Annotated in this window: 52 protein-coding genes; 27 read left to right on the top strand and 25 right to left on the bottom strand. The window is 43.2% G+C overall.

The genetic code is table 11. The features are described 5' to 3' along the window. Positions 1–495 precede the first annotated feature (495 nt). A complete protein-coding gene (gene bamE, locus ACFSYC_RS17055; protein ID WP_377130016.1) occupies positions 496–705 on the top strand; it encodes an outer membrane protein assembly factor BamE domain-containing protein in 210 nt (69 codons plus the stop codon). Between the two features lie 143 nt (positions 706–848). Here bamE and gcvP read toward each other — a convergent pair whose 3' ends face one another. Further along, entirely contained in the window at positions 849–3,758 is a 2,910-nt protein-coding gene (gene gcvP / locus ACFSYC_RS17060) for an aminomethyl-transferring glycine dehydrogenase (RefSeq protein WP_377130018.1), read from the bottom strand. Between the two features lie 162 nt (positions 3,759–3,920). Between gcvP and ACFSYC_RS17065 the strand changes: the two genes are divergently transcribed. After that, positions 3,921–4,379, top strand: a complete 459-nt coding sequence (locus ACFSYC_RS17065) for an Lrp/AsnC family transcriptional regulator (protein WP_377130020.1) — start codon at positions 3,921–3,923, stop codon at positions 4,377–4,379. Positions 4,380–4,442: 63 nt separating this feature from the next. Here the strand turns inward: ACFSYC_RS17065 and ACFSYC_RS17070 are convergent, their stop codons facing one another. Continuing rightward, a complete protein-coding gene (locus ACFSYC_RS17070; RefSeq protein WP_377130022.1) occupies positions 4,443–5,159 on the bottom strand; it encodes a pyridoxine 5'-phosphate synthase in 717 nt (238 codons plus the stop codon). Between the two features lie 292 nt (positions 5,160–5,451). Between ACFSYC_RS17070 and ACFSYC_RS17075 the strand changes: the two genes are divergently transcribed. Continuing rightward, a complete protein-coding gene (locus ACFSYC_RS17075) occupies positions 5,452–8,391 on the top strand; it encodes an outer membrane beta-barrel protein (protein ID WP_377130024.1) in 2,940 nt (979 codons plus the stop codon). 81 nt (positions 8,392–8,472) lie between these two features. Here the strand turns inward: ACFSYC_RS17075 and ACFSYC_RS17080 are convergent, their stop codons facing one another. From ACFSYC_RS17080 to ACFSYC_RS17100, 5 genes are all read right to left on the bottom strand, one after another. Continuing rightward, the gene (locus ACFSYC_RS17080) at positions 8,473–8,838 is read right to left on the bottom strand and encodes a response regulator (protein WP_377130026.1); all 366 of its coding nucleotides are present in this window, start codon (positions 8,836–8,838) and stop codon (positions 8,473–8,475) included. A gap of 171 nt (positions 8,839–9,009) precedes the next feature. Next, positions 9,010–9,225: a hypothetical protein gene (locus ACFSYC_RS17085; protein ID WP_377130028.1), complete on the bottom strand. Its 216-nt coding sequence runs from the start codon at positions 9,223–9,225 to the stop codon at positions 9,010–9,012. A 171-nt stretch (positions 9,226–9,396) separates the two neighbouring features. Beyond that, a complete protein-coding gene (locus tag ACFSYC_RS17090) occupies positions 9,397–9,846 on the bottom strand; it encodes a carboxymuconolactone decarboxylase family protein (RefSeq protein ID WP_377130030.1) in 450 nt (149 codons plus the stop codon). Positions 9,847–9,968: 122 nt separating this feature from the next. Then, entirely contained in the window at positions 9,969–10,547 is a 579-nt protein-coding gene (locus tag ACFSYC_RS17095) for a Crp/Fnr family transcriptional regulator (RefSeq protein ID WP_377130032.1), read from the bottom strand. 3 nt (positions 10,548–10,550) lie between these two features. After that, on the bottom strand, positions 10,551–11,654 hold the full coding sequence (locus tag ACFSYC_RS17100) for a hypothetical protein (protein WP_377130033.1): 1,104 nt from the start codon (positions 11,652–11,654) through the stop codon (positions 10,551–10,553). Between the two features lie 382 nt (positions 11,655–12,036). Between ACFSYC_RS17100 and ACFSYC_RS17105 the strand changes: the two genes are divergently transcribed. From ACFSYC_RS17105 to ACFSYC_RS17125, 5 genes are all read left to right on the top strand, one after another. Beyond that, positions 12,037–12,846, top strand: coding sequence for a hypothetical protein (locus ACFSYC_RS17105; protein ID WP_377130035.1), 810 nt, complete (start codon positions 12,037–12,039; stop codon positions 12,844–12,846). Positions 12,847–12,867: 21 nt separating this feature from the next. After that, a complete protein-coding gene (locus ACFSYC_RS17110) occupies positions 12,868–13,632 on the top strand; it encodes a methyltransferase domain-containing protein (protein ID WP_377130037.1) in 765 nt (254 codons plus the stop codon). Positions 13,633–13,639: 7 nt separating this feature from the next. Then, positions 13,640–15,775 carry a sensor histidine kinase gene (locus tag ACFSYC_RS17115; RefSeq protein ID WP_377130038.1) on the top strand — a complete coding sequence of 712 codons (2,136 nt, stop codon included), beginning with the start codon at positions 13,640–13,642 and terminating at the stop codon, positions 15,773–15,775. Positions 15,776–15,843: 68 nt separating this feature from the next. Then, the gene (locus ACFSYC_RS17120; protein WP_377130039.1) at positions 15,844–16,929 is read left to right on the top strand and encodes a hybrid sensor histidine kinase/response regulator; all 1,086 of its coding nucleotides are present in this window, start codon (positions 15,844–15,846) and stop codon (positions 16,927–16,929) included. A 9-nt stretch (positions 16,930–16,938) separates the two neighbouring features. Then, positions 16,939–17,358, top strand: coding sequence for a response regulator (locus ACFSYC_RS17125; protein ID WP_377130041.1), 420 nt, complete (start codon positions 16,939–16,941; stop codon positions 17,356–17,358). Here ACFSYC_RS17125 and ACFSYC_RS17130 read toward each other — a convergent pair. From ACFSYC_RS17130 to ACFSYC_RS17140, 3 genes are all read right to left on the bottom strand, one after another. Then, the gene (locus ACFSYC_RS17130; protein ID WP_377130043.1) at positions 17,355–17,819 is read right to left on the bottom strand and encodes a response regulator; all 465 of its coding nucleotides are present in this window, start codon (positions 17,817–17,819) and stop codon (positions 17,355–17,357) included. The two genes, ACFSYC_RS17125 and ACFSYC_RS17130, sit on opposite strands and share 4 nt — an antisense overlap. Before the next feature lie 124 nt (positions 17,820–17,943). After that, positions 17,944–18,528 carry a carboxymuconolactone decarboxylase family protein gene (locus ACFSYC_RS17135; RefSeq protein WP_377130045.1) on the bottom strand — a complete coding sequence of 195 codons (585 nt, stop codon included), beginning with the start codon at positions 18,526–18,528 and terminating at the stop codon, positions 17,944–17,946. A gap of 63 nt (positions 18,529–18,591) precedes the next feature. Continuing rightward, positions 18,592–19,137 (bottom strand): peroxiredoxin, encoded by a 546-nt coding sequence (locus ACFSYC_RS17140; protein ID WP_377130047.1) that lies wholly within the window; start codon positions 19,135–19,137, stop codon positions 18,592–18,594. 393 nt (positions 19,138–19,530) lie between these two features. On the opposite strand from ACFSYC_RS17140, the gene ACFSYC_RS17145 reads away from it, so the two are divergent. From ACFSYC_RS17145 to ACFSYC_RS17190, 10 genes are all read left to right on the top strand, one after another. After that, positions 19,531–21,429, top strand: a complete 1,899-nt coding sequence (locus ACFSYC_RS17145) for a gliding motility-associated C-terminal domain-containing protein (RefSeq protein WP_377130049.1) — start codon at positions 19,531–19,533, stop codon at positions 21,427–21,429. 52 nt (positions 21,430–21,481) lie between these two features. Continuing rightward, on the top strand, positions 21,482–22,648 hold the full coding sequence (locus ACFSYC_RS17150) for a sensor histidine kinase (protein WP_377130051.1): 1,167 nt from the start codon (positions 21,482–21,484) through the stop codon (positions 22,646–22,648). A 13-nt stretch (positions 22,649–22,661) separates the two neighbouring features. Beyond that, positions 22,662–23,360, top strand: coding sequence for a LytR/AlgR family response regulator transcription factor (locus ACFSYC_RS17155; RefSeq protein WP_377130053.1), 699 nt, complete (start codon positions 22,662–22,664; stop codon positions 23,358–23,360). A 225-nt stretch (positions 23,361–23,585) separates the two neighbouring features. Beyond that, a complete protein-coding gene (locus ACFSYC_RS17160) occupies positions 23,586–23,828 on the top strand; it encodes a PqqD family protein (RefSeq protein ID WP_377130054.1) in 243 nt (80 codons plus the stop codon). A 40-nt stretch (positions 23,829–23,868) separates the two neighbouring features. Beyond that, positions 23,869–24,921, top strand: coding sequence for an ATP-grasp domain-containing protein (locus ACFSYC_RS17165; RefSeq protein ID WP_377130056.1), 1,053 nt, complete (start codon positions 23,869–23,871; stop codon positions 24,919–24,921). 4 nt (positions 24,922–24,925) lie between these two features. Next, positions 24,926–26,281 (top strand): hypothetical protein, encoded by a 1,356-nt coding sequence (locus ACFSYC_RS17170; protein ID WP_377130058.1) that lies wholly within the window; start codon positions 24,926–24,928, stop codon positions 26,279–26,281. Next, positions 26,278–28,449 (top strand): urea transporter, encoded by a 2,172-nt coding sequence (locus ACFSYC_RS17175; RefSeq protein ID WP_377130060.1) that lies wholly within the window; start codon positions 26,278–26,280, stop codon positions 28,447–28,449. Before ACFSYC_RS17170 ends, ACFSYC_RS17175 begins: the two co-directional genes overlap by 4 nt. After that, the gene (locus ACFSYC_RS17180; RefSeq protein ID WP_377130062.1) at positions 28,425–29,618 is read left to right on the top strand and encodes a hypothetical protein; all 1,194 of its coding nucleotides are present in this window, start codon (positions 28,425–28,427) and stop codon (positions 29,616–29,618) included. The genes ACFSYC_RS17175 and ACFSYC_RS17180 overlap by 25 nt, the downstream gene beginning before the upstream one ends. Next, a complete protein-coding gene (locus ACFSYC_RS17185; protein WP_377130064.1) occupies positions 29,606–30,226 on the top strand; it encodes a tetratricopeptide repeat protein in 621 nt (206 codons plus the stop codon). The genes ACFSYC_RS17180 and ACFSYC_RS17185 overlap by 13 nt, the downstream gene beginning before the upstream one ends. A 164-nt stretch (positions 30,227–30,390) precedes the next feature. Then, positions 30,391–31,302: a hypothetical protein gene (locus tag ACFSYC_RS17190; RefSeq protein ID WP_377130066.1), complete on the top strand. Its 912-nt coding sequence runs from the start codon at positions 30,391–30,393 to the stop codon at positions 31,300–31,302. 85 nt (positions 31,303–31,387) lie between these two features. Here the strand turns inward: ACFSYC_RS17190 and ACFSYC_RS17195 are convergent, their stop codons facing one another. Further along, complete coding sequence (locus ACFSYC_RS17195) at positions 31,388–31,867, bottom strand: hypothetical protein (RefSeq protein ID WP_377130068.1); 480 nt, start codon at positions 31,865–31,867, stop codon at positions 31,388–31,390. Between the two features lie 88 nt (positions 31,868–31,955). Between ACFSYC_RS17195 and ACFSYC_RS17200 the strand changes: the two genes are divergently transcribed. Both ACFSYC_RS17200 and ACFSYC_RS17205 read left to right on the top strand, forming a co-directional pair. Beyond that, positions 31,956–32,108 carry a hypothetical protein gene (locus ACFSYC_RS17200; RefSeq protein ID WP_377130070.1) on the top strand — a complete coding sequence of 51 codons (153 nt, stop codon included), beginning with the start codon at positions 31,956–31,958 and terminating at the stop codon, positions 32,106–32,108. A gap of 101 nt (positions 32,109–32,209) precedes the next feature. Beyond that, a complete protein-coding gene (locus ACFSYC_RS17205) occupies positions 32,210–32,629 on the top strand; it encodes a GNAT family N-acetyltransferase (protein WP_377130072.1) in 420 nt (139 codons plus the stop codon). Between the two features lie 252 nt (positions 32,630–32,881). On the opposite strand, the gene ACFSYC_RS17210 is transcribed toward ACFSYC_RS17205, so the two are convergent. The 5 genes from ACFSYC_RS17210 to ACFSYC_RS17230 all read right to left on the bottom strand — a co-directional run bounded on the left by ACFSYC_RS17210 (position 32,882) and on the right by ACFSYC_RS17230 (position 40,739). Further along, a complete protein-coding gene (locus tag ACFSYC_RS17210) occupies positions 32,882–35,050 on the bottom strand; it encodes a hypothetical protein (RefSeq protein WP_377130074.1) in 2,169 nt (722 codons plus the stop codon). A gap of 169 nt (positions 35,051–35,219) precedes the next feature. After that, positions 35,220–36,557, bottom strand: a complete 1,338-nt coding sequence (locus ACFSYC_RS17215) for a glucoamylase family protein (RefSeq protein WP_377130076.1) — start codon at positions 36,555–36,557, stop codon at positions 35,220–35,222. Between the two features lie 106 nt (positions 36,558–36,663). Next, positions 36,664–37,860, bottom strand: coding sequence for a DUF1501 domain-containing protein (locus ACFSYC_RS17220; protein ID WP_377130078.1), 1,197 nt, complete (start codon positions 37,858–37,860; stop codon positions 36,664–36,666). Between the two features lie 88 nt (positions 37,861–37,948). Beyond that, positions 37,949–39,337 carry a DUF1800 domain-containing protein gene (locus ACFSYC_RS17225; RefSeq protein ID WP_377130080.1) on the bottom strand — a complete coding sequence of 463 codons (1,389 nt, stop codon included), beginning with the start codon at positions 39,335–39,337 and terminating at the stop codon, positions 37,949–37,951. A gap of 10 nt (positions 39,338–39,347) precedes the next feature. Continuing rightward, positions 39,348–40,739, bottom strand: coding sequence for a DUF1800 domain-containing protein (locus ACFSYC_RS17230; protein ID WP_377130082.1), 1,392 nt, complete (start codon positions 40,737–40,739; stop codon positions 39,348–39,350). 96 nt (positions 40,740–40,835) lie between these two features. Here ACFSYC_RS17230 and aat point away from each other — a divergent pair, with 96 nt between their 5' ends. From aat to ACFSYC_RS17265, 7 genes are all read left to right on the top strand, one after another. After that, a complete protein-coding gene (gene aat, locus ACFSYC_RS17235; RefSeq protein ID WP_377130084.1) occupies positions 40,836–41,474 on the top strand; it encodes a leucyl/phenylalanyl-tRNA--protein transferase in 639 nt (212 codons plus the stop codon). A gap of 21 nt (positions 41,475–41,495) precedes the next feature. Beyond that, on the top strand, positions 41,496–42,077 hold the full coding sequence (ruvC, locus tag ACFSYC_RS17240) for a crossover junction endodeoxyribonuclease RuvC (RefSeq protein WP_377130086.1): 582 nt from the start codon (positions 41,496–41,498) through the stop codon (positions 42,075–42,077). Positions 42,078–42,319: 242 nt separating this feature from the next. Beyond that, positions 42,320–43,747 (top strand): glycogen synthase, encoded by a 1,428-nt coding sequence (locus tag ACFSYC_RS17245; protein WP_377130088.1) that lies wholly within the window; start codon positions 42,320–42,322, stop codon positions 43,745–43,747. Beyond that, positions 43,744–45,006 carry a glucose-1-phosphate adenylyltransferase gene (locus ACFSYC_RS17250; RefSeq protein ID WP_377130090.1) on the top strand — a complete coding sequence of 421 codons (1,263 nt, stop codon included), beginning with the start codon at positions 43,744–43,746 and terminating at the stop codon, positions 45,004–45,006. The genes ACFSYC_RS17245 and ACFSYC_RS17250 overlap by 4 nt, the downstream gene beginning before the upstream one ends. Before the next feature lie 194 nt (positions 45,007–45,200). After that, positions 45,201–45,371, top strand: a complete 171-nt coding sequence (locus ACFSYC_RS17255; protein ID WP_377130092.1) for a hypothetical protein — start codon at positions 45,201–45,203, stop codon at positions 45,369–45,371. Positions 45,372–45,705: 334 nt separating this feature from the next. After that, positions 45,706–47,106, top strand: coding sequence for a glycoside hydrolase family 76 protein (locus ACFSYC_RS17260; protein WP_377130093.1), 1,401 nt, complete (start codon positions 45,706–45,708; stop codon positions 47,104–47,106). Positions 47,107–47,186: 80 nt separating this feature from the next. Next, entirely contained in the window at positions 47,187–47,369 is a 183-nt protein-coding gene (locus ACFSYC_RS17265; protein WP_377130094.1) for a hypothetical protein, read from the top strand. A 64-nt stretch (positions 47,370–47,433) separates the two neighbouring features. Here the strand turns inward: ACFSYC_RS17265 and pgl are convergent, their stop codons facing one another. The 9 genes from pgl to ACFSYC_RS17310 form a co-directional block, all read right to left on the bottom strand. Beyond that, positions 47,434–48,165, bottom strand: a complete 732-nt coding sequence (gene pgl, locus ACFSYC_RS17270) for a 6-phosphogluconolactonase (protein ID WP_377130095.1) — start codon at positions 48,163–48,165, stop codon at positions 47,434–47,436. 109 nt (positions 48,166–48,274) lie between these two features. Then, positions 48,275–49,795, bottom strand: coding sequence for a glucose-6-phosphate dehydrogenase (zwf, locus tag ACFSYC_RS17275; RefSeq protein ID WP_377130096.1), 1,521 nt, complete (start codon positions 49,793–49,795; stop codon positions 48,275–48,277). 117 nt (positions 49,796–49,912) lie between these two features. After that, the gene (gndA, locus tag ACFSYC_RS17280) at positions 49,913–51,334 is read right to left on the bottom strand and encodes an NADP-dependent phosphogluconate dehydrogenase (RefSeq protein ID WP_377130097.1); all 1,422 of its coding nucleotides are present in this window, start codon (positions 51,332–51,334) and stop codon (positions 49,913–49,915) included. Between the two features lies 1 nt (position 51,335). Then, on the bottom strand, positions 51,336–51,959 hold the full coding sequence (locus ACFSYC_RS17285) for an HAD family hydrolase (RefSeq protein ID WP_377130098.1): 624 nt from the start codon (positions 51,957–51,959) through the stop codon (positions 51,336–51,338). A 6-nt stretch (positions 51,960–51,965) separates the two neighbouring features. After that, positions 51,966–53,063, bottom strand: a complete 1,098-nt coding sequence (gene tal, locus ACFSYC_RS17290) for a transaldolase (protein WP_377130099.1) — start codon at positions 53,061–53,063, stop codon at positions 51,966–51,968. 98 nt (positions 53,064–53,161) lie between these two features. Next, positions 53,162–53,872, bottom strand: a complete 711-nt coding sequence (gene rpiA, locus ACFSYC_RS17295; RefSeq protein WP_377130100.1) for a ribose 5-phosphate isomerase A — start codon at positions 53,870–53,872, stop codon at positions 53,162–53,164. Next, a complete protein-coding gene (locus ACFSYC_RS17300) occupies positions 53,872–54,441 on the bottom strand; it encodes a hypothetical protein (protein WP_377130101.1) in 570 nt (189 codons plus the stop codon). Before ACFSYC_RS17300 ends, rpiA begins: the two co-directional genes overlap by 1 nt. Positions 54,442–54,505: 64 nt before the next feature. After that, complete coding sequence (tkt, locus tag ACFSYC_RS17305; protein ID WP_377130102.1) at positions 54,506–56,509, bottom strand: transketolase; 2,004 nt, start codon at positions 56,507–56,509, stop codon at positions 54,506–54,508. A 29-nt stretch (positions 56,510–56,538) separates the two neighbouring features. Then, positions 56,539–57,315, bottom strand: coding sequence for an ROK family protein (locus ACFSYC_RS17310; protein WP_377130103.1), 777 nt, complete (start codon positions 57,313–57,315; stop codon positions 56,539–56,541). Positions 57,316–57,671: the final 356 nt, after the last annotated feature.

Consider the following 57,671-nt stretch of genomic DNA (forward strand, 5'->3'; position numbering starts at 1 on the left):
TTATGCCTTCGCTTAAATGATCCTCAATGATCTTTTCTTCTTTAATTTTGTTCATCGTTTACACTTTAATGTGTAAACCTATTTCAGGACAAGTCACTATTCATAATAAGCCATTTTAGAATTCGTCAAAATCATCAAAAACTTGTTTCATTCTTAAAAAAATTGATATTATTTAATTCGCTGCTATCTTTTAATCTTTGTAACTTTTATTGATAAAAATCGTCAAAAAGGAAACCTAAACCGGATGCGACATTTAGAGGATATCTTAATCATATCAGCACTTAGTTTGCCGACCTACTTATTTTGGCGATGGCTTTACAATAAATTTATTAAAGACAAACGCACAAATCTGATAGCTGCATGGGGATCAACCTTTTTGATAACCCCGCTAATATATGCAGCAGCCGTTTATACCTTGTTATTTTGGATGTGTTACTATCCTAATAGAGTTTTCGAAAAACAACGATGGATCGAACTGCCCGAAAGCGGTATGAAATGGCCAAAAATATCCTTGAGACCCAAGCGTTAAAAGGCATGACCAAAGAACAGGTTAAAACACTTTTGGGTAAAAGCGATGGACCTGACGGCAGCGATGAGTGGTCCTGTTTTTTTGGATTAAGACCAGGCTTCGACATCGATGGTGAAAAACTTATTATTCAATTTGAAAACAATAAAGTGGTCAAAGTAAGCAAAGTTCAAGGATAAAAAGCATCAGTCCCTAAAAGCCACCAATGCAACAGAAGTCTGCTTTTTAAAAAAGTTAGAGAAGTGCGCAAAATCAAACAAAAAAAGGTGCGGACAATTTAATTATCTGCACATCTCTCATTTGCACATCTGCACATCAATTATCACGTTCCGTATTCCGGCGTGGTTACTTCGCTCTCTTCCAGCTCGTAATCGCTTAGTGGCGGGCATGAGCAGATCAGCGTACGATCACCATAAGTATCGTTAACGCGGCCTACTGATGGCCAGAATTTATAGGCAGCCACGTAAGGTAACGGGAAGCCCGCTTTTTGGCGACTGTATGGACGATCCCATTCATCGGCAGTAATAACTGCTGCGGTGTGTGGAGCGTTTTTAAGTGGGTTATTTACTTTGTCTAATGATCCGGCTTCTATTTCTGCAATCTCTTTACGGATAGCGATCATGGCGTCACAAAAACGGTCCAACTCGTGCTTAGGCTCAGATTCGGTTGGCTCAACCATTACCGTGCCCGCAACCGGGAACGACACTGTCGGTGCATGGAAACCGTAATCCATTAAACGTTTAGCAATATCCACCACCTCGATACCTGCTGCTTTAAACGAGCGGCAATCTAAAATCATTTCGTGCGCGCAACGGCCTTGTGACCCGCTGTATAATACCGGGTAATGCTTCTCTAGGCGCGATTTAATATAATTAGCGTTCAGGATAGCGTATCTGGTAGCATTAGTCAAACCCTCGCCGCCCATCATAGCAATATATGCGTGCGATATGATGAGGATTGATGCCGAACCCCATGGCGCTGAAGACACCGCATGAATAGCTTTGCCATTGTCAATATCAACCACCGGGTGACCGGGCAGGTAAGGCACTAAGTGCTTAGCCACACCGATAGGGCCCATACCAGGGCCACCACCACCGTGGGGGATACAGAAGGTTTTGTGCAAGTTTAAATGGCAAACATCGGCACCAATAGTAGCCGGGCTGGTTAAGCCAACCTGGGCGTTCATGTTAGCACCGTCCATGTAAACCTGCCCGCCATTGTTATGAATGATCTGGCAGATGTCAATGATCGACTCTTCGAACACACCGTGAGTTGACGGGTAAGTAACCATCAAACAAGACAGGTCGTCTTTATGCTTTTCGGCTTTGGTTTTCATATCAGCAACGTCAATGTTACCGTTATCGTCGCATTTAACAATCACAATCTTCATGCCTGCCATAGCTGCCGACGCAGGGTTAGTACCGTGTGCCGATGATGGAATTAACACCACGTTACGGTGCGAGTCCCCTCGATCGATATGGTAAGCGCGAATAACCATCAAACCGGCGTACTCGCCTTGTGCGCCAGAGTTTGGCTGGAAACTCATAGATGCGAACCCAGTAATTTCGCTTAACCAGCGGTTCAGCTCGTCAAATAACTGCATGTAACCCCCTATCTGGTCAACTGGTGCAAAAGGGTGCATGCGGCTAAACTCGGCCCAGGTAACCGGTACCATCTCTGTAGTAGCGTTTAGTTTCATAGTACATGAACCTAAAGCGATCATAGAGTGGCATAGCGAAAGATCTTTTGTCTCTAAAGATTTAATATAACGCAACATTTCGTGTTCAGAATGATGCGTGTTAAATATAGCGTGGCTTAAGTAAGCAGATGTACGTTTCAGCTCGGTTGGGATAACGGTTTCTAAGCCCCTTTGCAGGCCATCAAAATCAACATCATTAACAGTTTTGCCTTTTACTTTGGCAAATAAACGTACTAAGGTTTTGATATCCTCTGGTGATGTTGTTTCATCAACAGAAATAGTAATCTCCGATCCTTTGTAGTTTAAGTTAAGCTCGTTATTTAAAGCTTCCGAATGGATAGCATCAACCAGTTCGCCAACGTCAAACTTTACAGTATCAAAATAGGTATCGTTTAATTGCTGGTAACCTAAAACCTCAAGGCTTTGGCTCAACAATATGGCTAAACCATGCACACGCTCTGCAATCAGCTTCAAGCCTTTAGGGCCATGATAAACGGCATACATACCAGCCATAATAGCCAATAAAGCCTGCGCGGTACAAATGTTTGAAGTTGCCTTATCCCTGCGGATGTGTTGCTCGCGGGTTTGCAGCGCCATACGTAAAGCATAGTTGCCGGCGCTATCAATAGTTACACCAATAATACGGCCAGGCATCGAGCGTTTGTATTCTTCTTTGGTAGCAAAATAAGCAGCATGGGGGCCGCCAAAGCCCATTGGTACACCAAAACGCTGGGTAGTCCCCACAACAATATCAGCACCCCACTCGCCCGGAGGCGTTAGCAGTACTAAACTCATCAAATCGGCAATCACGGTGGTTTTTATACCCTTTTCATGGCCTTTAGTTACAAAATCAGTGTAGTTGTAAACCTGGCCATTGCCGGCAGGGTATTGTATAATAGCGCCAAACATATCATCGGTTAGTTCAACCGTATGGTGGTCACCAATTTGCAGGGTAATGCCATAAGGCTCTGCACGGGTTTTTAAAATATCTATAGTTTGCGCAAATAATTCTTCTGATACAAAGAAGGTTTTGGCGGCATCGTTTTTACGCAGGGTATATTGCAAAAACATCGCTTCGGCCGCGGCAGTGCCCTCGTCTAATAACGACGCGTTGGCAATTTGCATGCCGGTAAGGTCGAGCACCATGGTCTGAAAATTCAACAAAGCCTGCAAACGGCCCTGCGCAATCTCTGCCTGGTAAGGGGTATACTGGGTGTACCATCCCGGGTTTTCAAGAATATTACGTTGGATAACACCCGGTACAATAACATCATAATACCCCTGGCCAATATAGCTGCGGTACACTTTGTTTTTTTGTGCCGTTTGTTTAAGGTTCTTCAGGTAAGCATACTCGCTTTTTGCAGTAGGCAGGTTTAAAGGGCTCTTTAACCTGATTTTTGCCGGTACGGTTTGATCTATCAGCTCATCAAGCGTTGCTGCGCCTGTAGCTTTAAGCATTGCTGCGGTATCTGCCTGGCTTGGCGCTATGTGCCTGCCTTCAAATTTCTCCTCGTACTGTGTGTTTAATTTCATGCGTAGTGCTTAAATTATTATCCCCGTCAAAGTTAAGTATAAAAGGTTTTTTATTTTATTATGATGATTGTATTGGTAAATTTTTCTGCAAAAGATGCTATTTTTATAAAAATTATCTTGTTAAGGCCGTTATTAATTCACGTAATCAGAAAAATTATCCTAATGGAAACCATAGACGAAATTGATAAAAACATTTTGCGCGAATTACAGCGAAACGCCAAGATTACTACCAAAGAGCTGGCCTCTAAACTTAACCTTACCATATCCCCTGTATATGAGCGCATTAAGCGACTTGAAAATTCGGGATACATAAAAGATTATGTGGCCATATTAGACAAAGCCCTGATCAATAAACCCTTTACCAGCTACTGCCAGGTATCTATGCGGTATCACGAAGAATACATTGACAAGTTTGAAGAGGAGATATTAAAGCTGGACGAGGTGCAGGAGTGTTACCACATTGCCGGCCAGATAGATTTTTTGCTCAAGATAAACGTAAGTAGCATAGATGAGTATCATGATTTTATACGCTACAAGTTATCAAAGATCAATAATATTGGTTTATTGAATAGCGCATTTGTGCTGAAAGAGATCAAGAAGACGTATGCGTATAATATTTGATGACGTATGGCAGAACCGTGCTTGTGGGAGACGCAAAGCATTGCGTCTCTACGAGCGGGTAGCCTATCTCAACTGCCTTAAATACATCTGGATAGTATTCTCTAACCCATAATACAACGCGTCGGTTATCAGGGCATGGCCAATGCTTACCTCATCTAACCCCGGGACGTTTTCTGCAAAATATTGTAGGTTATCCAGGTCAAGATCATGACCTGCGTTAATGCCTAGGCCAAGCTTTTGGGCAACCTGTGCCGCCGCCGTGTATAGCGCTATGGCTGCTTCTTTGTTTTGCAGGTATTGTTGCGCATAGGCTTCGGTATAAAGCTCAATACGGTCCGTGCCGGTAGTGGAAGCCGCTTCCACCATCTCAACTATCGGATCAACAAAAATGGATACCCTGATGCCTGCTTTCTGAAATACCGGGATAATCTCTTTTAGGTAGTCCTGATTTTTGACAGTATCCCAGCCATGGTTAGAGGTGATCTGACCTAAAGCATCAGGCACTAAAGTGACTTGTTCGGGTTCGTTGGCCAGCACCAGTTCAACAAATTTTTCTTCCTGGCAGTTACCTTCAATATTAAACTCGGTGGTAACTATCTTTTTCAAATCATATACATCCTGATAACGTATATGGCGTTCGTCCGGTCGTGGGTGTACGGTTATGCCTTGCGCACCAAAACGTTCGCAGTCTTTTGCTAGCTGTACCAGGTTTGGATTGTTACCCCCGCGCGAGTTGCGCAGTGTCGCTATTTTATTGATGTTGACTGATAATCTGGCCATTAAAATCTTTTTATTTTGGTATGCAAATATCATTATTATACTACTAATTCATCAAACAAAATAACAGTGCTTTGGTTGATGTGCTTTGACAACATGCTTAGGCATTAACTGCTTGTAACATTTGCAGTTACAATAGGCAGGCATTGTAACAATCATACTATTAATAAACCAAATGGCACCAATAGTGTAACAATGATATTATGGATAATTATTAAACGTAATATAAATTGAACCTTTGTTACCTATTGATTTTAATAACAGATATTATCAAGATCAACGAACTATAAACTTTATGAGATATATACTTACATCCCTAATTCTAATCTTTTTACTTGCCGGCAATAGCTATGCGCAAACCGGTCGTGGCGTAAGCGGTCAGCTTATCGACTCTACCAAGCAATCGCTACCGGGTAGTACCGTGAAACTTAAAACCGACCTTGGCGACAGCACCACACTTGCCACCGACGTTGACGGAAAGTTTAATTTCAGCAACATTAAGGGTACCAAGATCAAGCTATATATTTCGTCTTTTGGTTACGAAGCCGTGATTAAAAATTACAGTTTTTCGCCAGATGATAATAAGGCATTTGTTATACCGCCCATAACTTTAAAAGGCGAGAGCAGAACGCTTAAAGAGGTGACTATTGTAGGTGTTAACCCGATAAAGTTTAAAGAAGATACAATAGATTACAAGATATCTGCCTACCCTGTACGCGAGAACGCGCCGGTGGAGGACGTATTGAAGAAAATGCCAGGCGTTGAGGTTGACGCGGCGGGTAACGTTACCACTCAGGGTAAATCGGTTACTAAGATCCGTATAAACGGTAAAGATTTTATGGGTGGCGATGTGCAGTCGGCCACCAAGAACCTGCCTGCTGATATATTAGAAAGCGTACAGATAATTGATGATTACGGCGACCAGGCTAACCTTACCGGTGTGCGCACCGGCGAACCCAACAAGATATTAAACTTTGTTATCCGTAACGATAAAAACTATGGATACTCTTTACAGGCAACCGCCGGCGCAGGCCGAGATTTGCTGCCTGAGAATGCGGGTATAGAAAACAATGAACGTTACACCGGTTCTGTAAACTTTTTCAACTTTAAAGGCAACAGGCAAATAACTGTTTTGGGTAATATTAATAACACTAACACCAACACCTTTAATTTTGGTGGTGGCGGTGGTAACCGCGGCGGCGGTGGTGGTGGCGGCCCTCGTGGGGGCGGTGGTGGTGGCGGCGGTGGCGCCGGCGTAAGCAACCGCGACGGTATTACTATTGCCCGCGCTATAGGTACTAACTATCGCGATCAATGGGGGCAGTTTATCTCTGTTTATGGTAGCTACAGTTTTTCAAACAACTCTACCTTTACTCAAAGCAGCACATTACGTACCAATAGCGGCCAGGGCACTACCAATACCTCGCAATCATCGGGCACAGACAACCCTGAAAACCACAGGTTCAACTTTAATTTAGAGTATAAGCCTGATACCGTTAATTATTTAAAGGTATCGCCAAGCTTTAGCTACGCTGCCAGCAACGCCAACTTTGTTGATGATATACTTTACCGCACCGGATCCACCCTGACCCGTGCTTACACTACTACAACCAGGAGCAACTCTATTGCCCCCAACTTTAGCATCAACGCGTTATACAATCACCGTTTTGCAAAGCAGGGCCGTAACTTTAGTTTCTTTGTTAACGGTGGTGTATCTAAATCCAGGTCAGCAAGTAACCCTATTATTGACGCCACTGTTGGAGCGCCAAACGTACCCCGCGACCAAAGAATAAATAGCGACAACCGCAACCAAACATTTGGAGGAACGGCTTCATGGTTAGAACCAATTGGCAAGGTGTCGTACCTAGAGCTTAGCTACTCCTACAACTACTCAAAAACCAGCAACAATAAAGAGACAGATAGTGTAGCCGCGGGCAATGAATTTGTCTTTATACCCAAACTAAGTAATGATTTCAATTTTAGCTTTATCACCAACAAATTTGGGTTAAACTATCGTGTTATCGAAACCAATTACAACTACACCTTAGGTTTAGCGGTGCAGCCATCGGTATTAGAGGGCAGGTCATCGTTGGCGCTTCAACCAACCAAGAAAAACCAATTCAACTATATCCCGGCTGCTCGTTTCTTGTATAATTTTTCAAGAAACCAATCACTGAGCATTAACTATAACGGCACCAGCCAGCAACCATCATTTACCCAATTACAACCTGTATTAGATCTTTCTAATGCATCGTATCCGGTAAGGGGTAATGAGAACTTGGAGCAATCATTTAACAACAACTTTTTTGTACGATATAATTCGTTTGGGATAGAGTCTGGCAACACCTTGTTTCTTAATGCGTCATTTAACAAAACTGACAACTACATAGCTACACGCACTACGTCATACGGTAATTTAAGCACAGCGGTGCTAACGGCAAATCCGGCGCTTAGAGACCTCACTAATACCACCCTAACCAGGTATCAAAATGCTGACGGCTACATGGCAGGTGGTTTACAAGCTTTTTTCTCAAAACCATGGGACGAACGTAAGTATACCCTATCATTTAACGCCAACGTTAACTATGCTAAGTACCCCGGTTATGTTGACATTGTTGATGCCGATAATAACAGCACGCCAATTTACGAGAACATTGCTAAAACATTAACCCTATCGCCGGGCATGCGCTTTAGGTTAGACTTAAAAGATATTATTGACGCGCAGGCCAGTGCTAATTACAATATTAGCAAAACCGAAAACTCATTAACAGGCATTAGCACCTTAGGGCAAAACGTTAACGTACGTTCATTAAACTTAGGTTTAGCCGGTAAAAATTACTTTGGCGACTGGACATTTAGCTACGATTATACTAAACAAATAAACTCAGGGTATAGCATCCCGGTTACTAATCCAAGCATCCTGAGCGGCTATATTGAACGGAGATTTTTAAAACAAAACATAGCAACTATCCGCTTAGCAGCATTTGACGTATTTAACCAAAACACAGGTTTCTCTGTACAAACAGATGGCGCCAGCGTTACCCAAACCAGCGTAAACAGATTGGGCCGCTACTTTATGCTGACGTTTGCGTTGCGCCTGCAAAAATTTGCCGGCAAATCGCCAACTCAAGAAGGTGGCGGTGACCCCAGAGGTGGCGGCGATCGTCAACGTGGTGGTGGCGGTGGAGATCGTCCGCGTGGCGGCGGTGGGTTAGGCGGCCCTGGTGGCATGTAATGCCCAAATCAAGTATAAAAGAAAAACCCTCGCTTAATAACAAGCGAGGGTTTTCTTTTGTAAAACTTTTACTATTTGTAATTAAGCAACAGTTGCAATAACGCGCTCTAATTCGTCAAGGTCAAATGGTTTGGCAAGGTAAGTTTCCGCGCCAGCATGGCTGGCCAGTAATTGAATATCACTGTTTGCCGAAAAGTAAATTACCGGGATAGACTTTAATTCGGTTGATTTTTTTAGGGTTTGGGTAGCTATAATCCCACCTGCGTCGGGTATCCAGTTATCCATTAAAATAACCTCAGGCTGTATGCCAGACACTCTTTCAATAATATCGTTGCAATCGGTAAATGTGTAAACGTCCCAGCCCTTTTCTTCTAAAATATAATTACAGATAGATAAAATATCCTCATCATCATCAAATATGATGATCTTACGTTTAGTATCGTCCATTGTCGGTGTAAAAGCAGTTGGTTAGCAATAGATAACCAAAACCATATTATTTTGTTTGGCTAAGATATAAAAAAAACCATATCAGCTAAAATTGAATATAAACTAGTATAGATGCCTGCCTGTTACTTCGATTAGCATCCGTGATAAGGAGCGCCCCTTTAGTAAAAAGCGTCAAGCCTTCCCAGTTATTTTAAAGCCATCGAATGTGGCTATTGTTTCCCATTGCTTGCCTTTATAATTGTCCATCGTCACGATAGCGGCATAATTGTTCTTCTTCAAATAGTCCCAGTCCTGTTCCAGCTTCGCTCGTAAAGCAGGCATTTTTTGCTTTATATCCTCTTCGGCATTGTGAACGGTGCCGTTGGCATGTATGATGATAGTCGCCACTATAATGGTAATTTATCGCATAATTTTGTTGTTATTTTGTGCTTTTGCAGCAAAGGCCAGTATCACCGCAAAGACCACTAACAAGATAAATTTATACATAAGCCCTTGCAAGGCTTAAATAATGAAAAATAGCAAGCCCAGGCGTTTGCAAAAGCTTACTATTTGTAAAATTTACGCGATAGCTTTTGCAGGCTCCAAGCGAGTACTTACGCTAATACGGTTCCAAACGTTAATAACAGTTATGGCCATAATAACTTTCGCCAGGTAATCATCACCTAAAACGCTTGCCGCCTGCTCATAAGTTTTGTCAGACACACCAGCGTGGCTTATCTGGGTAATTTCTTCCGTTAGGGCTAAAACCGCCTGCTCTTCGGATGTAAAAAATGAGGTATCCCGCCAGGCGTTTAATACAAAGATCCGCTGCTGGGATTCGCCATGTTTCAAAGCGTCGCGGGTGTGCATATCTAAACAATAGGCACAACCATTTATTTGCGACGCACGGATCTTAATTAATTCTAAATGTGTTTTGTTTAATCCACTATTAACTACATAGTTTTCTAAACCCATTACCGCTTTGTACGCATCTGGGTGGGCTTGCAATAATTTTATTCTGTTACTCATGTCTGTATTATTTTATACGACAAAGTTGAGCATAAAAGGCATTTTAAAAGTTAATCAAGATTAAGAAATGAAGTGACATTACCGTCGTTTAACAGGCCGCGCCAAACGTGGTCTGTCGAAAGCTAATCTTTAACTTTCTTCCCCCTAATTTTACTTAGAAACTGCGGCGTAAAGCCCAGGTACGAGGCCAGCATATATTGTGGCACGCGCTGCACAAAAGCCGGAAATAAGGCATTAAAGTTTCGATAGCGTTCTTCGTCAGTATTGTTATGTAAAAATTCAATCCGCCGTTGCGACGCTGCATAAGCACGTTGAAGTATTATCCTGAAATAGGTTTCTAATTGAGGTATCTCTTTGGCTAGCTGGGCCTGAGTTTCAATATCCCATATTACCACCTCGGTATCCTCGAGCGCCTGTAAATAAAAGCGCGAGGGTTTTTGTGTATCAAGGCTATCGTAATCGCTAAGCCACCAGCCCTCCAAGCCAAAATGGGTTATCTGTTCCAAATCCTTTCTATTAATAAAATATAAGCGTAGCAAACCGGTGCTTACAAAATAGTTAGCCCGGCAAACTTTGCCGGGCGTTAATAAAAGGTCTTTCTTTTTTATACTCTTGGTTTTGAGCTTCCCGGTTATTATGAGCGCTTCTTCTTCACTGATGCCTACATACCTGCGGATATGCTCAAGCTGCGAAATATACATTACCTAATTTTTTAAACCTATTTGATGATTGGTGTAATCTAGCAAAAATTGATTTTCAATAAAAAAGTTAATGGTATAAATTGTGCGGCTGTCGCGCGAAAACGATGGCTTTTGCACCGTTGTTAAGTTGTTAGCGTCAACAGTGTATTGATATTTAAAGCCCGATGATGTTGTAAGCCCCACCGTGGTACCGGCATCTAATGCAACCGAATTACTGGGTGCGTTTTGATTTTGTATCAGCGTTATAGCCGGCGAGCCTGTATCAAACAATATACTTGCTGCCACCGTGTTGCCACCATAAGTTACTGTCGAAGTTATGTTTGCTGAGTACCCACTAATTGCATTGTAATTTAGCGGGTGCATAATAAAACCAGACCCATTTCGGTCGGCAGGTGTTAAGCCTATGTATAACAGGTTATCGGTAAAAGTAGCATTGCTTAAAAAATTATTAGCGTTTAGCTTGGCCAGCCTGAACCCATTGGTAACATTAGCGCCTAATTGAAAATAGCTTAACGGGCTGCCAATATTGCGGCTGGTGTAGCTAACACCCGGGCCTACGCCAAACACATCGGCAGAATGGGCAGGTAGTTGCTTACCGGTGTTATCAATTATTTTATAATATAAAAATATTGGGATGCGTGGCGTGGTTACGTTACCGCGGCCATCACCAATAGTAACTTTTGCGTAAGCCAGGTTGCCATACTCGTCAATTGAGCCGTCAACGCCCCCATAGCTAATAATAGCTTGCTGCGACGTGATAGTAATACCACTTACGTTTATCGAGTCGCCACTAAATTGAAATCCATTTGCGGTGATCATTGATGCCGGTAAAATACCATTAGCATCAATAGTTAAACCGGTTGAGCCGGTATCAAAAACCAACCCGTAGTTGACGGTGGTAACATCCCCTATTTTGGGTACGGCCATGTATAGACGCTTGAAACCATTTGTAGCTTGCTGGTACATGCCCAGTACGGCAAAATTCTTTACTTCGGCAACAGGGTTAGGCGTTGGGCTGCTTTGCGTATCCTTTTTACATGATGCGGCAAAGAGAAATAATAAAAACAGGGTAGTTAATTTTAAATATCCGGGGTAGTTTTTTCTCATATCTATTAACAATAGTAGGTATTAACGACAATTATCCAGCCAACTGTATAACAGTACCTTAAAATAAAATTTAATAATTTTCTAAAAAGCGATGATTGGGCCGACCTTGTTAATTAATGGTTAAAATACGCGTCCAAAAAACCAATATAAATCATACCCATTTTACCTGCTTAAAGTTTTGCTATTGTGTTTTTTTATTACTTAAATTAGTTGTTGATTTGCTGTGATTAAACTTATAAGCAACACTGCTAAAAACAACTTTCTGGTCGGTTGTAGTTTTAATAATGTTGTTAGCTGAAACATAGTGAATTGATTTGCCGTTTTAAGGCATACCCCTAATTTAATTAAGACTATTGATGTACTTTGTAAAACAACACCACAAATGGATGGTAGCATAAATAAAGAGGGACCCGAGGTAAGGCTTAGAGCATTTAGAGCCATAAACGAACCTGATACCTGTGCTTTATTTGTGGAAGGACACCGCAATGTGCTATCAAGCATTGGAGTTAAAAAAGTTACCTCATCAAAAAATGGCTGGACAACTAACCCGGCAGTATTTGTCATTGTTGTTGAATCAATGGACGGCAAACAAGTGTTTGGCGGCGCCCGGGTACACGTATCCGGGGGTACTGAGCCATTACCTATTGAACAAGCGGTAAGTTTATTAGACTCATCAATACATAAATTAGTTTGGGAATATGGGCATCGCGGTACCGGCGAGGTTTGCGGCCTGTGGAACTCTGCAGAGTTGGCCGGCTATGGCATTGGCACGCCCTTGCTTATACGGTCGGGTATAGCCATTGCATCGCAGGTAGGTATGCAAACATTGTTTGCGCTATGCGCCCCTTATACCGTACAGCCTGTAGTTAACTGTGGCATGGTGTTAATTGATAACATAGGCAATAAAGGCACATTTTATTATCCAAAGCTTGACCTTATTGCTACCGCCATGGTATTAGATGATCTGGCCACGCTAAGCCTGGCCACGCATGATGACCGTACTGCAGTAATGGCTATGCGCAGCTACCCGGATACATTAAAAATTGACGAACTTAAACATCGTAAAATAACCATACACTTCAACTTAACCATCCCGGATATGGATAAGTGGGACCTATCTACTTTTATAGCTGCCGCTAACCAGGATTTCCTGGAAACAGATTTTAACGAACGCGATCTTAACTTTTTATAACCTATATAATTTAACTGCACCATGGCAGACAAACATTACGACATTAATTACCTGCAAAACTCAAGGCGCTTATTGGTAAGCCTTAAAGAGGCATCATACAACTATTTTGAAAAGATAAACACCGGCACTATTATAGACCTTGGCTGCGGAGCGGGTAAGGACGTTATTGAGCTGGCAAAAATAATTGGCAGCGGCGCCAGGGTTATCGGCGTAGATCATGACCCGGTGATGGTAAACCAGGGCAAAGAAGACGCTAAAGAGCTGGACAATGTTGAGTTTGTGCTGTCTGAAGCCTATCCCTTACCATTTGAGAACGAAAGTATTGCCGGCCTGCGCACCGAGCGGGTGATACAACATCTTAAAGAGCCGCAAAAGGTATCAGACGATATCTATCGCATATTAAAGCCGGGCAGCCCCTTTGTTATTATTGAAACCGACTGGCATAGCCTTACTTTTTATACCGAATTTGTGGATGTGCAGCAAAAGGTTAATGCGTACCTTACCGATGCCAAAATAAACAATGGCTTTGCGGCCCGTAAGTTAACGGCCTATTTAACGCAAAGCAAATTCACGGATATTAAACTAAATATACATCCGTTTATATTGAACACTTTAGAGGATGCCAATCAATATTTATGGGTTGAAAAGATGGTGCAGGAGGCAGCGGAGAACGGCTACATTACCAAGCAGGAACAGGCGCAATTTATAGCTGCGCTGCAACAGGCTGATGAAAATGGCTACTTTGCATGCTCAATTAATTTAGTAGTAGCTTCATGTGTTAAATAATTAGAAAATGGTTAGGCATTTTTACAAACTATTCTTCTTTACGCTTTTCATCTTATCAGCCGCTAAGGTTAAGGCCGATGCTGTTATTGGCGCTAATGACGGCAAGCTGCTGATTGGTAAAGAAATTTACGTTTTACAGGCTGATAAGGAGATCTCATTTAATGAGGCGCTCAAATCTGCAGCCTTTAAAAAATATGATAAAGATGTGCCTAACCTGGGGCTTACTGCTGTTAGCACCTGGCTGCGTTTTACCGTTACCAACAAAACGCAAGGCCCTAAACTTTTGCTGGATGTAGCTTACCCAATATTAGACGAGGTGGAGCTTTACAGCCCTGATGCCAGCGGCGGCTTTCAAACCACATTAATGGGCGAGATAAAACCGTTTAAAGAACGGAAATACGACCACCCTGACTATATCTTTGATCTGAACATAGCTACGGATAGTAGTAAAACCTATTACCTGCGTGTAAAAAGCACTGAGCAACTGATAGTACCTATATCAGTTAATGCGCCAACCGACTTATGGCAATCCCTGAACTATGAAAATGTGCTTTCGGGCCTGTTTATCGGAGCCATTATCATCATGTTTTTGTACAACTTGTTCATCTACTTTTCTGTAAGAGACAAGAGCTATTTGTACTATGTGATTTATGTAGGCTCGGTAGGGCTTACCCAAATAGGCATTAAAGGTTTTACTTTTCAATATCTATGGGGTAATTCGCCGGGCTTTGAGCTCAAAAGCGTTGTTATTTTCGCCTGTTTAGGGGCTATAGCAGCATTACTATTTACAAAGATATTTTTAGATACCCCACAACGCGCACGCCGGTTTGACAAGGTACTCACAGGCGTTATTGTCCTGCTATCAGTAGCGCTGGGCTTAACGCTGATCGGAAAACTTCAGGCCGGTTTCCAACTAATGCAGTTGGCGACAACGCTGTTCGCGTTTAGCCTGATCATTGTATCGGCAATCGTCATGCGCAATGGGTACAGGCCCGCAAGGTTTGTCTTTTTATCATGGTGTAGCCTGCTCATCGGCGCGGTCATCTTTACTTTAAAAGATAACGGGGTGCTGCCTTACAATATGTTCACCAGCTACTCAATGCAAATAGCATCGATAGTTGAAATGGCATTACTATCCTTCGGTTTGGCCGATAGGATAAATATCCTGAAACGCGAGAAGGAAGAATCGCAAGCCCAAGCCCTGGCCATCGCCGAAGAGAACGAGCGTATAATACGCGAGCAAAACGTGATGCTAGAGTTAAAAGTGAACGAACGTACTCACGAGTTGAATGAATCATTAGACGATCTAAAACAAGCGCAGTCGCAATTGGTGGAGTCGGAAAAAATGGCATCGCTTGGTCAGCTTACCGCCGGTATAGCACACGAGATTAATAATCCTATCAACTTTGTAACATCAAACGTTAACCCCCTAAAGCGCGACGTAGAGATGATTTTGGATGCCATGACCATGATAGAAAACGTGAGCCAATCAGATATCAGTGCCGACGAAAAACAAAAGCAGATAGAGGAATACAAAGAAGAAATAGATTTTGAATACCTGGTGATGGAAATCAAACACCTGATAAAGGGTATTCACGAAGGGGCCTCGCGTACTGCCGAAATTGTTAAGGGCCTTAAAATATTTTCCAGGCTTGATGAAGACGATCTGAAAAAGACAGACATCAACGAGGGTATAGAATCGACATTGATAATAGCCAACAACCTGTTAAACGGCAAAGTTAAAGTGATAACCGAGTATGGCGGTTTACCTTTGGTAGAGTGCTATGCGGGCAAGCTTAACCAGGTTTTTCTTAACATCCTGTCAAACGCTATTTATGCGGTAGATAAACAATTTGGTAATGAGCACGGTGGTGAAATAAAAATTACAACCGGCATTGAAGATACCTACGTAGTAATAAAAATTGCCGATAACGGTACCGGCATGAGCGATACAGCTTTGAAAAAAGTATTTGAGCCGTTTTTTACCACCAAAGAAGTGGGCGAAGGTACCGGCTTGGGTATGAGTATCACTTATAACACTATTAAAAAGCACAACGGACACATACTGGTAAACTCAGAGCTGGGTAAAGGCACGGAGTTTATTTTAAAAATACCGGTAATATTTGACACAAAAGCGGCCTAAATAACGTATAAAGTAAGCAATCAAAACAATAACCTTAATTATGTTAACTGCACATAAACTATTTAACCATGGCAGAGAAAATTAAAATTTTATATATCGATGACGAGATGGATAACCTCGTCGGCTTTAAAGCTACTTTAAGGCTTGATTACCAGATATTCACCGCGGTGAATATCCCCGGCGCTATGGAGCATCTTGAAAAGCACCCTGACATAAGAGTAATATTTTGCGATCAGCGCATGCCGTTAAAAACCGGTGTAGAGTTTTTTGAAGATATACGCAGTACCCACCCATTGCCGATGCGCATTTTGCTAACGGCTTATACAGATATTGATTCGGTTATCGACGCTATTAACCGCGGTAACATTTTCAGGTTTGTTAAAAAACCATGGATAGAAGCCGAACTGGTTTCGGCTATTGAGGAAGCTAACAAGTTTTACCAGGCGAATTCAATGCTTTCCATCAAAAACGATGAACTGCAACGCGCCTACAGCGAGCTTGATAAGTTTGCTTACAGTGTTAGCCACGATATTCGTGGACCTCTATCCGGCATATTGGGCGCCATAAACGTTGCCCGCGACATGCATGATATTACCGAAATGAAGGAGATGCTTTTTTTAATGGAGAAATCACTGAAAAAGCTGGATACTTATATTTTAAGCATGCATGACTACTATAGCCTGCAGCGTGGTGAACTTCATATAGGCGAAATAGAGTTTAAAAAGATAATAGATGAGTTTAAAGACATTTACAAAGTTTTTGCAAACACAGCCAACATTGACTTTAAGATTGACATAAACCAGCGCGAACCTTTTAGAAGTGATACCGTGCCACTTAAACTGGTGTTAAATAACCTGCTATCAAACGCCTTTAAATACCAAAGTAAAAACACGGATGCTAAACAGGTTGCATTGAACATTGAGGTGCACAAAGGTGTGGCTACAATCACGGTATCTGACACCGGGATTGGAATTTTAGGCAATCACCTGGGCGAGATATTTAACCTATTTTACAGGGCAAGTTCACAAGAATCAGGCTCAGGGTTTGGGCTTTACAACGTAAAAAGCGCCTTGCTTAAGCTAAATGGACAAATTGAGGTAAACTCGATTTTAAATAAAGGCACTACTTTTAAAGTAACCATACCTACAAAATAGCGCCTTTGCATGGAGTTGTCATTTATAATTATTGATGATACCGAGCTTGATCATTTCATTGCGAGAAAAATGATCACTAATGCCAACAGCGCCTTTAAAGTTAATAGCTTTTTAGATGCCCAGCAGGCGTTGAATTATATTATAGCAAATGATATGGATACCTCCATCAAGGTAATCCTGATATTTCTTGACATTTATATGCCTTTAATGAATGGCTTTGAGTTTGTAGAGGAGTTTGAAAAACTTGATCAGGCCATAAAAGATAAGTACTACATAGTAGCGCTAACTTCAACTATCGAAATGTCAGATATAAACCGCATCAGCTCTTACCAGGATGTTAGAGAGAAAATAACAAAACCTTTAATGGCAGACGACATCCGAGTTTTGATAAACCGTATAGCAACTACCTTTAACCTAACCGTTAATTAAGACAGCAGCTTTTGTCTCAATAAAAACTCCAGCTGATCATTTGAAGTTTCCAGCTTTTCGTTTTCTTCTTTAAGTTTTAGTTTCTCTAAATAAGCCTCGTAAGCACGGTTTATCGTGATGTCCAGCTCTTCTTCGTTCCAGGGTTTGGTGAGGTAGTGAAAAATTTTGCCTTTGTTAATAGCGTCTACGACAGCAGCCATATCAGCATAACCAGTAAGTAACAGCCTTATAGGATCGGGGAATGCGAGAATAACCTTTTCTAAAAACTCAACCCCGGTCATTCCAGGCATACGCTGGTCTGTTACAATAATATGTACAGCTTTTTCGGCAAGTATTTTTAGCGCTTCATCGCCGCTGATAGCCGTGTAAACCTGGTATTTTATACGGAAAGCAGCTTTGAAAGAGAATAAATTATTCTCTTCGTCGTCAACATAAAGTATAGTTATTTTTTTATCTGCCATGGGGGTGGGTGATATCTATGTAACGTTCAAATATAGGTAAAAGCGCATTGCCAAAGTTGTTTAGACAAGCAATGCGCGTACTTATTACAATTTCGTTATAAATATTCAAAAAATATACAACCTCTTAGAATATTATTTTGCCTGTAGCTGTAACCAACGATGCAATCCGAATAGCGTCAAATATGCGCTCCTCGGTCGTACCTAGCTTAATTAATGAATCTTCGTGGGCATTTACGCACATTTCGCAGCCGTTAACTGCAGATATAGTAAGGCTCATCAATTCAAAAAATTCTTTACCGGTAACAGGTTTCATCATAATCTGCATGCGTATGCGTGCAGGTATCTGGGTATACTTCTCTTTTTGGGTAAAGTGCCTAAAGCGGTAAAATATATTGTTCGATGCTAGTAGCGACGCGCAAGCGGCAGCTTCGGCAATATCCGCTTCGGTAGCGCCTTGTTCTGCAGCATACTTTGTAAAGTAGTTGGTAAGCGGCAGGTTATTGTTGTTAATCGCCACACTAAGGCCCAATAAAGCGCACTCTTTAGTGCTTAATTGTTCTGACGTAAGTGTGCTTGTAAAATTTAATTTCAGATCGCGCAAGTAACGCGAGTCGCCTTGTTCAAGCAAAGTTAAGCTGGCGGTGCGGTAATCTGTAGCTAAGCCAAGGCTTTGCAATAATTCGTTTACTGTTTCTGTGCTTTCGCTCATAATAGATGGAGTATTTATGTTAAATAAAAAATCCCCGTTTAAAACGGGGATTTTTGTATAAAATTAAACAGTTAATGTTTCCTGACCCTTTTCCCAGTTGCAAGGGCAAAGTTCGTCAGTTTGTAAACCGTCTAATACACGTAAAACTTCTTTAACGTTGCGGCCAACGCTTAAATCGTTAACACATACCCAACGTACAATACCTGTAGGATCGATGATAAAAGTGGCACGGTAAGCAATCTTTTCGTTTGGTTCCAAAATACCCAACTCTTCTGCTAATGATTTTGAAGTATCAGCCAACATCGGGAATTTCAGGTCGCGCAGGTCATCATGGTGCGTTCTCCAGGCAGCATGTACAAATTCAGAATCTGTAGAAGCACCGATCAAACGAGTTTCACGATCACGGAACTCGCCATAGTTTTTGTTAAACTCAGCAATCTCTGTAGGGCAAACAAAAGTAAAATCTTTTGGCCACCAAAACATCACTGTCCAAACATTGTCGTCATTAACCAAAAAGTCAGACGAAATGGTTTCAAACTCTTTACCTTTTTCTAAGCTTACTACAGCTGTTTTTTCAAATTTGGGGAATTGTTGTCCTATGGTTATCATATCTCAGTAGTGGTTTTTAATTTATGGCACAAAGATATAGTATTTAACACTCCATAGATATCTCAATTTTAAATACGGTATAGTTTATTTCTATATAATGCACAAGTTAGATAGTTTTTGTAGATACGCCCATTCTGAGCGCTATGCAATTAATAATATAGTTCCTTTACATAAATGTTTCATTTCGGCGACACAATTGAATATAAGCTTAAACTAAATTTGATGTTAAGGCCGTAAATTCAGATATTGTGTGATTGATTCGGCACTCCGGTTAATCAGATAGCGTTTTGCCCCTCATTATACAACCAATAAACCCGTAAAAATTTGTTTGGGACTATGTGCATACAAGGTGTCATACCAATTATAAAAAGGATCGGTCTTACCTATTTATTGATGCTAAGCCTCATTTTTGGTTTTTGCAGCAATAGCTATGCACAGCTATGCCCAACCAGGCCCACAGCAGCATTTACTTTCGTTAATGATACCACAACTTGCCTGCTCAGAAATGTTGTTAAATTCACTAATACATCAACGCTAAATGGGTCGCCCATCACCAGTTGGCAATGGAATTTCGGTGATGGCGAAACCGATAATACACCAAACCCGACGCATACGTATAGAGCATATGGCAAATTTAATGTCATGTTAACAGTGTCAAGTGCTTCATGCCCGTCAACATCGCCGGTACAAGAGGTGAGTACACTACCAACTATGCGGCCGGCGTTTGATGTGGATGTTCAAATTTGTCCAAATGCTCCTGTCAGGGTAATAGACAGATCTGACTCTGAGCGCCCTATAAAAATGTGGACCGTAAACTATGGCGATGGCACTATTGTATCTTACACCAAAAACACTAACTGGACCCATGTTTATACAAAAACAGGAAAGTATACAATTTCTTTAACGCTCACATCTACCGATGCCCAGGCTTGTGTAAGCGACCTGGCACAAAAAGACATACAAGTATCGGGCGTTAGCTTTGCTATATGCCAGAGCGAAGAAACACAGTTTACCGATGAAACAGACCCAGTCGGCACAAAAGGATTTACCTACAACTGGGATTTTGGCGACCCAGCCGGATCAACTTTAACCAATCAAAACACATCGCGGTTAAAAAACCCAAGTCATAAATACACCAATAACGGCACTTACACCGCTACGTTAACGGTATCGTCGCCTAATGGCTGTGTAGACGCAGTTGGGGCTAAAACCTTCACTATCGGAGTACCCGTAGCTAATTTTGATATCGCAAACAAAACCAGCTTATGCGGCGCTGATAGTGTGGCATTTTTGGACAAAACAGATACGACCAGTAAGATAAAAAGGCTGGTTTGGTTTTACGATCTTGTTGACCATCCTGAAGATAGCATTAGCATCACAAAGGGGCAAATGAGCAAGGATAAAACCTATCGACATTTTTACGGTGTTAACAACTCCAATGCGCCAATAACCTACAAAGCCAGGTTGATTACCCGAATTGGCGGTGCCTGTCCCGACCCTACTTTAACCATGGATGTTGTTATTTACCCCACCCCGGTAGTAACATTACGAATAAACGGTAATACTTTTGCCAGCCCATACGCACTTTGTTTAGGCGCCGGTGCGGTAAATATATCAGCCGCAGCTAATTTACCCGGAACGGCAACATTTACAGGCAAAGGCATAGTTAACGGCAATATTTTTGATCCTGCGATATCGGGCGCGGGTACGTTTACTATTACCTGCATATACACCAGCGGTAACACACCTTGTGTAAGCACTTCTACTTTCAATATTATAGTCGGTTCGCCGGTGGTTACCTTGCCGGCAACGGTTGGTGTTTTAGAGGGCAAGCCTACGCAGCTCAACCCTAATGTTGTTGGTACGGGTACTAACTTAACATTCGCATGGTCGCCAACCACCGGCATCAGCGATCCAACTACGCGAAATCCGTTCTTTAGCCCTACACAAGACACTAAATATACGCTTGAAGTTACCGCGGTCGGCGGTTGCAAATCATCGGCCACAGTAATGGTAAACGTACTAAAGACACCAATTGTCCCTAATACCTTCACCCCTAACAACGACGGCATTAACGATACCTGGAGCATTCAATATTTAAATACTTACACTGCTGCAACCGTAGAGGTTTTTAACCGTAACGGCGCCCGGGTGTATTATTCAAACGGCTATCCAAAGCCTTGGGATGGCACGGTCAATAATTCGGTATTGCCAATTGGTGTGTATTATTACGTTATAAATCCCCGCAGCGGCCGGCCGGCTATAGTTGGGAGCTTAACTATTATTAAATAACAGAGGCATAAAATGTTCAATACATATATAATAGCAAAATCATCCATTCCGCATGCTTCGCTCTAAACTAAGTGCCTTTATTATACATGCTGCTGGTTGGCTGGTATTCCTGGGCTTCCCGCTGCTGTTCATGAACCGTACGCAAGACAGCATCGGCAGTACTTACTTCATTATATCGTCGCCATACTACTGGCTATTTTGTTTGACGTACATATTTTTATTTTACCTAAACGCATGGTACCTGGTACCGCGCTTTGTGTTTAATAAAAGCTACTTAGCTTATGGCGTTATTATACTGCTACTATCGGGCTGCGTATATTATCTACAACCTTTTGATAACCTTTTAAGGCACAATTTGCGCGAAAGTGCTAATCCGTCCATAGGCGTGGTTGGGCCACAAATTGCTGATACTATTGCCGGTTTTAAGGCCGAAGATCTACCTTTTGGCCCGCTGCCACACCAGGATCTGCGGATGCAGGACCCAAGCCTGAAAACAGAAAACGGGGTGGTTATTATCCATCAATCCGGCAATATTGATATGGTAGGGCTTTTCATATTTATTGTAATATTGGGTTTAAGCATTGCCGTAAGCACCGTGCAAAAATGGCAGCTAACCGAACGGCGCATGATAAAAGCCGAAGCCGAAAAAGCTACCGCCGAACTATCATTTTTAAAAGCGCAGATTAATCCGCACTTTTTGTTTAATACATTAAATAACATCTACGCATTGTCGGTAACCGGTAATGAACATACATCGGACAGTATCATGAAACTATCCAATATCATGCGTTATGTTACCGACGAAGTTGAGGAGGATTTTGTATCCCTGCAGCATGAGTGGGATTGCATTAACGACTACATTGACCTGCAACGACTGAGACTTGGCAAAAAGACCAAACTCCATTTCGAGCTAAGCGGCGCCATAGGCTATCAGCGCATAGCGCCATTAATACTGATGACCTTTATTGAAAACGTGTTCAAATATGGCATAAGCAAGCACCAGGCTACGCAGATAAACATTAAATTGACCGTTGAGCCCAACAAGCTTACTTTCTTTTGCCAAAACGATATTGTAAATAGCGTCACAAAGCCCACCCGAACCGGCATCGGCATAAAAAACACACGCCAACGGCTTAGCCATATTTATCCCGGCAAGCACCGGCTTGACATAAACAATGACAACAAGCTCTTTACAGTAAACCTTGAAATTGACTGCTAATCCCCTATCCCTCATGCAATTAAAATGTGTAGCTATTGATGACGAGCCTTTGGCTCTGGAGATTATAAAGAAGTATATCTCGCAGTTCCCCGCGCTGCAGCTGCTTCATATGTTTGAAGACGCGGTGTCTGGTGCCGAGTTTTTACAAAAGAACAAGGTAGACCTGCTTTTTATTGATATCAACATGCCCGACATTACCGGGGTTGACCTGGTACGCGCATTGGGCGAGGACAAGCCTATGGTGGTATTTACCACCGCCTATAAACACTTTGCTTATGAGGGTTTTGAGCTGCAAGCGCTTGATTACCTGCTTAAACCCATTGATCAAAAACGCTTTGGTGCCGCAGTAGAAAAAGCCGTTGAGTACCATAACTATAAAGCCGGCGAAAGCAATAGCGCCGACGAAAGCATCTATGTCCACTCAGAATATCGAACCATTAAGATTAACCTGAAAGACATTGAGTACCTGGAAAGTATGCAGGATTATGTAAAGATACATACCCTTAATAACCCTAAACCGGTGCTTACCCTGCAAACCCTTAAGTCGCTGTTGGAGAAACTGCCCGAAAAGCAGTTCGTACGCATTCATCGCAGCTATGCCATATCGCTTAAGCAGGTTAAATCCATTTGTAACCGCAAGGTACAGTTGCATTCTATTGAGCTACCGGTAGGTAGTAGCTATACCGATACCATAAAGGGATGGTCTGTATAATACACTTGACGTGTTCATCGGCAAATTTCCATCATCTAACGGCACATAGCACCGCGTAGGTATTAATAATCAGACTTTTAGCTAACTGAAAAACGCTTGATATAGAAGCGCCGCGCTTAGCTCAAAGTTATTGGAAAGCACCAGTAAATTGTTAGTAAACTGCGACTAAATACGCACCAAATAGGTAAATTGGCAAGGGTAAAATAACAGTAAATTGCAAGTAAAATGCGACTAAAAAAGAACATTGCTACCAGCGAGAACGGGTTTATATTTAACCCCGCTACCGGTGATTCATTTTCTGGCAATGCAATCGCGTCAGAGATCATACTGGCCATGAAAACCGGCACTACTGTTGAACAGATAAAGCAGGACTTACTAGCCAAGTACGAAGTTAACACAGATCAGCTTGACCGCGATTGGGAAGACTGGGCGGTGCAACTCAGAGAAGCAAATTTGTTAGACCATTAAACCATACCCTATCGCTTAAACCTTTACGCATCCCTTAAACATGATCATCGCAATAACAGGCTTAAACGCCAATGATAATCCCGGTCCCGGCGTAGCCGTGATAAGGGCGCTGCGCGAAGGATTTGGCCACTCATTAACTGTTATTGGTTTAAGCTATGAGTCGCTGGAGCCGGGTATATACCTTGATCAGGTGGTTGACAAAACTTACCAGATACCTTACCCAACTGCGGGTACATCCGCATTGAAAGATCGCCTTGAATACATCCACGAACATGAGGGCTTGGACATGATTATCCCAAACTATGATGCCGAGCTTTATAACTTTATCAAGATTGCGCCATGGCTAAAGTCAATGGGGATAAGAACCTTTTTGCCCACGCATGAGCAATTGGCAGCGCGCGACAAGGTGAACCTATATGAGTTTGGCAAACAATACGGCTTTAGCGTACCGGCTGATATGATGGTTAACAATCTGCAAGACTTATCAAAAGCCGGCGAAAAACTGGGGTATCCGTTAGTGGTAAAAGGAAAGTATTATGAGGCGTACGTAAACCACACGGCTGACGTGGCTCAAAAATCGTTTCACTTGTTAAGTGCTAAATGGGGGCTGCCTGTTATAGCCCAACAATTTATAAAAGGTACTGAGATCAATATTGCCGGCCTAGGCGATGGTGAGGGAAACACCATTAGCGTTATCCCGATGCGCAAACTGTATATCACCGATAAAGGCAAGGCCTGGGCAGGCATCACAATAGAAAACGACAGCCTTATAAAGCTGGCGCAGCAATTTGTTAAAGCTACCCAATGGAAAGGCGGTTTTGAGCTGGAGATTATGAGCAATGCCGAGGGCGAGTTCTATATTATGGAGATAAACCCACGTTTCCCCGCGTGGATCTATTTAACGGCTGGTGCCGGCCAAAACCAACCGGCCGCTTTGGTAAAGATGGCTTTGGGCGAGCACGTAGCGCCCTTTACAGAATATACCGTTGGTAAAATGTTCATTCGCTACTCGTGGGACCAGGTGGTTGACGTTGCAGATTTTCAGCAATTTTCGGCCTTTGGCGAGTTATCCTTAGCAAAAGTTAACCTGTAACCAAGTGCAAAAATTAAAATACGAACGGCCGTTTATCAAGAAGCTTAATGCCGGCCTGATGAATAAGTTTGGCACCCGCACAGAAACTCAGCCGCTTACGCATATTGATGGTGTACCGGTAAAAAAACTGGCGGAGCAATATGGTTCGCCACTGTTTGTATTGTCAGAGCGGCAAATTCGACGCAATACACGGGCTGCTTTGCGCGCTTTTAAAACCCGCTATCCAAATGTGCAGTTTGCCTGGAGCTATAAAACCAATTACTTAAACGCGGTTTGCAACATCTTTCACCAAGAGGGTAGCTGGGCCGAGGTAGTTTCGGGGGTAGAGTATCGTAAAGCTTTGGGCAATAAAGTGCCGGGCAACCAGATCGTTTTTAACGGCCCCGGCAAGCAAAAGGCCGATCTGCTATTGGCTATCCAGCATGACTCGCTTATCCACATAGATCACTTTGACGAGCTCTATACCCTGTTCGAGATCTGCAATACCATCAGCAAAAAACCACGCGTTGCTATCCGTGTAAATATGGATACCGGCGTTTACCCGGTGTGGGACCGCTTTGGTTTCAACTTTGAAAACGAAGAAGCCTGGAGCGCTATCACCAAAATTGTATCGTCTGGCAAGTTGCAACTTGTTGGTTTGCACTGCCACATAGGTACGTTTATGTTGTCAACATCTGCCTATAGAATTGCTGCAACCAAAATGTGCAGCTTGGTAATGCGCTGCCGCAACCAGTTAAATAACCCGCTGCAGTATATGGATATGGGTGGTGGCCTGCCATCAACCAATACCCTTAAGGGCGCTTATCTACCGGGGGTTGATACGGTGCCATCCGTAGATGATTTTGCTGAGGCCATTACTACCGCGATACTGGATTATGGCTTTAAGCAAGACGAATTGCCCACACTTATTATGGAATGTGGCCGCGTACTGATAGATGATGCCGGCTATTTGATAGGCAGCGTTTTAGCTAACAAACGTTTAAGTGATGGCCGAAGGGCAACTATTTTAGATTTTGGCGTTAATACGCTGTTCACTTCATTTTGGTATGACCACCAGATAAGTCCTGCGCAGGAGTTTACTCAGCATACCGAAAACATGGTACTATACGGCCCGCTTTGTATGAATATTGATGTGGTACGAGAGAGTATTAATCTGCCCCTGTTAAACGCAGGCGATAATCTGGTGGTGCATAAAGTTGGTGCCTATAACATGACCCAATGGATGCAGTTCATCATGAGCCGCCCCGCAATAGTACTTATAGACGAGCAACAGCAACCACACGTAGTACGCCAGGCCGAAACTTTAGAATACATGGAGCAGCCCGAGCAAGTGCCCGCCCATTTAATGTTTAATAAGTGAATAAAAGTGTAAAATATACCGCGGGGGCCATAATTAACAGCTATGCCATTGTGTTTTTTTCGCAAAACAAGGTGCTGGGTGTATTATTGCTACTGGTGTCTTTTTTAAACCCCATAGCCGGGGCAACCGGGCTGGGCTGCGTGCTGCTGTCTATAGCCCTAGTATCTATTATGGGATACGACAAGGAGAGCATCCGCATAGGCTTTTACAGCTTTAATCCGTTATTATTGGGTATAGGCTTCGGTACTTTTTACGCGGTAAACGCGGCCTTTTTTGCCTGGATTATTATTGCCTGCATTATAGCTACCATGCTAAGTGTAACTCTTGCGGTCAGCCTGTCCAAAAAAGGTTTGCCTCTGCTATCCCTACCATTTGTTATTACCTTTTGGCTGCTGCTGCTGGCAGTAAACAGCATTTACCATATGGGGCTTGAGCAACGCCATAGCGCCGTGCTTAACGAGATAAATAACCTGGGCGAGGGCAGCGCTTACATCCCCCCGGGGATATTGAGCTTTATACAACTGCCTAATTACGCGGCTTTGTTTTTTAGGGCTTTGAGCGCTGTATTGTTTCAAAACAGTGTACTGTCCGGCATGGTTATCAGCATTGGCTTGCTTATCCACTCGCGTATAAATTTTAGTTTGCTGGTGCTGGCTTTCATTGTCGCCTGCCTGTTTAATCACTACACGAATACCTATGCCGATGGGATCAGCTATTATCACTTAGGCAGTAATTTAGTAATGGCCGCGGCAGCTATTGGCAGCTTTTTCCTTATACCTTCTGCTCGCTCATACTTTTGGGCTTTATTAAGTATCCCTGTTTCTTTTCTGCTGATCAACGGGCTGTCTAAAATATTTGGCGTGTATGACTTGCCGGTGCTATCGCTGCCGTTTTGCGTGGTTACCTTGTTGTTTTTGAGCTTTTTTAGGCGGAGGATAAACGCCGGAAAATTGCAGCTTACGCCGCTACAACACTACTCGCCCGAGCGTAACCTTTACCAATATTTAAACGGCAACGAGCGGCTGGCCCCTTTGAGCTATTTCAACTTTCACCTCCCCTTTATGGGCGAGTGGACCGTATCGCAAGGTTATGATGGCGACATTACACACAAAGCTGAATGGGGCAAAGCGCTTGACTTTGTGATTAAAGACGAGGAACTGCAAACCTATCAATACCCCGGCACCCGCATGGAGCATTTTTACTGCTTCAACAAACCTGTTTTAGCCTGCGGCGATGGTGTGATTGAAGAAGTAGTGGACCATGTTGAAGACAATGCCATTGGCGAGGTAAACACCATTGAAAACTGGGGCAACAGCATAGTGATAAAACACTTAAACGGCCTTTACAGCAAGGTATCGCACCTTAAAAAAAACTCGGCAAAAGTTAAGCCGGGCGATGCTGTTAAACAAGGCGATGTTTTAGGGCTTTGCGGCAATTCGGGCCGCTCGCCTGAGCCGCATTTGCATTTCCAGGTGCAAACTACACCTTACATAGGCTCAAAAACGTTGGCTTACCCGTTTGCTTATTATATCGACCAAAACAATGAGCACAACAAACTATGTAGCTTTAAAACACCTGCAGAGGGCACAGCGTTACGCCCGGTGGATATAAACCCTACACTTAAGCAAGCATTTAAATTACAGCCGGGCTATATGGCTACGGTAACCGCGCAGGGCCATAATCCCGAATATTTTGAGGTATGCACTGATGCCTTTAATCAAACTTATATCTACAGTAAAACAACCGGTGCCAAAGCTTACTTTGTAAATAACGGCACAGCCTTTTACTTCACCAGTTTTTATGGCGACCGGAAATCATTGCTGTATTATTTTTACCTGGCCGCCTACAAAGTAATTTTTACTACCGAAGCCGGCATGACGGTTACAGACAGCTACCCGCTGCAATTAACTAATGACAGGCCGTTGCGCTGGCTGCAGGATCTGCTGGCTCCATTCTTCCAGTTCATCAGCCTAAAATATAGCAGTTTTGCATCTGTAACCGGGCAAAGCGTTGTAATACATGCTGCACAGCACCGCCAGGTTTTAAGCAGTATTAAGCCCACTATGGGCGCGTCTGCGCAGTTACAGCATGGCGGTATTTCTGCCTTTACGGTAACCATTAATAACACTAAAGTTGAAGCACAATGGAAAACAGAAAATACGCATTAATATTTCTTTTTCTGTTGATAGCCTGTGGCAGCAGGGCGCAAAGCATCAACAGTTTTGAGCAAGCCGACAGCCTAAGCAACGCGCAATATCTTGCCGGCAACTGGGGTCAACTACTACAAACCGGGAAGTATGCTATAGCTGCGGGTTATGATTCGCCGGCCTTAAGGCAGCGGCTGGGTTATGCCCAAATGTTAAGCGGCGACTATGGTAAAGCCATACACGAGTACAACACGGTTTTAAAAAACGACAGTTATAATACTACCGCCCGTTACTATGCCTACTTGTGCAGCCAATATTTAAATCAAGAAGCGGGCGCGTCGTTTCATGCGGCATACCTTGATCCCACTCAACAAAACTATGAGCGGCTTACACCATTTGGCTTGCTAAATGCGGGGGTTGAAAACAGTGTTAAGTTTAATGACAATACTTACAGGGGTACAGCCAATTATACGCGCGTTTATTTAACTAACCGTTTATCGTGGCACTGGCAGCTAACACAATCAGTGGCCTACTTTAAGCAGGATTTTTATAATACACCTGTTGCTGTACCTAAATCATCACTATTTGCCAACCAAAACAGCGCCAACACCCAAGCAGAATATTACGGCAGGTTAACCTACAGCCTGAACGCCAATTTGCAGTTGGCCGGTGTATACCATTATTTAAAAAGTAATTTCCTTAATTCATCATACAATAACCATATAGGCTCATTGGGCTTACGTTACAACGGTACACACATTGCTTTGCAGGGCGATGTTAATACCGGCACTATGATTGGCGGGCGGCTTAACCAGTACAGCGCTTCGTTAACATTTTATCCGGCCGGGAATCTTAATATTTATACGTTTAGCCGGGGCTCATACTTAGACCAAAATGGTAACGGTACAGGCATTTTCGCACAAAGCGTGGGTTACAAACTAACAAATACGCTATGGGCCGAAACGGCGGCCACTTTTGGCAATCTAAATAACTATATTGACGTGGATGGATTGTATATTTATAATGCCATTGACCCAACAAAACTAAAACTGGGGCAAACGTTCTTTTACCGGCTAGGCAAACATGCGCAACTGCAGCTAAATTATACCTACGAACAGAAAGAAGATAACATACATAGTTTAACATATAACCAACACGCCCTTACCACAGGACTATTATGGAAATTTTAAAACGCACCGGCTTTATCGTATTACTGATACTAGCCTCCTCCCTGTTGCAGGCACAAACAAGTACTGTACTGCAAAAAGCCTTTAAAAACAGCTATACCGACGAGAATAATAAAAACTACACGGCAGCTATAAACGATATCAGCCCTTACTATTCTGAAGGTAGTTATGAGTTGAATATCAGGCTGGGCTGGTTGCATTATTTAAACAAAAACTATAACGCATCGCAAAGTTATTATGCGCGTGCGGCGGCGGCTAAGCCCGGCAGCATTGAAGCTAAATTTGGCTACGTTAAGCCTTTGTCGTACCTGCAAAGCTGGGATAAGGTGGTAGAACAATATTTAGCCATTATACGCATTGACCCGCAAAATACACAGGCCAATTACTGGCTGGGGGTTATATACTACAACCGCAAGCAGTATGATAATGCTATACGCTGCTTTAAAGTGGTTATTAACCTATATCCGTTTGACTATGATGGCAACCACATGCTGGCCTGGGCCTGCCTGTTAAGCAACCGTAAAACTGATGCCCAAAACTATTTTACCAAGGCGCTGCTGATCAAGCCAGATGACACATCAAGCCTTGACGGGCTGAATAAATCTAAATAAGGTTTTCTGGTTCGTCGGTACGAAATAAGATTTGGGGTACTTAAACAACCGGCTTTTCTGTTTATCGATTTATTTGGCATCTTCATCGATATTTCGTCAGAATGCCTGATCATTGTTTTACATTTGGTTCATAATTAAATTGTTAACCAACAACCAATAAAATCATGAGAACCCCTAAATTACACATTACGCTATTGCTGGCTTTAATGGTAAGCGTATTTTCTGCTTGTCAGAAAAACAATGCTTCGCCTGAAACCGAAGAGTCAGCTTTTACAGGCACTATCGCTGTATCAACCACCACAGCGTTGGCAGGTGGAACCGGCAGCACATTTAAAGACAGTGTTTACCTGGTAAATTGCTTTGGCAAAAAAGCCCGAAAAGACAGCATAGCATTTAACACTTTGACTGCCGCCATTGGTACTTACCTGGCAGCTAATTACGACGGATATACAATAGCCAAGTCCTTAAAAATTACCGACGCTAAAGTAGTAATCAACTATATTGTGGTAATTAACTACAACGGCAGCCCGGTAGGTTTAAGGTTTGCTACCGACGGCACATTTATAGCTGTGTTGGAGCAACGTGCAGGCGCCGACCTGAAAATAAAGGGTCCGGGTTTCCATCCCGGGGGGCCATTTGGTAACCGCAACGGGCAACATCCTGATACTATTGCCTTATCTGCCATCCCAACTGCGGTAAAAACATTCTTTACTGCCACTTACCCAACCGATACCTTGTTGCACGCTGCTGTAACGCCAGACAAAAGCTTTATCCTGATCAGCAAGAACCAAAGCCTGTTTGCTACCGGTATAACAGAAGCTGGTAAGTTGATAAAACGCGTGCAAATAGACCCTCGCCCGGCCAAGCATGTTGCTGTAGCACAAGCGAGTTTGCCTGCTGCGGTAAGTGTTTACCTCACCGCTACCTATCCGGGTTATGTGTTCGGGAAAGCTTTCTCGGCCACTAATAAAGCTGGCGTGTTAGAGTACTCCATACTTATGACCTCAAACAACACCAAGTACGCAGTGCGTTTTGACGCCATGGGCGTATTTATCAAAGCCATTGCATTAAGATAATTTTAGCCGATCCCCTATATAATAAGTAAAGCCCGCTACACAATTGTGTGGCGGGCTTTATATTTATAGTGATGTATGCCAGATGCTATTTATGCAGTTTAGTCGTCGGCTGGTAAGTAATAGTATAACCTGCCGCTTCGTCCGTTTGCTCGCGCCCTGTTTTAGCGTTAAACTTAAGTGGTTTTTGGGCCAGCGTCTCGCCTTTTAGTAAAAAATTCACGCTTATGGTGTCTTTCATGCCTTCCTGCATAAAGCTCCAGGCCGCGCGGATCGTGTCATTTTTGATGGTGCCTTCAAGCGTGCCTTTGCGACTGTCCTTTTGGTACGGCAGCCAGTTAAGGTGCCCGGTAACTTTATTGCCCGTCACCATAAACTCAACCGCGGTGCTGTCTTTGCCCATGGTGTGCAAAAAACAAACGGAGTAAACCGCGGAGGTGTCTTTGCCATCGGTAACTAGCGTATCGCGGCTAATGTTGGTTGTGCTATCTATAACTTCTGTTTTGGTTGATGATGTGCAGGCGGCTATAAATAAAGTGGCTATGCATCCTAATGCTAAATATTTCATACCCCTACAACAGTAATACCTGCGTAAAGTTTGACGTAGGGTCCGGGGAGCACCTGCAATCGCCCGCTTTTTTTATAGGTTTGTAGCAATGGAACACGTGTTAGATAACCCTGCATTTAATGCATTAAACACCGGTAACGCCAGCCTGGCAAATGGCACGGCGCAGGTCAAATTTTTTGATAAGGCGGTGTCGCCGTTTATTGGTTTTGATGCAATACCGACCAACACTTTGAGCAATTAGCTCAACTAATACCACACGACTGGCCTGTCGGCTTTGTATCATTCATACCCAGAGATATACCGCAACCCTGGAAGATAGTGTTTTATGCGGACTGCTACCAAATGATTTACAAGGGCGATATAAAACCGATTGATGACAGCCCGTTAAGGGAGTTGAACGCAACCCATATCCAGCAAATGTTAGCGCTAACCAAGCTAACTAACCCCGGCCCATTTAAGGAACGGACTATTGAGTTTGGCCACTACCGCGGTATTTTTGATGGCGATAAACTGGTAGCCATGGCCGGCCAGCGCATGAACCCGCTACCCTACGCCGAGATCAGCGCGGTTTGTACCCACCCTGATTACGCAGGCCGTGGCTATGCCAAACTACTAATGCAGCAGCAAATCAACCGGATAACCAGTGAAGGCAACGTCCCGTTTCTGCATGTGCGACGCGATAACCCGCACGCTATCAAGATCTATGAGGGCATGGGTTTTGAGACGCGCACGGTAATGCACTTCTACATCATTGGCAAGTGATCCACTGATTCACCTTGTGTGTGTATAAGTTGGATCATGTTAAAAACTTAATCTCCTAATAATCTGACTATTAGAAAAACTAAACATTTCGTTTGGATCAGTCAAGCGCAGTTTGGATCAGTTTTAGGGCCGCATGATCATCCAATAGGTAATAATGCTCATAACTTTTATCTCCCTTTATAGGCGCACACGATCACGTACCTATCGTTGTATAAATTTCTCCCTTTGGTTGAAATGACAAAACGGAATTTACTACCATTCCAAACGCACACTCACCCCATCCGGACTATTCTCAAAACTCAAATAAAGCGTATTTGACGATTTATCCCATGATGATTTTACATCGGTTATTGCTGCGCCGTTGCTGTCAGTTACAGTTATCTTTTTGGCTTCGGCGGGTAACAATATGCGCATGGCGTTTAGCGTATTAGCCGGGCTTTTTGACAGGAAGCTGAATTGCCGGCCCTGCGCCTTTTCATCATACTCGCGCGAGGCGGAGGCCAATACCTGTGGCTTGGTTTTGTTGGTTACCCGTTTCAGGTCTATCAGGTAGGCTTGCTCTCCGGGATTAATTACCTTTTCGGCTAATACGGGTAGAGTTGGATCAAACAGGTCAATTACCGGGCCTTTAACTAGGTATGGTTTAGTGTTTTCATTCTCGTTCAGTACCGCGGCTATGGTATACATGCCACGTTCAAGATACAGGTTGTTTTTTATGGTAAGCGTACCTGCTTTAGCATCCGTTTCGTAAGCTTGCTTTACGGTAGCGAGATAAGTAGCATCGTTATTGGCCTGCATCACAAAATCTTTTGGGTTTTCGCGGATGATGTGTACCGCACCTGCGCCCACTTTAAATTTCTGGTTGCCGCCGGTTGGGTTTACGCCCAGCAACTTAAACAGGTGCTGCGATGGCGCGGTAAAGCTGTTGCCTTTGGTGTTCCACCATTCTAAAACACTTTGGTATGGGTCATCATCTTTGCCAACATAGATTAGCACGCCACCTTTTTTAACCCACGTAGCCAGTTGCTCATGCTCTGTAGCTGAATTAGGTTTCATGTTAGCGTAACTCATTACCAAAACTTTAATATCCTTTAAAGTAGCTGCATAACCCAGGTTTTCCATGTGTACAGTTTGCACCGGGATACCGCGTTTAACCAGCGGCAGCGTTTGCCCGTAAAATATAGAAAACTGCGGATCTTCGAACCCGTTATGCGTAGGGAGGCGCTGAAACATCAGCGAATTACCCATTAGCACTCCAATCCCGTTTACACCGGTAACTTTATTGGTTGATGTAGGGATTTTGTTTAGCGAGTTTACCATTACCTGCATTTGCGTTGAATAGTATTTAGGGATGTAAACGCTCGAGTCGCTATTGGCCAAACGGTATTTGCCCGTATAAATGCGCTCCGGCCATGGCATCACCTCGTAATCGGCCACCATAGGGTACAATAACTTAGCGCTGAATGTTGCCTGGTAATTGCGTTTATAATCGGCCCAGTCGCGGTGGGCATCTTCAATAGGGTCGGTTAAAAAGAATAGCTTGCGCTTTGTTGGCGCGGTCATAGACACCATGGAGCCGTACTCTAAAAACGCATTCTCAAACACGCGCTCCTTGCGTTGTCCGTTGAAGTAAGTAGCTTCGCGAGAGGTGCCTGTCCATACCTGGGCTATATAACCATCAATGCTGGGCAGCGACGCCAGGCTGGCTTCGGGACTAACAATTTGCCATGACGAATAGTTAACCAACGAGTGGGTAGGGATATATACTTTAACCACTATCCCTTTGCTTTTGGCGTACTCTTTTGCATACTCAGACACCTGTTTAATACAATTATAATAAAGCTGGTATTTCAGTTTGCTTGACAGGTAGGTATTCTCGGCGCTTTCGTGCTGTGGTTTCCAGGCGAAGCCGTAAAACTTTTGCCACTCTTCCTTAAAAGGTTCGCTGTAACCGCCACGTGCCCAAAACTCGGGTTCTTCTAAAAAAATCTCTTTAATGCCTACGTCAACCACCCGTTTCATTACGCTTTTCATGTAATCAATAAAGGCTTGCGTTGGCACCACATAAGGCACGTTAACACCATGCATAATAGGTTTGCCATTGCGTTCAACCTGCGCCAAATCAAGGTGGTTTTTACCGTCAAACTTTCCGGTGAAGAAATCGGCATAGCTGCCCCAGGCAATACCGGTCATAAAAGCGGTTTGGTAGCCATGGTCGCGCCATGATTGTACGCGCTGCTCAAAGGTCATCCCCCGCTGATCATTGGGGCCGTAAACTATGGCTACGTCAGACCGCACATCAATTTCTTTTCGCCAGGGGCTGCCGGTCTGGAAGGTGGTTTTTTGCAGTGGTGATTTAACCTGTGCTGATGCAATAAATGAAACAGCCGCAAGGCTAAATGATAATAAACCTTTTCTCATATTTACTCACTTTAGGTGGACATAGTTCTGCCATAACTTATCGCGCAGCAAAATTGAAATCCTGTATGTTTTAGGTGGTTATAATTACAACAGCAATTTAGTAATTTTTACGGAAGCGGCTGAGTGTTCTATTATTGTTGGGCTGCTATTCTTTCGATGCTTTTGGTTTCTAATTGAGTTTAGTAAAACCTAGTATATTCAACCCAGCTTTAACATTAGCATTTTTCATGAACAATTTCCATAACAAACCGGTGCGGTAGTTCTCTATCATAACGATAATGGGCCCCTGGTCAATTGCTAGATACGACTTTGCATACCAGTTATGCTGCTCGCTAAAAGCGTCGGCAAAGCCGTATTCACCCCATATCTGCGGACCAAGATCTTCATAATAATGTCTTAGCGCCTGCATGGAATATTTTGGTGTGTACGGAAATGCCGATAATGCGGCGGTTGGCGTTATCACTCCCAAATCTTCGGTTGGCGAGTGCCCGGCGTAGCCTTTCCAGCTGTCGCTGGCGGTTAAGCCCCAGCTATTGGCGCCATAGCCTTTATATTGTTTGGGGTTTTCTATACAGTATTGGCGGTTGATTAAAGTATGATTGGTGGCTTGTTGCCAGTAATCGGCGTATTGATCTTTCAACCCTTTAGGGTTAAGCCCCATAAAAGAGTACTGTGTCCAGAACAATGATCCGCCATAGTCTGGTCCCAATGGAAGGGTAAAGTTATTATAATAGGTTTTGCCGTTGATAAAGGTTTTGCTGTCGGTCCAACCATCGGTATAAACTTCTTTTTTAATTGGGTGGGTTGGCGATGAGGCTGCCATGATGTAAGTGATCAAACATTCGTTCCAACCGTGTATAGGCAGGTTCATATCCCAGGCATAGTTGGGGCTCCAGTGCCAATAGAGTACATTTTTTTCGTGGGTAAACCAAGCCCACTCCACATCGTCCCAAAGGGTTTTTATTTTAGCTCGGATATCTTTTTCTATTGGCGTGTTGCCTTTAAAATATTCCTGCGCGGTTAGCAAGCCTACAAACAAGTACGATGTTTCAACAATATCGGCACCATCGTCTTTTTTACTAAAAGGGATAACTTTACCGGTTTCGCCATTTAGCCAATGCGGGTAAACGCCATGGAACCTATCAGCTTTTAACAAAAAGTTGGCAATTTTTAGCGTGTGGGCGGCGGCTTGTTTGCGGGTGATGAATTTGCGTTCAGACGCTACAATCATGGACATCAGCCCAAAACCTGTACCGCCGGTGGTTACTATATTATTGCCAACGTTTACGCTGGTGTTGCTACGCTCGCGCGCCAGGCCACTTATAGGGTGTGCCAGATCCCAAAAATATCTGAAGGTTTGCTTTTGCACCAGCGTAAGTAGCTGGTTGTCGCTAAGGCCTTTCTTAATGGTCAAATCGGCAGGTATAGGTGTAACAGCTTGCGCAAGGGTGTCTTTGTAAATGCCCAACAGCATAAGGGCGCAAATTATGCAAAACAGCTTTTTCATAGGGTATATTGGCTAATAGCGTTGCTAAAATAGGTATTACTATGATATAAAAATAGCGATGGGTTTAAAACCCATCGCTACGTGCAGTGCAGTGTAATTTAATACGTTATATCAAATCTAATCCTTTAAAGTTTTTATTCAGCACCGACGCGTTACTTACATCCAGCCACTTATCTAACAACGTTGCATAGATGTCTCTAAAATCAACCTGATATTTCAAGTCGCCATTATCCAGCGTAGTCAAGTCAGGCGAATCATTAAAGATGCCCTGTTTCTTCAATTTGCCACCAAACATAAACACATTATTGGCGGTGCCATGGTCGGTACCGTTGCTGGCGTTTTGCTCTACACGGCGGCCAAACTCAGAGAAGGTCATTACCAGGGTATCATCTAATTTACCTGTCGTTTTTAAATCTTTAATAAAGGCAGCTACGGCATCGCCATAAATTTTAAGCTGGCGTCCCTGCTGATTTTGCTGACCAACGTGGGTGTCAAATCCGCTGAGTGATACATAGTATACACGGGTATCTAAGCCCGAATTGATAAATTTAGATACGTTTTTTAACTGATTGGCAAAGCCGCTGTTAGGGTACAGCGCAGTTGACCTGTAGCCCTTTGATGTCTTCTGTATATAATCTGCCGATGAATAGGTTTCTATCATGGTTTTATACAGATAGCCCAGGTTGTCCTCGTTCAGGTTATCGTGATGATCGTTCACCAGATCTTTAAAGAACGGTTCGCGCGTGGTTTGGAAAAGCTTGTTTGGGTCCTGCACGGCAATGCCCTTAAGCTTATTGCCTTTCATGGCCAGCGACAAGGTATCATCCACCTCGATAGCCGTATAAGGGTTTTTACAGGTTTCGCAATTCGAATCCAGATAACGGCCTATCCAGCCGGTACTTAAAAACTGGTTGGCATCGCTGCCTGTTTGCCAAATATCCATCGACCGGAAATGCGACCGGTCCGGGTTTGGATAGCCCACCGAATTAATGACACTCATCCAGCCTTGATCATACAATTCTTTCAACGCGGATAGGTTGGGATTCAATCCCTGCATATCATTAAGGGTGATGATATCCGGCTTTTGTATGGCTATGGTTTTACGTTTTTGATAATAGATATCGTTGCCATAAGGCACAACCGTATTTAACCCATCATTGCCCCCCGAAAGCTGAATGATCACCAGGTTTTTATGCCCGGTAAGCTGACTTTTGGCAATAGCCTCTAAGGGCTTTAAAAAAGCCGGCATTAAAAATGCGCCTGATACTAATGCGGTGTTCTTTAAAAAATCTCTACGTTCCATAATGCCCCCCAACCCCCTAAAGGGGCTTTTGGTTAATTAATTAATTTAAATATATACCACCGTTATGCCCTTTTAAAGGGCCCGGGGCTCAGCATAATTGATACTCCGGCGTTGACACCACTTGTATCACTATTGTTTTTAAGTCTCCGGGTTTAGTTACTTCGTCAATCGCCGCCTTGTTCAGCGTCGGCTCAAGCATAAATTGTGCTATTTCCTGGTGCGTGGTTTTGGCGGGGATGTCTTTTAAAAACTTGTCCCAATTGGCGGTAGCCTTAACACGATTAACCACGTTTAACTGTTGTTTGCGTTGCGATGCCAGGTAAGCTTCATCCTCGGGTGTTGCTTTGCCCGTAAAATCTATCAGCCCCGCGTTTAATATGGTCGACGGGATCTTCATCCTATACATCAGCGACGAGCTATCAATCCACGATCTGCCACCCGGCCAGCCGGCCACGTTTGGCGGGCGAAACAGCACCTGCCCCAATGCCCGCTGAAACTGCATCAGTACATCGGGATTTTGATAATCTATATAAAACTGGCGGTTCAATCCCACCAAAAACTCTACCGGCGATTTTACCAAATTGCCTATGTTTTTATCCTCATAAAACCACTCCGCACTAAAAAAATGTTCTAATAGCGGCTTAATCTCGTAATTGGCTTTGTAAAACACGTCTGCCATTTGTGCAACGCGGGCGTCATCGGGCACCTCGTTAACAAAATAGCGGTACAACTTAGTGCATATATAAGTAGCCGTCTGTTTATTATCTGTAATAATGTTTAAAATATCCTCGCCGCAATAGTTGGCGGTTTTACCTAAAAACGTCTTTGTGCCGTTGTCATGCGTGTTGTTATTAAACTTATACGTACCGTCTTTCCCACTATAGGCCCAGCCCGTAAACGCCCGTGCCGACTCTTTAACATCCTGCTCGGTATAATGTCCCCGACCCAGTGTAAACAACTCCATTAGTTCGCGGGCAAAGTTCTCGTTAGGCCGATTTTTTTGATTTTGCTGATTGTTTAAAAACTGCAGCATAGCCGGCGTTTGCGACACCTGTAGCAACATGGTTTTAAAATTACCCAAAGCGTTAGCGCGCTGAATGTTATTTAGCTCTTGCTGATAATACGAGTTGCCCACATTACAAGCGAAATGATTATGCCAAAACAAGGTCATCTTTTCCCGGAGCTGAGCTTCGGTATTACTCATTTGTTTAATCCAGGCATCGTTAAGCGCTCTTTCCTGCCTGTTTCTGTCCAGATTTATTATCCGTCGTTCTTCTTCTGTTTGGTCCCTGTAAGGCTTGGGCCTAAGGTCAATGTTTTCGGTAACGGCATTTAACTGCTCTACCCGCTCTGAAGCCTGCAAAAGTTTACGCACACCCTTTTTTACTGACCAGTTTTGCTTGTCATGCAGGTCTTCAAACCTGATGCCGAAGCCCGCCCTGGCGTATAAGTGTTTTATCTGTTTTGCATTGTTCATGTATGCCCCCCTAACTTAGTTGGTACTCAGGCGAGGATACCAGTTCAATTACCAGTGCCTTTTTGTCTTTTGCCTGCGCTACGGTTTTGGTTAGCGCATTGCTTATAGTAGGTTGCAGCATAAACTGCGCTAAACTTTTGTTGTCAAGCGATGGCGGTATGCTTCCTAAAAACTTATTCCAATTGGCGTGTGCCTGTACGCGTGTGCCGGCTGCTTCTTTCATTACTTTGGCGGTGGCTAAAAATGCCTCGTCTTCGGGGTCGGCTTTGCCGTTAAAATCTATCATGCCACCATTTAATAATGTCGATGGTATTTTAATGCGATACATGAGCGACGAGCTGTCTATCCAATTGCGCCCGCCCGGCCAGCCGGCTACGTTTGGCGGGTACAATAATACCTGCCCCAATACTTTTTGAAACTGCAACAGTATTGCCGGCTTTTGGTAAGCAATATCAAATTGCCTGTTTAAGCCTACGATGAGTTCCACCGGCGATTTAACCAGGTTGCCAATGTTCTTGTCTTCATAAAACCACTCGGCGGTAAAAATGTATTCCAGTAAGGGTTTTATCTCGTAATTGGCTTTGTAAAACACATCGGACATAACATTAATATGTGCAGTATCCGGCGTTTCGTTAACCAGGTATTTGTATAGTTTGGTACTGATAAAGCGCGCTGTTTCTTTTTTATCAAACAGGCTATTTATGATATCCTCGCCTGTAAAATTCCCGCTCTTACCCAGAAAAGTTTTGCGGTCATCATCATGTGCAGCGGGGCGAAATCTGAACTCGCCCGATTGATCATATCCCCAACCGGTAAAGGCCCTTGCAGATTCTTTAACATCCTGCTCGGTGTAATTGCCACGCCCAATGGTGAAAAGTTCCATAAGCTCGCGGGCGAAATTCTCGTTAGGGTGTCCCTTCAAGTTTTGCTGATTATTTAAAAACTGCAACATTGCCGGCGATTTGGCAATGGCAAGCGTCAAAGTCTTAAAATTACCCAACGCGTGTTGACGCTGCATGTTTACCAGTTGCTGGGCATGCAAGGGTTGTTTTGAACGGCAGGCAAAATGGTTGTTCCAAAACAGGGCCATTTTTTCACGCAGTTGGCCATTGTCCTTACTCATCAGATCTATCCATGCAAGGTTAATTTCACGCTCCTGCTGGCGCTGCATTTGCATCAGCATTTTACGCTCGGCCTGGTCGGCTTTTTTGCGGCCTTTGCGGGCCATGGTATAGTCGCCAATGCTTTTAGCGACATTAAGCGGCTCATGTTTTTCTGAAGAGCTAAATAAGCCGGCAATAACTTCCTTATTGGTTTGGTCCCCCGTAGCTTTTAAATCGTCAAAACGCATACCGAAGCCTGCGCGTGATAGTAAATGCTTGATTTGCTTTAAATTGGTCATGTGCTTAAAGGGGGGTTAAAAGCAGTGTGACATCTAAATTACAAATTAGTTTAAATTTTTAGCGTTTATTTTAACAAGGCGCTACATTTGTTACAAATGATTTTTAGGCTTACCGAGCAACTGCTATTCCCAAACCCTGAACTAGCCGAACCCGATGGTTTGCTGGCCGTTGAGGGCGATTTATCCACCGAACGGTTGATACTGGCCTACCAAAACAGCATCTTCCCATGGTATAGTGACGACACACCCATATTATGGTACTCGCCGCATGAGCGCTTTGTGCTTTTTCCGGATGAGTTGAAGGTGTCATCAAGCATGCGGCGGGTGTTAAATTCGGGTAAGTTCAGGGTAACGTTTGACACTTGTTTTGCTGATGTAATAGCAGCGTGCTCAATCATTGATCGCCCAGGGCAGGATGGCACCTGGATTACCGCCGAGATGAAACAAGCGTACATCAATTTACATCACCAGGGCCATGCCCATTCGGTAGAAACTTGGCTGGGCGAAGAACTGGTTGGCGGTATGTACGGGGTGGCTGTTGGTAAAGTATTTTGCGGCGAGAGTATGTTTAGCACCGTTAGCAATGCATCAAAAACAGCCCTTATCAGCCTGATCAAATCAGGCGAGTATAATTTACTGGATTGCCAGGTGCATACAGATCATCTCGAATCAATGGGTGCACGCATGATTAGCCGGAAAGAATATATGGTGATACTGAATGAGGGTGCAGACTGATTATGTACCTTTATAGCCATAATGCAGCAAACAACTAACATCAAAGAACGCATCATTTTAGGTATAGACCCGGGCACATCAATAATGGGTTACGGCTTGATAAAAGAAACAGGCTCAAAAATTGAGCTGATTAGCCTGGGTGTAGTTAAGATGGACAAGATAGACGACCACATGCTAAAGCTGCAGCGCATATTTGCAAAAACCGTTGCGCTTATTGATAATTACAAACCCGACTGCCTGGCTATAGAAGCCCCCTTTTATGGTAAAAACATCCAGGTGATGTTAAAGCTGGGCAGGGCGCAGGGTGTGGCCATGGCCGCAGCGCTTTCGCGCGATGTGGAGGTTACCGAATATGCTCCACGTAAAATAAAAATGGCTATCACCGGCAATGGCAATGCCACCAAAGAGCAGGTTTCTGCCATGATGCAACGCCTGCTTAACTTTACAGAAACTCCCGAGTTTTTAGATGCTACAGACGGCTTGGCAGTCGCTGTTTGTCATTCGTTTCAAAAGGTGAGTGTAGCTAAAGGTGGCGGTGCAAAAAAAAGCTATTCGGGTTGGGATACCTTCGTTAAAGACAACACTAAACGAATAGTAAAATAACCCTTCTTTGTAGGCACTTGGCCTCGAAAACCCGCCGTCATGATGACATGCACTATCGCGACCTTTCAAATTCAATTTGCCATTATGGAATTTATACGTATCCGCCACGGGTATAAAATGCGACTATTGTAATTTAAACGGGTTTTACATTAAATATTCACAGCTGTCGAAACACATTATTCCAATTATGTGTTTGCTTATTTGACTTAATGTTTAGTACCTTAAGCGCAGTATATAAACCGATGAGAATTTTCCACCTAAGTGCTGAGTGTTATCCGGTTGCCAAAGTTGGCGGCCTTGCCGACGTTGTTGGCGCCTTGCCAAAATATCAAACATTAGCAGGGCATCAAGCTGCGGTGGTAATGCCTTTTTATGATAGAAAGTTTACCCGCGAAAATGAATTTGATATCGTTTTCCGGAGCGCAACTTTATTGGGCACCCGCCGACTATATTTTGAGATATTAAAGGAGCGGAATAATGTGCTTGGCTTTGAGCTTTTTTTGGTGCGTATCCCGGGCCTGATAGACCGCGAAAATATTTATAGTTACCCTGACGAAACAGAGCAGTTTATAGCCTTCCAGATTTGCTTTTTAGATTGGATAAGCTACTCGCAGCAACTGCCGGATGTTATTCATTGCCACGACCACCACTCTGGCCTGGTGCCGTTTTTGTTGCAGCACTCTAAGCTATATACTCAGCTTTCTAAGATTCCGACGGTATTTACCATACACAACGGCCAGTACCATGGTGCATTTGGCTGGGATAAACTAGCCTATCTGCCCGAAATAGATTTAACCAAAACTGGCCTGCTTGACTGGAGCGGCGGTATAAACCCCTTAGCGTCTGCGGTGCGTTGTGCCAGCCGTTACACTACGGTATCCCCTAGTTATCTGGAAGAGTTGATTTATAGTTCGAACGGATTAGAGTATCTTTTCTTTTTAGAGCGGGACAAAGGTGTGGGCATTATTAACGGTATAGATACCGATATATGGAACCCGGCCACCGACAATATGATCGCTGCAAAATATAACACGATCAAAGTATCCGCCGGAAAACAAAAAAACAAGGCAGCATTGTGTACCCGCTTCAATTTTGATATAAGCAAGCCGCTAATAAGTTTTATTGGCCGCTTAGTTTTTGAAAAAGGCGCCGATTTGCTTGCCGAAGCAATTACCGCAAGCCTTGCCGATTACGCGGGCAGGGTAAACTTTTTAATACTAGGTGCCGGCGATCCGGAAACGGAGATGGCACTTCAAGAGCTTAAAGAAAAGTTTCCGGCAGACACAAGTGTTTACATTGGCTACAACGAAGAGCTTGCACACCTGGTTTACGCAGGCGCTGACTTTTTGCTGATGCCTAGCCGTGTTGAGCCTTGCGGGCTTAACCAGCTATACTCGTTGCGTTACGGCACTATGCCAATGGTACGCAGCACCGGCGGTTTAAAAGATACGGTGATTGATTATGGCGAGGAAGATGGGTACGGTATCAGATACAATCACACAAGTGTCGAAGATATTTGTTACTCGGTTAGCAGGGCTATAGCGCTTTATGCGGACCCAAAAAAACTACAAGCCTTACGCAAGCGGATGATGGCCCTCGATTTTTCCTGGGATGTATCGGCTAAACAATACATGGAACTATACCAAAGCTTAAATACTATAATAATATGACCTCAAAAGTAATTTGCATTGTCCTGGGCGGTGGCCAGGGAAGCCGCTTGTACCCTCTTACCGCAACCCGCTCAAAACCGGCAGTGCCAATTGCTGGTAAATACCGTTTGGTTGATATTCCAATCTCCAACTGTTTACACTCGGGCATTACACGTATCTATGTGTTAACGCAATTTAACTCGGCATCACTTAACAAGCACATTAAAAACACCTACCATTTTAGCAGTTTTAGCGAGGCTTTTGTAGATATTTTAGCTGCCGAGCAAACCCCAACTAGCGGGCACTGGTTTCAGGGTACTGCAGATGCGGTGCGTCAAAGCCTGCACCATTTATCCGTTCACGAGTTTGATTACGTTCTGATACTATCAGGCGACCAGCTTTATCAGATGGATTTTGAGAACATGATCGAAAAACATATCGAAGCGCAGGCAGATATCTCTATCGCTACCATACCAGTGCACGTTAATGATGTACCGGGCTTTGGCATACTTCAAACAGACGAAAATAGCCTTGTAACAGATTTTGTTGAAAAGCCTAAAAGCGGCTTCGAAGCATTGGTATCTGACGTAAGCCCCGAGATGGAGGCGCAAGGCCGTGTTTACCTTGCCTCAATGGGTATATACATATTTAACCGCAAGTTGCTTTACAAACTGCTTCAAAGCAATGACAATGCAGACTTTGGTAAAGAGATTATTCCGCAATCAATTAATAAACATAAGGTATTGAGCTATCAGTACGAAGGTTACTGGACCGATATTGGTACCATACCTTCGTTCTTTGATGCCAACCTGGGCCTTACCGACGACATACCTCAATTTAACCTATTCGACAAAAACTACATCTTTACGCGTGCCCGGATGCTGCCACCATCAAAGATATCGGGCACACACATGGAGAAAGCTATTGTGGCCGATGGATGTATTGTAAACGCTAAACGTATAACCCGCTCTGTGGTAGGTATCCGTACCCGTATCGGCTTTGATACAACTATTGAAAACTGTTACATAATGGGTAGCGATAATTACCAAACGCTGGAGCAGATTACAGAGTGCCAGGAAAACGACCAGCCTATTATGGGTATTGGCGACCGCTGCCAGATCAAGAATGCCATTATAGATAAAAACACCTATATAGGCAATGATGTGTGCATTAACTGTGGTGATGCTTTGCCGGACGGTGATTTTCCGACTCATACTGTACAAGACGGTATAGTGGTAATTAAAAAACGCGCGGTGATACCAAATGGCACCATTATTTAAACGGTAAGCCAAATATTTATTAAATTACAAGGGCTCCAAATCGTTGGGGCCTTTGTAATTTATACGAAATTTATCACCCACAAAGCCAGTGCCTTATAGTCAGTTTCTAAGTTTTATTAACTTTTGCGAAATAATCTATATTATTGACCGTTTTGATAGGACAAACAATGCAATTGTTAACTAAAACAAAAACTATGAAAAAGCTAGTAAGCGTGATGTTATTGAGTGTATTTACTCTAGGTAGTTTATATGCGGCTCCTGTTCAAGATCGAAAGGACACTACTAAAACTAAGAAAGATACCACTAAGGTAAAAAAGAATTGGCGCGACACCACCATAAAAAAGGATACTATTAAACCACGATAGTATATTAGTAAAAGGCCCCCAAAGTTTGGGGGCCTTTTCTGTTATAAATATAGTCCCCGTAATATTTATTAATACAATTCGATTAAAAATCTTAACTTTAATCTAACCTTACATGTTATACTTAACGTATAGGCAATAATACTTATAAATCTAAAGCCGTTTCTCCCCCTTTGTTTTTGACGGTACATCTTGTTGGATAAATAATCGCACCTGCGGATAGGCGCTTTATGCCTAGCCTGCCGGTTATTTTATTTGTGGTAGTTGAACTACAGTTTTTGTTTTTGATAGCTTGAAACTTAACTAACAAACCAAATAACTTAAAATTCCTACAATTATGAAGAAAACAAGTACGCTAATGCTGGCAGCATGCCTGGCCATGTTGAGCTGCAGCAAAAAGGAGGCTAACGCGCCTGAGTTTAAAACCAACCTGGGCTCTGTTCCGCAATCAAACGGGCAATCGTATGTTTACTGGGATGCATCTACGGCAACCACTGCCTGGAACGCATTTAACACCGCCTGCTACAATCCATCTACCAAACTCTACTACAGTACCACCCTTAAAAACGGCATTGCCGCCATTTGGACCAATGCCATATTTTGGGACATGGCCATGGATGTGTACGTGCGGACCCGCAAAGCCGCAGATCTTACCCGGGTAAACGATATGTATACCGGGGGTTATAACCAGTACGACCATTACAACTGGAACAACACCACGGTGTGGTTTATTTATGATGATATGATGTGGTGGGTAATGTCGCTGGCAAGGGCTTATAAGCTTACCGGCAATGCAACTTACTTGTCTACAGCCGAAGCAGGCTTTACGCGGGTATGGAACGGCTCGTACGATGCTACCGGCGGTGGCATGTATTGGGATTTTAACCATAGCGGAAAAAACTCGTGTATTAACTTCCCTACCGTTATTGGTGCCATGCGTTTGTATGAGGCTACGGGCAATAGCGCCTATTTAACAAAAGCGCAAAATATCTATACCTGGGCCAAAGCTAATTTGACAAATACCACCACGGGGCAGGTTTACGACAATAAGATAGGCAGCAATCCTCCCGGTGGCGCTGCGTATACGTATAATGCAGGTACCGCGATAGGAGCTGCATACGCGCTTTATAAACAAAGCGGTAATGTTGCCTACCTGGACGATGCCAAGCGCTATGCCGACTATGTAAAAAACAGCATGTGCAACGCCCAGGGCATTTTACCTGCCGAAGGCGACTTTAACGAGCAGGGGGTAATGAAAGCCATTTTTGCAGATTATATAATGCAGCTTATTAACGAGGGCAAGCAGTCTCAATACCTAAGCTGGATACTTACCAATGTAGACACTGGCTGGGCCAATCGTGATGCATCGCGTAATTTAACTTGGCGTAATTATGCTCTGCCTTGCCCTACCGGATATATTCAAACGTACGAGGCTTGCAGCCTGGTAGCTTTCCTTCAATTATATCCGGGTGTAACCTTTTACCAAAATACGCTCTACGGTGGCACGGTTACCGGTGTTATCCCAAAAGGAAATTATACATTCACACAATTACAAGCCTATGGCTTTGTAGACAATTGGGCATCGTCAGCAAAAGTACCGCAGGGCTGGACAGTTACCATGTACAAAGACAATAACTTCCTGGGGCAAACGTGGTCGTTGCCAAGTGGCGATACACCGCATTTCCCTAACCTTACGCCAACAGCTAATGATTTGGTGACATCAGTTAAGATTCAATAATAAATTTAACCTAAGTGAAATTTAATTAATATATGGCATGGTTTTTATCCTTAATGATGTACAAACTAAATGATACTATTATGAAAAAGATAATCACCATGGTTGCCTTGGCAGCAATCTCTTTTGGAAGCGTTTATGCGGCCCCGGTACAGGACAGGCAAGATACCACAAAGTCTAAATTGAAGATAAAAGACGGTAAAATGAAAATGAAGAAAAAGATGGGTGACACCACCAAAATAAAGATTAAAAAAGATTCAGTGTAATACTACGTCTGTTTAAAATAATAAAGGCCCGCAATTGCGGGCCTTTATTATTTACGAGTATCTATCAATACGCTTCTTTCAAATCAGCTGCAGCTGGCTCGTCCAGGAACCAGTGCACCTCCCCGGCTATAGCGTCTATTAATTGTGCCGGATATAGTTCGACGTTCTCATCAGCCTCCAGCGCGTTGTATACAGCTGGTGCTTTGCTCTCGCCATAAACCAAAAATGCTATGTTTTTAGCATCATTAATTAATGGCGCATTCAACGTGATACGATAAATATCTTTTGTTGGCAAGTAATTGGCTTTTACAGACGGGCTAACATCATGTAAAGCCTCGGTACCCGGAAATAATGATGCAGTGTGCGTATCATCGCCCAAACCTAATAATACCAGGTCAAAGCTCATTTCGTCATCATCAAAAAATTCGGCAATTTGCTCAGCATATTTTTGGGCGGCTTCATTGGGTGTTAACGAGGTATCAACCGCGAAAACATTAGCGGGTTCTATATATAAAGGCTCAAATAAAGCTTTTTTAGCCATCAGGTAATTACTTTCCGGGTCATTTTGAGGTACGTTACGCTCATCGCCAAAAAAGAAATAAACCTTTGTCCAATCAATACTATCTGCATAAGTGGTTGATGCCAGTAGCTCATACAGCTTTTTAGGCGAACTACCACCCGATAGGGCTACAGAGAACTTGCTGCGTGCAGCAATGCTTTCATTTGCAACTTTAACAAAGTATTGCGCCAATCCGTCTATGACTTCGTCGGGGCTGTTGAATATGTTTAATGTCATGTTAACCCCCTCTAAATCTCCCCCGGTAGGGGAGACTTTTTAGTGCCTTGGGGAATTCACCTTTTTTGTTATCATTAAGCCCCCACTACCCGGGAGGGTTGGGTGGGCTCTACTTCTTCTTTATACTGTTTTGCAATGGTAACGAGAACCATGTGAAACCGTCGCGGGCTATTAATGCCTCTGCGCTTTCAGGGCCCCATGAGCCCGCAGCATAATTAGGGAAGTTTAAGCTTTTCTTGTTTGTCCAGGTACTTAGTATCGGCATAATCAAATCCCACGCCGCTTCTATCTGATCGCCACGCATAAACAGTGTCTGATCGCCTAACATAGCATCAAGCAACAAAGTCTCATAAGCTTCCGGCGCTTGTGATGTGTAAGTGCCTTTGTAATCAAACACCATATCAACCGTATTTAATACCATATCCAGTCCGGGGCGTTTAGCCTGTACTTGTAAACGGATACTCATTTCCGGCTGTATGCTAATGATCAAACGGTTTTGCGTCCAGCTTTCAGCAGCTTCGGCAGGGAAGATCTTATGCGGAACGTCTTTAAACTGTATAGAGATCACAGATGATTGCTGATGCATCCTTTTACCGGTACGCAGGTAAAAGGGAACGCCTTGCCAGCGCCAGTTATCAACAAAGAATTTAATAGCTGCAAAGGTTTCTGTATTTGATTCAGGGTCAACCTTGGGCTCATCGCGGTAGCCCGGGGCTTCTTTACCTAACATCCACCCTTTGGCATATTGACCACGCACGGCAGACATACGGACATCCTCAGGAGAGAAACGACGCATAGCATTTAGTACATCTACTTTACGGTTACGCACTTCATCAGCATTGAAACTTGTTGGCGTTTCCATAGCTACAAGGCAAAGTAACTGCAATAAGTGATTTTGCAACATATCGCGCAAAGCGCCAGATCCGTCGTAGTAATCACCACGGTCTTCAACACCTAATGATTCGGTAACAGAGATCTGTACATGCTCAATATAGTTACGATTCCAAAGCGGTTCTAAGATAGAGTTAGCAAAGCGAAACGCCATGATGTTTTGTACGGTCTCTTTTCCCAAATAATGGTCAATGTGGTAGATCTGTTTCTCGTGGAAAAGACCTTCCAATAATTTGTTCAGTTCTTTAGCTGAGTCAAGATCATGACCAAATGGTTTTTCAATCACCACGCGATGACGTTCAGGATCAGTGGTTAGCTTAGCTTTAGCCAGGTTGGCGGTAATGATAGGGAAAAACGTAGGCGATACCGCCAGGTAATAAATTACGTTAGCATTGGTTTTCCACTCCGCGTTGTGCGCGTCTATACGTTTACCAAACTCCTTGTATGTTTCCGCATCCTTTGCGTCTGATACCTGGTAGAATATATTTTTTTCAAACTCAGCCCATTTCTCTTTTTCAGCTTTGCCGCTGCGCGAAAAATTATTGATGTCCTCGTTCAGGTTTTTTCTAAACTGCTCGTCAGTTAGCTGGGTACGGCCTGTGCCGATAATAGAGAACTGATTTGGCAACCACCCCTCAAGGAATAAGTTATATAACGCCGGCGCTAATTTGCGCGCGTTTAAGTCGCCCGTGCCACCGAAAATAACAAATACGGTTGGCTCTGATTTTATTGTTGACATAATTTCGCCCCCTCTAAATCCCCCCCGGTAGGGGAGACTTTTTCTTCCGGGGAGGGAAGTGTTAAAATTATCATTCTTTTAATCCCTCCCTACCGGGGAGGGTTTGGGTGGGGCTGCTTAATTTTTAGGAATCCATTGCGTATGGAATGTACCTTCTTTGCCAATTAGTTCATAAGTATGCGCGCCAAAATAGTCGCGTTGTGCCTGTATCAGGTTTGATGGCATACGGCCACTGCGGAAAGCATCAAAATAACTTAATGCAGAGGTATAGCATGGGGCAGCAATACCGGCAGCGGTAATAGCTGATACAACGGTACGTGCACCGCCAACAGCGCCTTTAACCTCGGTAGCTACACCGTTGTCTAACAACAAGTGTTCTAACTCAGGGTTACCACTAAATGCTTCATAAATGTTTTGCAGGAATAATGACCGGATGATACAGCCACCTCTCCATATTTTAGAGATCTCTGCGAGGTTTAAGCCATAGTTAAACTCAACAGATGCACGGGTCAACATGTGGATACCTTGTGCGTAACTAATGATCAGGTTAAAGTAAAATGCTTCTTCCAACGATTTAATAAACGCTGCGGTGTCAACATCTAATTTTCCTTCAACACCACCGTAAATGCCTTCGGCTTTAACACGCAGGTCTTTGTATTTAGATAAGTCGCGCATGGCAACCGATGAATCTACCGTAGGGATTGGAGCCTGAAGGTCCATAGCCACTTGTGATGTCCATTTACCGGTACCTTTTGAGCGTGCTTCGTCTTTAATATCGTCTAATAATAGATGATCTGCGCCCGGTGCTTTATAACGGAAGATATCGCGGGTAACCTCTACTAAGAAAGATTTTAAACGGCCTTCGTTCCACTCTGTAAATATCTTTTCTATGGCAGCGTTATCAAGGCCTAAACCTTTTTTCATGATCTCGTAGGTCTCTGCCAATAGTTGCATCACACCATACTCAATACCGTTGTGTACCATTTTAACAAAGTTACCGGCAGATCCGGTACCGCAATATGCTACACAAGGCTCGCCATCAACTTTAGCTGCAATAGCTTCAAATATCGGTTTCACTACGTTATAAGCATCCTTATCGCCACCCGGCATCATGCTTGGGCCACGGCGCGCGCCTTCTTCGCCACCAGACACACCCATCCCGAAGAAATGGATGCCCTTGCCGTTCAGATAATCAAAACGGCGGTTTGTATCAGTATAAAATGTGTTACCACCATCAATAATAAGGTCGCCCTTATCAATCAGCGGCAAAAGTTCTTCAATAACATCATCAACAATTTTACCGGCAGGCACCAACATCATAATAGCACGCGGCGTGTTCAGGCTGGCTACAAATTCCTTTATATCGCTAAATCCTTTAAGGTTTCCGTTTGTGCTTTCTTGCTCTAACGACTGGCCTTTACTTGCGTCCTTATCAAATCCGGCACCTTTTACGCCATGGTCGCCCATGTTTAATAAAAGGCTGCGGCCCATTACGCCCAGGCCTATCATGCCGAAATCATATTTGGTTGGTGTGCTCATATTAATTCTTGTGGTTTTCGTCTTTTAATTGTTGTAATATTTTTTTGGTCGATGCCAGATCGGTGTGCAAGAAGGCTTTAATGCCTAACTTTTGCGCCGCGTTTACAAACATTATCCTGTCGTCAAAATAAACACATTGGTTGGGTTGCACTTGTGCTATACCCATGGCCAATTGCCATATGCCCGGATCAGGCTTGCGCATCTTAACCTCGCATGATGATACAAAAGCATCAAAAAAATCATGCAGTTTAAATTTCTTTACGCGGTAGTCATTTAGCTCCTTACCCTCGTTATTGATGGAAATGATACGAAAACCGCAATCTTTTTTCCATTCCTTTAACCAGGCTAATGAAGGCAATTCGACCGACTGCCGGTAAACAAATTCCTTAAAATCCTCTCTCGTAAACTCGCGCGGATGGTTAAAAATAACTGTATCCAGATATTCATCCAGATCAATGCTGCCAATTTCATATACGTTAAATATAAAACTGTGCAGGGCGTTTACCTCGTCATAATCAAGCCCGAATTTCTCCGAGGCTTCTTTACGAGATTCGTGCCCCCAGCCATTGCTCAGCAATACGCCGCCAATGTCAAAAAAGAGAATTTTAAGGTTGTTAGCTTCCATTAAGGATTATTTGCCTTTGTTTTCTTCAATTGCCTTTAACAATTTTTCAAACGGTGCGTTGAATTTTTCAATGCCCTCGTCTTCTAATTTTTGCGTTAATACAGCCAGGTCAATACCTGCGGCTGCAACTTTATCTAATAACTCAGTTGCTTTGTCAAGGTCTTGCTCTAAAGTATTGGCGGCAACACCGTGGTCGCGGAATGCTTCGATAGTCTCCAATGGAACAGTATCAACGGTGTCTGCACCGATCAAAGCTTCAACATATTTAGTGTCTTTAAACGCAGGGTTTTTGCTGCTTGTGCTTGCCCAAAGTAAACGTTGTGGTTTAGCGCCTTTAGCGGCCAATTTTTCCCAACGTTCGCCGCTGAATACGCGTTTGTAAATTTCGTAAGCTTTTTTAGCCGACGCTATAGCAACTTCGCCTTTGTATTCGCCTAAGCCTTTCTCGTCCAATAACGGATCAACCAAAACGTCTATACGGCTCAGGAAGAAACTGGCTACAGATGAAATGTGCGCAATTTCATGACCTGCTGCTAAGTGATCCTCTAAACCTGCGATATATGCCAAAGCAACTTCCTCGTAACGAGGCAGGCCGAATAATAAGGTAACGTTGATGTTGATACCTTGAGCGATAGATTTGCGGATAGCATCTAAGCCTGGTTGCGTACCCGGTATTTTGATCATTACGTTCTCGCGGTCAACTTGTTTCCAAAGTAGTTTAGCTTGTTCAAAAGTTTCATCGCCTTTTAAAGCTAAAAACGGCGATACTTCTAAACTTACATAACCGTCAGCGCCTTTTACTTCGCCTTCGTTATAAAGTTCTTTAAACAAATCACAAGCATCCTGGATATCTTTAATAGCTAAACCAAAAAATACTTCTTCGGTAGTTCTGGTACCGTCAGACAAAGCCTGAATATCTGCATCGTACATATCGCTGCTGCTGATCGCTTTTTCAAAAATTGCCGGATTTGAAGTTACGCCTCTGATACCGTCATCGTCAATAAGCGCTTTTAATTTACCGTTGCCAATAAACGCACGATCGATAAAATCTAACCAGATGCTTTGACCAAAGCTGTGTATTTGTTTTACTTTATTAGTTTCCATTGTATTATGTTTAATATCTATTTTTAATTTTATGTGTTTGTCTTTTAGGCGACAATAAGCATACCACCTATTGGGTGCATTGTCATGCTACGTTCCTATTAGGCGTCGTTAGCCGCCACTAATACTTCAATGCTGTAATTTATAAACAGGCCGCTTTCTATTACGCCGGTTATGGCTTTTATTTTGTGCTCCATGTCTTTGTCAATACTGTCAAAATGTACGTCCAACAGCAGATTGTTATTCTCGGTTATTACCGGTCCGTCTTTACCGCCGGCCAGTCTTAACACAATGTCTTTAGCGCCTAATGCTTTAAGCGCTTCCTCCACATGCAGTACTGCTTGCGGGAAAACTTCTACCGGTACCGGGAACTTGCTGCCCAGCTTGTCAACCAGTTTGCTGTCATCAACAATAATGTAGTTTAAAGGGCTGCTGCTAATTAGCAGTTTCTCTTTAAACAGTGCCCCGCCACGGCCTTTAATCAGGCTTTTATCGGGGTCGACCTCATCGGCGCCGTCAAAGCACCAGTTTGGCTTATGCTCATACAAGCTGGTTAAAGGTATGCCCAGCTTACTGCAAGCCATTGAAATTTCGATAGAGGTAGGGATAGCCAGTATATTCAGCCCTTCGGCTTTTATACGTTCTGCAATAGCGAAAAGGGTTAGATAAACGGTACTACCCGATCCAACCCCTATCACATCACCTTCCTTTATTTTACTGACGATCTGATCTGCCACCCGTTGTTTGCCCGCTCTATTACTAATAGTGCCCGCCCAACTAAGGTTTTTGATGATGTCGCTATTCCAATCCATTAATAGCCGAATTTTTTTTGATGGGCCAATAACTTTATCAGATCGGTTTGACTCATGTTACCTTTTGCCGGATAGATAAAATTTGCCAGCTTCCAATCCTTTCCTACTTTTACAGCCACCACTACAAGAAATGTTTCGGCGGCAAGTATTTCTTTTTCAGATTTTCCTTTCGGAAGATCGTGTAGATTAATTCGAAATGTGTTGCCAACCTGTTTTACGTTTCCGGTTTGAAAACCAGATCTTGTATCTTGAGCAGCGGCAATAGGATCAAAATCTAACCCAGTTTCGCCAGACTTAAGTGGTTTATGAAAATAATCAGAAATTGCTTGACGAAGCGGTTTATCAAAATAATTTCCACGTTCTTTTATCGCGAAAGCAAATGGTGACAGATGGTGCTTGCGAGTAAAATCGTCGTCGGCTTGCAAAACATTATACCAATCATAAAAATGCTGAACAAACGTTTTGACGCTTGCCTTATCGTTAGCTGGCGCTTGCGCTTTCAAATCCGAAAACGAAACCATACAAAGTATGATCACAATAAAGATCGAAAAGCGTCTGTTCTTCATCATTGTCTTAGATATTAGATGTGAGATAAAAACCGAAGGCTCCTATCTCACATCTTAATACTTAAATCTATTTCAACAACGCTTTCGCTTTGTTAACTACGTTATCAACCGTAAAGCCGAAGTACTTGTAAAGCTCTTCTGCAGGTGCCGATTCGCCAAACGTCTCCATAGCCAATATGTCACCTTCGTCGGTAACATACTTATGCCAGCCTAGTGGCGATGCCATTTCAACAGCTAAACGTTTTTTAACGGTTTTAGGGAATACTTTCTCTTTGTACGCAGCGTCTTGTTTCTCAAATAACTCCCATGATGGCATACTTACCACACGTACTTTAATACCTTCTTCAACCAATTTAGCCTGAGCGTCCATGATCAAAGCAACTTCAGAACCTGTTGCCATTAAGATAACATCAGGTGTGCCTTCAGCGTCAGACAGGATGTAAGCACCTTGCTCTAACTGGCTTGCTTTACCATATTTATCCTGATCAAGGATAGGTAAGCCCTGACGGGTAAACACCAATACCGTTGGCCCGTCTTTTTTCTCGATAGCTACGCGCCATGCATGTGCAGTTTCGTTGGCATCAGCCGGGCGAATAACTGTAATGTTAGGGATAGAACGTAAAGAGATCAATTGCTCAATAGGCTGGTGGGTTGTACCATCCTCGCCTAAACCAATACTATCGTGGGTGTAAACAAAAATCGGGCTTATCTTCATAATGGCAGCCAAACGGATTGGCGGGCGCATATACTCAGAGAACATCAGGAAGGTTGCACCAAAAGGCTTGATACCTTTAGTTAATGACATCCCTACTAAGGCAGAACCCATTGCATGCTCGCGGATACCGAAGTGGAAGTTGCGTCCGTTACGATTCTCAGATGTAAATGAGTCTGATTTTTTCAGGGTTGTTTCTGTCGATGGCGCCAAATCCGCAGCACCACCAATTAGGTGAGGGAAGCTGTCAGCAATAGCATTCAATACCTTGCCTGAGGCCTGGCGGGTAGCCATTTTAGGGTCAGAACCTTTAAATACAGGTAAGGTATCTAACCAGCCTTTAGGCAATTCGTCTTTAGCAGCCGCTTCGTATGATGCAGCAAGCTCAGGGAATTCTGCTTTATATTTTGCAAATAGTTCGTTCCACTTTTCTTCGGTTTTTATGCCGCGTGCACCAATCTCTTTGTAGTAAGTTGCAACTTCGGCAGGTACGTTGAATGATTTTTCAGGATCAAAGCCAAAGAATTCTTTAACCAATTTGATCTCGTCGCCACCAAGTGGAGAACCATGTGATCCAGCTGTACCAGATTTGTTAGGGCTACCATAAGCGATCAATGAACGAACACGAATCATTGATGGCTTTTGAGTCTCTGCCTTAGCGTTGACAATCGCTTGCTGTAAAGCAGGCACATCGTTAGCGTCAGCTACAGACTGTACGTGCCAGCCGTATGAACGGAAACGAGCGTCAACATCTTCGTTGAAAGCAATATCAGTGCTACCTTCGATAGAAATCTTGTTGTCATCATACAAATAAATAAGGTTACCCAACTCTAAGTGACCTGCCAATGAAGCAGCCTCAGAAGTAACACCTTCCATCATATCACCATCGCTGCAAATTGCATAAATGTTGTAATCAAAAAGGTTAAAACCTGGTTTGTTGTAGTAACCGGCTAAGTGTTTTTGAGCGATAGCAAAACCAACGCCATTTGCAAAACCCTGACCTAAAGGGCCAGTAGTAACGTCAACACCCGGCGCCAAACCGTACTCAGGGTGGCCTGCGGTCTTGCTGTGTAATTGACGGAAGTTTTTAATATCATCTAAAGAAAGATCATAACCCAACAAGTGCAGAAAGCTATATTGTAAGATACAAGCGTGACCGGCTGAAAGGATAAATCTATCGCGGTTTGCCCAATCAGGGTTATTAGGATTAAAGTTCATAAATTCTTTCCAAAGTACGTGCCCCAGTGGCGCAAGCGCCATAGCAGTACCCGGGTGGCCCGAGTTGGCTTTTTGCACAGCGTCTGCCGACAAAATCCTTACCGTATCAATGGCTAATTTCTCGATGTTTTGACTTTCCATTTCCTCTTTTTTATAATGATCTATTGTGATTACTTAATTGTTGATGATGGTACTACTTTAGTAGCGGTCAACTCGTCAGACCAGAGCCTGACGCCGCCTTTTATACCATCCTGATTGGTTACTAATTTTATGTTTTTGTCAAGCTTGAAGGTAAGCTCGCGGGAATTGCCTCCACCTATATATAGATAGTCGTAATTAAAAAGGGTTTGCATGTTGTTTAAAACCTTTTTCATACGGGTGTTCCATTTGCGTTTGCCTTCTTTCTCAAAGGCGGCTTCGCCAATAAATTTATCGTAGCTTTTAGTTTTGGTTGCAGGGCTTTGGCCCACTTCTAAATGCGGCAGCAGTTTACCGTTTAATAATAAGGCAGTACCGAAACCTGTGCCTAAGGTTAGCACCAACTCCAGGCCTTTACCGGCGACCACACCAAGGCCTGCCATATCCGCATCATTTACTACGCGGGTATCGAAACCCAGTACTTCTTCCAGCTTTTTACCAAGGTCAAAATTAACCCAGGCGGCATTGTCTAAATTAGGAGCTGTTTTAACAATGCTATCGCGCACATATCCCGGGAAACCAACTGATATTTTATTGAAGCCGGAAAACTGGGAAGACAATTTTTTAATGGCAATTACAACATTGGCCGGATCAGCCGGTTGCGGAGTTTCAACTTTTTTGTACTCCATTAAAAGGGCACCTTTATCATCTAAAACCGTCGCCTTAATATTTGAGCCGCCGATATCAATAGATAGAACCCTAAGTTGTGCTGTGTTGCTCATAAACTGTATGGACGGCAAAAGTAACATGTATTTTGTATATATAACAATCTTTTGCTCAATATATAAGGCAAAAATGCATCAAATTCTCAGAAAGTGTACATTTAACACGATTTTTAATATAAAATATACCATTTCGCTCTAAAAACTGTTAATAATCTATATCCAAATTAATATAAAGTGAGCAATACGTTAAAAACAAGCTTGCCTGTATGGCTTTTTTGATTTTTAATATTAAACCATTACACCTTTATATAAGTCTTAAAAAGCCGCAAGTTTTTCACCAAACATTATATATTAAAAATGTTACGCTTTTTAAGCGCTTTTTGTTAATTATTTATTTTAAAATTTATAATTTCAACTTTTGAATATCATGCGGATACATG

It is taken from the genome of Mucilaginibacter antarcticus, from assembly GCF_042686155.1.
GTDB classification, from domain to species: domain Bacteria; phylum Bacteroidota; class Bacteroidia; order Sphingobacteriales; family Sphingobacteriaceae; genus Mucilaginibacter; species Mucilaginibacter antarcticus.

Bases quoted from the DNA above. Each gene is read 5' to 3' on its own strand.
- ACFSYC_RS17125 (WP_377130041.1), top strand. From the start codon at position 16,939: ATGGAGTTGTCATTTATAATTATTGATGATACCGAGCTTGATCATTTC.
- ACFSYC_RS17190 (WP_377130066.1), top strand. From the start codon at position 30,391: ATGAGAACCCCTAAATTACACATTACGCTATTGCTGGCTTTAATGGTA.
- ACFSYC_RS17075 (WP_377130024.1), top strand. From the start codon at position 5,452: ATGAGATATATACTTACATCCCTAATTCTAATCTTTTTACTTGCCGGC.
- bamE (WP_377130016.1), top strand. From the start codon at position 496: ATGGCCAAAAATATCCTTGAGACCCAAGCGTTAAAAGGCATGACCAAA.
- ACFSYC_RS17310 (WP_377130103.1), bottom strand. From the start codon at position 57,315: ATGTTACTTTTGCCGTCCATACAGTTTATGAGCAACACAGCACAACTT.
- ACFSYC_RS17185 (WP_377130064.1), top strand. From the start codon at position 29,606: ATGGAAATTTTAAAACGCACCGGCTTTATCGTATTACTGATACTAGCC.
- ACFSYC_RS17150 (WP_377130051.1), top strand. From the start codon at position 21,482: ATGCTTCGCTCTAAACTAAGTGCCTTTATTATACATGCTGCTGGTTGG.
- rpiA (WP_377130100.1), bottom strand. From the start codon at position 53,872: ATGGATTGGAATAGCGACATCATCAAAAACCTTAGTTGGGCGGGCACT.
- ACFSYC_RS17100 (WP_377130033.1), bottom strand. From the start codon at position 11,654: ATGAGAAAAAACTACCCCGGATATTTAAAATTAACTACCCTGTTTTTA.
- ACFSYC_RS17225 (WP_377130080.1), bottom strand. From the start codon at position 39,337: ATGAACAATGCAAAACAGATAAAACACTTATACGCCAGGGCGGGCTTC.
- gndA (WP_377130097.1), bottom strand. From the start codon at position 51,334: ATGAGCACACCAACCAAATATGATTTCGGCATGATAGGCCTGGGCGTA.
- aat (WP_377130084.1), top strand. From the start codon at position 40,836: ATGATTTTTAGGCTTACCGAGCAACTGCTATTCCCAAACCCTGAACTA.
- ACFSYC_RS17265 (WP_377130094.1), top strand. From the start codon at position 47,187: ATGAAAAAGATAATCACCATGGTTGCCTTGGCAGCAATCTCTTTTGGA.
- ACFSYC_RS17115 (WP_377130038.1), top strand. From the start codon at position 13,640: ATGGTTAGGCATTTTTACAAACTATTCTTCTTTACGCTTTTCATCTTA.
- ACFSYC_RS17165 (WP_377130056.1), top strand. From the start codon at position 23,869: ATGATCATCGCAATAACAGGCTTAAACGCCAATGATAATCCCGGTCCC.
- pgl (WP_377130095.1), bottom strand. From the start codon at position 48,165: ATGACATTAAACATATTCAACAGCCCCGACGAAGTCATAGACGGATTG.
- ACFSYC_RS17135 (WP_377130045.1), bottom strand. From the start codon at position 18,528: ATGAGCGAAAGCACAGAAACAGTAAACGAATTATTGCAAAGCCTTGGC.
- tkt (WP_377130102.1), bottom strand. From the start codon at position 56,509: ATGGAAAGTCAAAACATCGAGAAATTAGCCATTGATACGGTAAGGATT.
- ACFSYC_RS17180 (WP_377130062.1), top strand. From the start codon at position 28,425: ATGGAAAACAGAAAATACGCATTAATATTTCTTTTTCTGTTGATAGCC.
- tal (WP_377130099.1), bottom strand. From the start codon at position 53,063: ATGGAAACTAATAAAGTAAAACAAATACACAGCTTTGGTCAAAGCATC.
- ACFSYC_RS17285 (WP_377130098.1), bottom strand. From the start codon at position 51,959: ATGGAAGCTAACAACCTTAAAATTCTCTTTTTTGACATTGGCGGCGTA.
- ACFSYC_RS17260 (WP_377130093.1), top strand. From the start codon at position 45,706: ATGAAGAAAACAAGTACGCTAATGCTGGCAGCATGCCTGGCCATGTTG.
- ACFSYC_RS17205 (WP_377130072.1), top strand. From the start codon at position 32,210: ATGATTTACAAGGGCGATATAAAACCGATTGATGACAGCCCGTTAAGG.
- ACFSYC_RS17250 (WP_377130090.1), top strand. From the start codon at position 43,744: ATGACCTCAAAAGTAATTTGCATTGTCCTGGGCGGTGGCCAGGGAAGC.
- gcvP (WP_377130018.1), bottom strand. From the start codon at position 3,758: ATGAAATTAAACACACAGTACGAGGAGAAATTTGAAGGCAGGCACATA.
- ACFSYC_RS17255 (WP_377130092.1), top strand. From the start codon at position 45,201: ATGAAAAAGCTAGTAAGCGTGATGTTATTGAGTGTATTTACTCTAGGT.
- ACFSYC_RS17160 (WP_377130054.1), top strand. From the start codon at position 23,586: ATGCGACTAAAAAAGAACATTGCTACCAGCGAGAACGGGTTTATATTT.
- ACFSYC_RS17140 (WP_377130047.1), bottom strand. From the start codon at position 19,137: ATGATAACCATAGGACAACAATTCCCCAAATTTGAAAAAACAGCTGTA.
- ACFSYC_RS17300 (WP_377130101.1), bottom strand. From the start codon at position 54,441: ATGATGAAGAACAGACGCTTTTCGATCTTTATTGTGATCATACTTTGT.
- ruvC (WP_377130086.1), top strand. From the start codon at position 41,496: ATGCAGCAAACAACTAACATCAAAGAACGCATCATTTTAGGTATAGAC.
- ACFSYC_RS17220 (WP_377130078.1), bottom strand. From the start codon at position 37,860: ATGGAACGTAGAGATTTTTTAAAGAACACCGCATTAGTATCAGGCGCA.
- ACFSYC_RS17065 (WP_377130020.1), top strand. From the start codon at position 3,921: ATGGAAACCATAGACGAAATTGATAAAAACATTTTGCGCGAATTACAG.
- ACFSYC_RS17070 (WP_377130022.1), bottom strand. From the start codon at position 5,159: ATGGCCAGATTATCAGTCAACATCAATAAAATAGCGACACTGCGCAAC.
- ACFSYC_RS17110 (WP_377130037.1), top strand. From the start codon at position 12,868: ATGGCAGACAAACATTACGACATTAATTACCTGCAAAACTCAAGGCGC.
- ACFSYC_RS17120 (WP_377130039.1), top strand. From the start codon at position 15,844: ATGGCAGAGAAAATTAAAATTTTATATATCGATGACGAGATGGATAAC.
- ACFSYC_RS17245 (WP_377130088.1), top strand. From the start codon at position 42,320: ATGAGAATTTTCCACCTAAGTGCTGAGTGTTATCCGGTTGCCAAAGTT.
- ACFSYC_RS17130 (WP_377130043.1), bottom strand. From the start codon at position 17,819: ATGGCAGATAAAAAAATAACTATACTTTATGTTGACGACGAAGAGAAT.
- ACFSYC_RS17155 (WP_377130053.1), top strand. From the start codon at position 22,662: ATGCAATTAAAATGTGTAGCTATTGATGACGAGCCTTTGGCTCTGGAG.
- zwf (WP_377130096.1), bottom strand. From the start codon at position 49,795: ATGTCAACAATAAAATCAGAGCCAACCGTATTTGTTATTTTCGGTGGC.
- ACFSYC_RS17090 (WP_377130030.1), bottom strand. From the start codon at position 9,846: ATGAGTAACAGAATAAAATTATTGCAAGCCCACCCAGATGCGTACAAA.
- ACFSYC_RS17195 (WP_377130068.1), bottom strand. From the start codon at position 31,867: ATGAAATATTTAGCATTAGGATGCATAGCCACTTTATTTATAGCCGCC.
- ACFSYC_RS17230 (WP_377130082.1), bottom strand. From the start codon at position 40,739: ATGACCAATTTAAAGCAAATCAAGCATTTACTATCACGCGCAGGCTTC.
- ACFSYC_RS17080 (WP_377130026.1), bottom strand. From the start codon at position 8,838: ATGGACGATACTAAACGTAAGATCATCATATTTGATGATGATGAGGAT.
- ACFSYC_RS17095 (WP_377130032.1), bottom strand. From the start codon at position 10,547: ATGTATATTTCGCAGCTTGAGCATATCCGCAGGTATGTAGGCATCAGT.
- ACFSYC_RS17145 (WP_377130049.1), top strand. From the start codon at position 19,531: ATGCTAAGCCTCATTTTTGGTTTTTGCAGCAATAGCTATGCACAGCTA.
- ACFSYC_RS17210 (WP_377130074.1), bottom strand. From the start codon at position 35,050: ATGAGAAAAGGTTTATTATCATTTAGCCTTGCGGCTGTTTCATTTATT.
- ACFSYC_RS17200 (WP_377130070.1), top strand. From the start codon at position 31,956: ATGGAACACGTGTTAGATAACCCTGCATTTAATGCATTAAACACCGGT.
- ACFSYC_RS17215 (WP_377130076.1), bottom strand. From the start codon at position 36,557: ATGAAAAAGCTGTTTTGCATAATTTGCGCCCTTATGCTGTTGGGCATT.
- ACFSYC_RS17105 (WP_377130035.1), top strand. From the start codon at position 12,037: ATGGATGGTAGCATAAATAAAGAGGGACCCGAGGTAAGGCTTAGAGCA.